General features: G+C 41.8%; 46 protein-coding genes, 1 tRNA gene and 1 pseudogene (2 of these 48 only partly in view). 22 read left to right on the top strand and 26 right to left on the bottom strand.

From position 1 onward, the window contains the following. From AB6T38_RS02610 to AB6T38_RS02600, 3 genes are all read right to left on the bottom strand, one after another. Nucleotides 1-1,318, bottom strand: the 5' portion of a protein-coding gene (locus AB6T38_RS02610; RefSeq protein WP_372545778.1) for a phage tail sheath family protein. Its footprint begins 590 nt before the window's first position; 1,318 of the gene's 1,908 nt are visible here — the first part of the coding sequence; its start codon is at nucleotides 1,316-1,318; its stop codon lies beyond the left edge, outside the window. Nucleotides 1,319-1,407: 89 nt separating this feature from the next. Further along, on the bottom strand, nucleotides 1,408-2,211 hold the full coding sequence (locus AB6T38_RS02605; RefSeq protein WP_372545777.1) for a hypothetical protein: 804 nt from the start codon (nucleotides 2,209-2,211) through the stop codon (nucleotides 1,408-1,410). Further along, on the bottom strand, nucleotides 2,208-2,816 hold the full coding sequence (locus tag AB6T38_RS02600; RefSeq protein WP_372545776.1) for a DUF4255 domain-containing protein: 609 nt from the start codon (nucleotides 2,814-2,816) through the stop codon (nucleotides 2,208-2,210). Before AB6T38_RS02600 ends, AB6T38_RS02605 begins: the two co-directional genes overlap by 4 nt. Nucleotides 2,817-3,636: 820 nt before the next feature. Here AB6T38_RS02600 and AB6T38_RS02595 point away from each other — a divergent pair. Then, nucleotides 3,637-4,539 carry a PEP-CTERM sorting domain-containing protein gene (locus tag AB6T38_RS02595; RefSeq protein ID WP_372545775.1) on the top strand — a complete coding sequence of 301 codons (903 nt, stop codon included), beginning with the start codon at nucleotides 3,637-3,639 and terminating at the stop codon, nucleotides 4,537-4,539. 10 nt (nucleotides 4,540-4,549) lie between these two features. Here AB6T38_RS02595 and AB6T38_RS02590 read toward each other — a convergent pair whose 3' ends face one another. Continuing rightward, nucleotides 4,550-5,158, bottom strand: a complete 609-nt coding sequence (locus tag AB6T38_RS02590) for an ECF-type sigma factor (protein WP_372545774.1) — start codon at nucleotides 5,156-5,158, stop codon at nucleotides 4,550-4,552. Between the two features lie 179 nt (nucleotides 5,159-5,337). On the opposite strand from AB6T38_RS02590, the gene AB6T38_RS02585 reads away from it, so the two are divergent. Beyond that, the gene (locus tag AB6T38_RS02585; protein ID WP_372545773.1) at nucleotides 5,338-7,740 is read left to right on the top strand and encodes a serine/threonine protein kinase; all 2,403 of its coding nucleotides are present in this window, start codon (nucleotides 5,338-5,340) and stop codon (nucleotides 7,738-7,740) included. A 170-nt stretch (nucleotides 7,741-7,910) separates the two neighbouring features. On the opposite strand, the gene AB6T38_RS02580 is transcribed toward AB6T38_RS02585, so the two are convergent. Further along, the gene (locus AB6T38_RS02580) at nucleotides 7,911-9,056 is read right to left on the bottom strand and encodes an alpha-hydroxy acid oxidase (RefSeq protein ID WP_348489611.1); all 1,146 of its coding nucleotides are present in this window, start codon (nucleotides 9,054-9,056) and stop codon (nucleotides 7,911-7,913) included. Nucleotides 9,057-9,671: 615 nt separating this feature from the next. Between AB6T38_RS02580 and AB6T38_RS02575 the strand changes: the two genes are divergently transcribed. Genes AB6T38_RS02575 through cynS form a run of 3 tightly spaced genes read left to right on the top strand, consistent with a single transcriptional unit; the run spans nucleotide 9,672 to nucleotide 12,709 of the window. Further along, entirely contained in the window at nucleotides 9,672-10,538 is an 867-nt protein-coding gene (locus tag AB6T38_RS02575) for a formate/nitrite transporter family protein (RefSeq protein WP_372545772.1), read from the top strand. Continuing rightward, nucleotides 10,525-12,252, top strand: coding sequence for a protein kinase (locus AB6T38_RS02570; RefSeq protein WP_372545771.1), 1,728 nt, complete (start codon nucleotides 10,525-10,527; stop codon nucleotides 12,250-12,252). Before AB6T38_RS02575 ends, AB6T38_RS02570 begins: the two co-directional genes overlap by 14 nt. A gap of 10 nt (nucleotides 12,253-12,262) precedes the next feature. Then, nucleotides 12,263-12,709, top strand: a complete 447-nt coding sequence (gene cynS / locus AB6T38_RS02565; RefSeq protein WP_372545769.1) for a cyanase — start codon at nucleotides 12,263-12,265, stop codon at nucleotides 12,707-12,709. 21 nt (nucleotides 12,710-12,730) lie between these two features. On the opposite strand, the gene AB6T38_RS02560 is transcribed toward cynS, so the two are convergent. After that, nucleotides 12,731-13,276 (bottom strand): hypothetical protein, encoded by a 546-nt coding sequence (locus AB6T38_RS02560; protein WP_372545768.1) that lies wholly within the window; start codon nucleotides 13,274-13,276, stop codon nucleotides 12,731-12,733. Nucleotides 13,277-13,504: 228 nt separating this feature from the next. Beyond that, entirely contained in the window at nucleotides 13,505-15,010 is a 1,506-nt protein-coding gene (locus AB6T38_RS02555) for a sodium/solute symporter (protein ID WP_372545767.1), read from the bottom strand. 399 nt (nucleotides 15,011-15,409) lie between these two features. Between AB6T38_RS02555 and AB6T38_RS02550 the strand changes: the two genes are divergently transcribed. The 3 genes from AB6T38_RS02550 to AB6T38_RS02540 are packed head-to-tail and all read left to right on the top strand — an operon-like array spanning nucleotide 15,410 to nucleotide 18,401. Next, nucleotides 15,410-16,321, top strand: coding sequence for an HlyD family secretion protein (locus AB6T38_RS02550; protein WP_372546042.1), 912 nt, complete (start codon nucleotides 15,410-15,412; stop codon nucleotides 16,319-16,321). 2 nt (nucleotides 16,322-16,323) lie between these two features. Next, nucleotides 16,324-17,256: an ATP-binding cassette domain-containing protein gene (locus tag AB6T38_RS02545; protein ID WP_372545765.1), complete on the top strand. Its 933-nt coding sequence runs from the start codon at nucleotides 16,324-16,326 to the stop codon at nucleotides 17,254-17,256. Beyond that, a complete protein-coding gene (locus AB6T38_RS02540; RefSeq protein ID WP_372545764.1) occupies nucleotides 17,253-18,401 on the top strand; it encodes an ABC transporter permease in 1,149 nt (382 codons plus the stop codon). Before AB6T38_RS02545 ends, AB6T38_RS02540 begins: the two co-directional genes overlap by 4 nt. A gap of 25 nt (nucleotides 18,402-18,426) precedes the next feature. On the opposite strand, the gene AB6T38_RS02535 is transcribed toward AB6T38_RS02540, so the two are convergent. The 5 genes from AB6T38_RS02535 to AB6T38_RS02515 all read right to left on the bottom strand — a co-directional run bounded on the left by AB6T38_RS02535 (nucleotide 18,427) and on the right by AB6T38_RS02515 (nucleotide 23,863). Further along, a complete protein-coding gene (locus tag AB6T38_RS02535) occupies nucleotides 18,427-19,830 on the bottom strand; it encodes an MBL fold metallo-hydrolase RNA specificity domain-containing protein (RefSeq protein WP_372545762.1) in 1,404 nt (467 codons plus the stop codon). 163 nt (nucleotides 19,831-19,993) lie between these two features. Then, entirely contained in the window at nucleotides 19,994-20,821 is an 828-nt protein-coding gene (locus tag AB6T38_RS02530; protein ID WP_372545761.1) for a universal stress protein, read from the bottom strand. Nucleotides 20,822-21,445: 624 nt separating this feature from the next. Beyond that, nucleotides 21,446-22,369 (bottom strand): pirin family protein, encoded by a 924-nt coding sequence (locus AB6T38_RS02525; RefSeq protein ID WP_372545759.1) that lies wholly within the window; start codon nucleotides 22,367-22,369, stop codon nucleotides 21,446-21,448. An 8-nt stretch (nucleotides 22,370-22,377) separates the two neighbouring features. Further along, entirely contained in the window at nucleotides 22,378-22,935 is a 558-nt protein-coding gene (locus tag AB6T38_RS02520) for an NADPH-dependent FMN reductase (RefSeq protein WP_372545758.1), read from the bottom strand. A gap of 61 nt (nucleotides 22,936-22,996) precedes the next feature. Beyond that, nucleotides 22,997-23,863 carry a pirin family protein gene (locus AB6T38_RS02515; protein WP_372545756.1) on the bottom strand — a complete coding sequence of 289 codons (867 nt, stop codon included), beginning with the start codon at nucleotides 23,861-23,863 and terminating at the stop codon, nucleotides 22,997-22,999. A gap of 124 nt (nucleotides 23,864-23,987) precedes the next feature. On the opposite strand from AB6T38_RS02515, the gene AB6T38_RS02510 reads away from it, so the two are divergent. Beyond that, on the top strand, nucleotides 23,988-24,893 hold the full coding sequence (locus AB6T38_RS02510; RefSeq protein WP_372545755.1) for a LysR family transcriptional regulator: 906 nt from the start codon (nucleotides 23,988-23,990) through the stop codon (nucleotides 24,891-24,893). Nucleotides 24,894-25,664: 771 nt separating this feature from the next. Here AB6T38_RS02510 and AB6T38_RS02505 read toward each other — a convergent pair. After that, a tRNA-Pro gene (locus AB6T38_RS02505) sits at nucleotides 25,665-25,741 on the bottom strand. A 270-nt stretch (nucleotides 25,742-26,011) separates the two neighbouring features. Between AB6T38_RS02505 and AB6T38_RS02500 the strand changes: the two genes are divergently transcribed. Continuing rightward, nucleotides 26,012-26,698 (top strand): PEP-CTERM sorting domain-containing protein, encoded by a 687-nt coding sequence (locus AB6T38_RS02500; protein ID WP_372545754.1) that lies wholly within the window; start codon nucleotides 26,012-26,014, stop codon nucleotides 26,696-26,698. A 61-nt stretch (nucleotides 26,699-26,759) separates the two neighbouring features. On the opposite strand, the gene AB6T38_RS02495 is transcribed toward AB6T38_RS02500, so the two are convergent. The 3 genes from AB6T38_RS02495 to apbC form a co-directional block, all read right to left on the bottom strand. After that, nucleotides 26,760-27,029, bottom strand: coding sequence for a phytase (locus AB6T38_RS02495; RefSeq protein ID WP_372545753.1), 270 nt, complete (start codon nucleotides 27,027-27,029; stop codon nucleotides 26,760-26,762). A gap of 71 nt (nucleotides 27,030-27,100) precedes the next feature. After that, nucleotides 27,101-27,691 carry a dCTP deaminase gene (gene dcd, locus AB6T38_RS02490; RefSeq protein WP_372545751.1) on the bottom strand — a complete coding sequence of 197 codons (591 nt, stop codon included), beginning with the start codon at nucleotides 27,689-27,691 and terminating at the stop codon, nucleotides 27,101-27,103. An 89-nt stretch (nucleotides 27,692-27,780) separates the two neighbouring features. Beyond that, on the bottom strand, nucleotides 27,781-28,782 hold the full coding sequence (apbC, locus tag AB6T38_RS02485) for an iron-sulfur cluster carrier protein ApbC (RefSeq protein WP_372546041.1): 1,002 nt from the start codon (nucleotides 28,780-28,782) through the stop codon (nucleotides 27,781-27,783). 177 nt (nucleotides 28,783-28,959) lie between these two features. On the opposite strand from apbC, the gene metG reads away from it, so the two are divergent. Then, nucleotides 28,960-31,008, top strand: a complete 2,049-nt coding sequence (metG, locus tag AB6T38_RS02480) for a methionine--tRNA ligase (RefSeq protein WP_372545750.1) — start codon at nucleotides 28,960-28,962, stop codon at nucleotides 31,006-31,008. 96 nt (nucleotides 31,009-31,104) lie between these two features. Here the strand turns inward: metG and AB6T38_RS02475 are convergent, their stop codons facing one another. Then, nucleotides 31,105-31,884: a methyltransferase domain-containing protein gene (locus tag AB6T38_RS02475; RefSeq protein ID WP_372545749.1), complete on the bottom strand. Its 780-nt coding sequence runs from the start codon at nucleotides 31,882-31,884 to the stop codon at nucleotides 31,105-31,107. A gap of 76 nt (nucleotides 31,885-31,960) precedes the next feature. Here AB6T38_RS02475 and gloB point away from each other — a divergent pair, with 76 nt between their 5' ends. Genes gloB through AB6T38_RS02460 form a run of 3 tightly spaced genes read left to right on the top strand, consistent with a single transcriptional unit; the run spans nucleotide 31,961 to nucleotide 35,580 of the window. Beyond that, on the top strand, nucleotides 31,961-32,755 hold the full coding sequence (gene gloB / locus AB6T38_RS02470) for a hydroxyacylglutathione hydrolase (RefSeq protein ID WP_372545747.1): 795 nt from the start codon (nucleotides 31,961-31,963) through the stop codon (nucleotides 32,753-32,755). Nucleotides 32,756-32,798: 43 nt separating this feature from the next. Beyond that, nucleotides 32,799-34,490: a LysM peptidoglycan-binding domain-containing protein gene (locus AB6T38_RS02465; RefSeq protein ID WP_372545746.1), complete on the top strand. Its 1,692-nt coding sequence runs from the start codon at nucleotides 32,799-32,801 to the stop codon at nucleotides 34,488-34,490. A 34-nt stretch (nucleotides 34,491-34,524) separates the two neighbouring features. Beyond that, a complete protein-coding gene (locus AB6T38_RS02460) occupies nucleotides 34,525-35,580 on the top strand; it encodes an ion transporter (RefSeq protein ID WP_372545745.1) in 1,056 nt (351 codons plus the stop codon). Nucleotides 35,581-36,079: 499 nt separating this feature from the next. On the opposite strand, the gene cysS is transcribed toward AB6T38_RS02460, so the two are convergent. Further along, nucleotides 36,080-37,456, bottom strand: coding sequence for a cysteine--tRNA ligase (cysS, locus tag AB6T38_RS02455; RefSeq protein ID WP_372545744.1), 1,377 nt, complete (start codon nucleotides 37,454-37,456; stop codon nucleotides 36,080-36,082). A 201-nt stretch (nucleotides 37,457-37,657) separates the two neighbouring features. Here cysS and AB6T38_RS02450 point away from each other — a divergent pair, with 201 nt between their 5' ends. From AB6T38_RS02450 to AB6T38_RS02440, 3 genes are all read left to right on the top strand, one after another. After that, nucleotides 37,658-38,152 carry a peptidylprolyl isomerase gene (locus tag AB6T38_RS02450; RefSeq protein WP_372545742.1) on the top strand — a complete coding sequence of 165 codons (495 nt, stop codon included), beginning with the start codon at nucleotides 37,658-37,660 and terminating at the stop codon, nucleotides 38,150-38,152. A gap of 41 nt (nucleotides 38,153-38,193) precedes the next feature. Further along, complete coding sequence (gene lpxH / locus AB6T38_RS02445; RefSeq protein ID WP_372545741.1) at nucleotides 38,194-38,925, top strand: UDP-2,3-diacylglucosamine diphosphatase; 732 nt, start codon at nucleotides 38,194-38,196, stop codon at nucleotides 38,923-38,925. Nucleotides 38,926-40,133: 1,208 nt separating this feature from the next. Further along, the gene (locus AB6T38_RS02440; RefSeq protein WP_372545739.1) at nucleotides 40,134-42,218 is read left to right on the top strand and encodes a M13 family metallopeptidase; all 2,085 of its coding nucleotides are present in this window, start codon (nucleotides 40,134-40,136) and stop codon (nucleotides 42,216-42,218) included. An 88-nt stretch (nucleotides 42,219-42,306) separates the two neighbouring features. Here AB6T38_RS02440 and AB6T38_RS02435 read toward each other — a convergent pair whose 3' ends face one another. The 3 genes from AB6T38_RS02435 to ahpC all read right to left on the bottom strand — a co-directional run bounded on the left by AB6T38_RS02435 (nucleotide 42,307) and on the right by ahpC (nucleotide 46,310). Beyond that, on the bottom strand, nucleotides 42,307-43,842 hold the full coding sequence (locus AB6T38_RS02435) for a methyl-accepting chemotaxis protein (RefSeq protein WP_372545737.1): 1,536 nt from the start codon (nucleotides 43,840-43,842) through the stop codon (nucleotides 42,307-42,309). A 256-nt stretch (nucleotides 43,843-44,098) separates the two neighbouring features. Next, a complete protein-coding gene (gene ahpF / locus AB6T38_RS02430) occupies nucleotides 44,099-45,649 on the bottom strand; it encodes an alkyl hydroperoxide reductase subunit F (protein ID WP_372545735.1) in 1,551 nt (516 codons plus the stop codon). Between the two features lie 97 nt (nucleotides 45,650-45,746). Further along, the gene (gene ahpC / locus AB6T38_RS02425) at nucleotides 45,747-46,310 is read right to left on the bottom strand and encodes an alkyl hydroperoxide reductase subunit C (RefSeq protein WP_372545734.1); all 564 of its coding nucleotides are present in this window, start codon (nucleotides 46,308-46,310) and stop codon (nucleotides 45,747-45,749) included. Nucleotides 46,311-46,544: 234 nt separating this feature from the next. Here ahpC and AB6T38_RS02420 point away from each other — a divergent pair, with 234 nt between their 5' ends. Beyond that, complete coding sequence (locus tag AB6T38_RS02420; RefSeq protein WP_372545733.1) at nucleotides 46,545-47,453, top strand: hydrogen peroxide-inducible genes activator; 909 nt, start codon at nucleotides 46,545-46,547, stop codon at nucleotides 47,451-47,453. A 236-nt stretch (nucleotides 47,454-47,689) separates the two neighbouring features. Here AB6T38_RS02420 and miaE read toward each other — a convergent pair whose 3' ends face one another. Continuing rightward, nucleotides 47,690-48,463 (bottom strand): tRNA isopentenyl-2-thiomethyl-A-37 hydroxylase MiaE, encoded by a 774-nt coding sequence (gene miaE / locus AB6T38_RS02415; RefSeq protein WP_372545732.1) that lies wholly within the window; start codon nucleotides 48,461-48,463, stop codon nucleotides 47,690-47,692. A 387-nt stretch (nucleotides 48,464-48,850) separates the two neighbouring features. Here miaE and AB6T38_RS02410 point away from each other — a divergent pair. Further along, nucleotides 48,851-49,027, top strand: a pseudogene (locus AB6T38_RS02410) (IS110 family transposase); the annotation flags it as partial. A gap of 224 nt (nucleotides 49,028-49,251) precedes the next feature. Here the strand turns inward: AB6T38_RS02410 and AB6T38_RS02405 are convergent. Continuing rightward, nucleotides 49,252-50,790 (bottom strand): winged helix-turn-helix domain-containing tetratricopeptide repeat protein, encoded by a 1,539-nt coding sequence (locus AB6T38_RS02405; protein WP_372545731.1) that lies wholly within the window; start codon nucleotides 50,788-50,790, stop codon nucleotides 49,252-49,254. Between the two features lie 193 nt (nucleotides 50,791-50,983). Here AB6T38_RS02405 and AB6T38_RS02400 point away from each other — a divergent pair, with 193 nt between their 5' ends. Further along, nucleotides 50,984-51,199, top strand: a complete 216-nt coding sequence (locus AB6T38_RS02400; RefSeq protein WP_372545729.1) for a 4-oxalocrotonate tautomerase family protein — start codon at nucleotides 50,984-50,986, stop codon at nucleotides 51,197-51,199. A gap of 314 nt (nucleotides 51,200-51,513) precedes the next feature. On the opposite strand, the gene AB6T38_RS02395 is transcribed toward AB6T38_RS02400, so the two are convergent. Both AB6T38_RS02395 and AB6T38_RS02390 read right to left on the bottom strand, forming a co-directional pair. Then, nucleotides 51,514-52,533, bottom strand: a complete 1,020-nt coding sequence (locus AB6T38_RS02395) for a hypothetical protein (RefSeq protein WP_372545728.1) — start codon at nucleotides 52,531-52,533, stop codon at nucleotides 51,514-51,516. A 574-nt stretch (nucleotides 52,534-53,107) separates the two neighbouring features. After that, nucleotides 53,108-53,974: a LysR family transcriptional regulator gene (locus tag AB6T38_RS02390; RefSeq protein ID WP_372545727.1), complete on the bottom strand. Its 867-nt coding sequence runs from the start codon at nucleotides 53,972-53,974 to the stop codon at nucleotides 53,108-53,110. Between the two features lie 260 nt (nucleotides 53,975-54,234). Between AB6T38_RS02390 and AB6T38_RS02385 the strand changes: the two genes are divergently transcribed. Beyond that, the gene (locus AB6T38_RS02385) at nucleotides 54,235-55,365 is read left to right on the top strand and encodes an S-(hydroxymethyl)glutathione dehydrogenase/class III alcohol dehydrogenase (RefSeq protein WP_372545725.1); all 1,131 of its coding nucleotides are present in this window, start codon (nucleotides 54,235-54,237) and stop codon (nucleotides 55,363-55,365) included. Nucleotides 55,366-55,419: 54 nt separating this feature from the next. Continuing rightward, a complete protein-coding gene (fghA, locus tag AB6T38_RS02380; protein WP_372545723.1) occupies nucleotides 55,420-56,259 on the top strand; it encodes an S-formylglutathione hydrolase in 840 nt (279 codons plus the stop codon). Between the two features lie 242 nt (nucleotides 56,260-56,501). Here the strand turns inward: fghA and AB6T38_RS02375 are convergent, their stop codons facing one another. Continuing rightward, a protein-coding gene (locus AB6T38_RS02375; RefSeq protein WP_372545722.1) for a thiamine pyrophosphate-dependent enzyme crosses the window boundary here: on the bottom strand, nucleotides 56,502-57,671 show its 3' portion. The gene runs 462 nt beyond the window's last position; only the last 1,170 of its 1,632 coding nucleotides appear in the window; its start codon lies beyond the right edge, outside the window — the gene reads right to left on this strand; the stop codon is at nucleotides 56,502-56,504.

Genomic DNA, 57,671 nt, shown 5'->3' with positions numbered 1-57,671 from the left:
AGCGCTCATTAGGATCAAAGATATTGATCCAGGGGTAATACAGAGCGGCATATTTACTATCAAATTGTGCACGAAAATCCCTTATCTCATTTAGCGAACTATTGATGGGACCATCAACCACGGCAATGCGATAACGTTCTCGTTCAGCATGGGATACTAAACTTTGGGCGGCCACCCGACTGAGTAGGCTTGAACCCATATCTCCTGAGTCGGGTAATGCCACTATGGCAATATCTTCAACTTCGGCTAAGGCCTCTAAACCTGTGGCCTTAAGACTCGCATCGTCGGGGTCAGCAGCGCTACCGGCTAAATTATCAGGAGTCACCATCACGCCGTCGTTGCCTCCTTCGAAGCGATATCCGTAAATATCCTCAGCGTCATCAGCACCCCGCAAATCAGCGGCTAACTGGGCCGCAGCAAGCTGATTTCCGGCAGTGGGTTGCCAGTTAAACCAAAATGGACAATCGGGATCTTCAGGGGTGTCGATATCAAAAATGCGACCTAAATAACGCTTCTGAGCGGGATCTGTGGCCAAGTCAGCATACTCACTAATTTGACTGCCAAGGGTAACTTGAACCCGCAGTTGGATCAGCTGCACCACATCGGTGTCGTTGAGGGCCGTAGAGCTGCCATCATCAGCGGATATAAACGTCTGCACCCCATCAGAATCAATACTCACGACCCTGAGGTTATCGATATTCAGAGGTTGATTGCCAACTGGTGCTGGTAAATCGGCGTTTGCGATAACCTCAACGACAGCACCGTTTTGCACACCTCGCACTTGCACTAAACTTAGATCGGTATTTTCATAGGCGATATTTTTGCTTCGAGTCACTAAAACCTTGGCAAACATATTTCCCATTTCACCGGGCCAGCGTGCTTGCAAAATCACGTCAGGGTTCCCCGTAATGGGAACAGCTACACGACCTATTCCCCAAGCATCTGCAGCGGTATCAAAGTCGGCTGAGTCAGCACCTGTATTGGCGGCAAAAACCCGAGATACATATAATCGCTTACCGCCGTTTTCAAAAAATGCTCTGGCACTATGGGCAAGGTATGGTAATCGTGGCGAAGGCGCACCACCGTCATCAATTTGAATCGTTTCTAACGCACCATAAACCCGTTCAAATTCGGTAAAGCTGGTGATCAGTCTTGGTTCGCAACTTGTTGGTCCTTGTATTCCCTGCTCGCGATAACAAACCGGCCCCCATTTCGCCATTCCGGCAAATCCTGTGGTGCTGGTTGGTACACCTTCGATTGATTTTGATCGAAAGCTAACTTCCTCTACAAAGACGCCTGGGGCTAGATATTCTGGCATGGCTCTTGTGCTCCTTTACTATCGGTTATCCCGATGATTAATTCGTTTTTACAGCTAATAGACTCCTTAAAATGAACATCATTTGTCCTTTAAGGGGGATTAAAAACAATGTCGTTGACTTCATGACTCGACAACATCTGACTTAATTGAAATGGTATTGAAACTGAACTTTGGGATGCCACATAGTTAGCCGGAATCACTTCTCCGGAACTAACGGGATCACTTGCTTGGGGCTCGCTAACAACTTCTATGGGGAGGTCCCAATAGGGATCGTGCATGCTGTTAGGTATTTGTGGCATTGCCGTAGCTCGGCCATATACCATGAGCTCGAACCCAACACTTTGACGTAAACTTTCATCAGGCACGGCATTGGGCGGGATCAGCATTAAAAATTCACCGCGGTCGTCCCCTCTGGCTCTGGCTAAAATTGTGTTTACGTCAGTGGGCGAACGTAATTCAATGATACTCCAACGTAGTGGCTCATCATTAAAGATGACTTTTCCTCGCAAACCGGTACACCTAGCATTTATCGGATAGGCAGCACCTGGGAAAATTACCGGTCGGCGCTGTCTTGACTGCAAATAGTCTGGTGGTTGGGCCGCTTCTATGTCCAAAATTTGTTGTAGAGTCAACACCGAAATGGATAACCTGCGGGGCACATAACGACGGTAAGCATCAAAGATTCGTATTTGAATGGGGGTGCTTAAATCCCCTTGGTAAGACAATGAGAAACGCCCAGAAGGGTGTCTTAATAGCTTGGTATCTGAAGGGTGCTCCACTTCAATATTAACCGCGAAGGGCAAGTCAGCTTGGGTGAGCCAATCGGTGGGTAAAATGCCAAGTAAAAGCCGTTTATTCACGACAATAGCGGAGTCAAATAACGAAACTGTCATGGCCGCACCACTTCACTAGTGAGAACTTGATCAGCAAGACCAACTTCCCGCAATGGATCTTGGCGGCGCCCTTGCATCACTACCATTTTCGCCATATAGGGTACACACAATTTATAGTCTATGGGCAGAGAATCAAAAATTCGCATTAAGTCTTCGGTGGACAACTCCTCTAAACTCAACTGAATACTGTCGTTAGTCGCCCAATTGGTAACAGGATCCAGCATAGGACCAGTTAACAATGGATGGTCTTCCAAACATTGTATGGTTCTGCCGAGAATGCGGTATTCCTGATCTGCCGTGATCCCCCATGGAATCATCAAAAAATGGAATTCAAGGGGTAAATGGGCTCTACCTTTAGCAAGTGCTTTTCCTGCATAAGCCGCTCGACTGGTGCTATTAAAATCCACTCGGTATAAAAACAAAGCAAGACAAGGTGGCGTAATAAGAGGGTTATCTTCTAGGTTCAAATCTTCGGTTCGGGCAAGCACAACGGTAGTGTCAGTGGAACTCGATCCACCGGGTATGGGTTGCTGTTGATCAAAGCAGTAAGTTAAAAATCGAACTAGACTACTTCCCACTGCCGCTACAGACGCAAAATCAGCCATCTCTGTACACTCATAAACATTGACTCATCCATTGAACAATTAACCTGTTTAAAAAAAGAGCTTTATCTGAGGAGCATCTGCACGTACTTTAATTAAAAGCCACGATCAACGAACTCACCCAATTCACACGAGGCTCCATATGCTCTCGGTTTGAACAGATTTGTTAGACTGCTGTTTAAAAATTATTAGTCACAATACCCTTTGGTATTTATTCTTAATGCTCGCTATTAACTACGAGATAAATTCAGGAAGGAAATGCAAAACCCTATATCTAAAGCGGTAAAATTAAAAACCATTAACGATTAAATATTAATCTATTAATTGCTTTTTGCAACCTTAAACCGACAATATCGAACATAAATCAATCAATTTCACACTCCAAAAACTATCATCATAAATTGACAAGCCTATCTATTACTGGCTCGAGCCCAAGTTTTTATCATCCAAATAAATCGAGAAGTTTTAAAATTATTTTTAGGATAAATATGAAGAGTTATCTCGATTTCAATTAAGCAAGAAAAATGGTTGTCTTAAAACGACAGAGAGTGTTGCTTATAGGGTACAAAATAATTTTACTATGTGACTATTTGATACCTAACAAATCCAGTGATTCCATTAACATTTTTTTTATTAAAATATCTTTATAAAAAAATCACATATTTTGACCTTAAGTTCACAATATTACGCCTATTTAAAATAGCGGTTTGTTCGATCGCTAATCTATCGATTACCAAAACGACGTATGCAGGTTTGTGTTGTTTAACACTGGAGTACTGCAAGGCAAATAGGTAGGTTAATTTATTTACATTAGGATAAGAAAATGGAACTTAGAAAAAACATTATAAAAACAAGCAGTGCAGTACTGTTTAGTGTCTGCGTTATTCAACCAGCAATATCTGCTGTCATAGTCGATGATTCGTCTTACTTTGTTAGACCTGCTCTTAGAGTGAGCACAGGGGAGTTAATAGATGGGATTACGGTAAATGGTGAAACTGAAGTCATGCTTAGCCAAGGTGTTTCAGGGTATTCAGAATCCACTGTTAACCTAAGTGAAGGTACCGTAAAGATGTACTCTTCTGAATATGGGTCAACTTTAGATGGACTGCAAACTTTTGGTAGTTTTGGCGAAAGAGTAACCATTAAAAATGGTGCAGGAAGTAACTGGGATGTAGGCTTTGATATTGAAGGCTTCTTAGACGTGTATGCGGGCGCACCATTGATTCCAAGCGTAGATACATCACCTAGTATTTTTTATGATGTAGGCATTGCGGTTTACCCTGCAGGCGAAGTGTCGTGGAATAACTTTGTGCCTGGTTTTAACGATTTTACGCCTATTTTGTACGAGTACAATTCAGCCTATGATCTTATTGACGCTGATGCAGAAAGTAGTTACTACGATTTATTTACCAGTGCGTTGGGATCAGTGGAGATTGTATCAGATTACGAGGTTTTCGATATTTTTGCTTTTACCAATGTGATTGTTAGTTCAGATTACGGAGACGGATTAGAGGCCTACGATGCGGATTTCATGCACACAGCGTCATTCAACATGAATTTTGCCGAAGGAGTGGATGCTTATTCAAGTTCAGGTGATTTTATGGGATTAGCTAAACTGCCAGCAGATGACGGCGGTCCTAGTCAGATACCTGAACCTGAATCCTTGTTGTTATTTGCATCAGGAATTACGCTGCTCTTCACGCGGCGCAAGTTTATCGTCAGCTAAGCGCATAAAATTACGTTTCGGCATCGGGTAACCGATCTTGCATATCAAGTTCGTTCAACAGCCAAGCACGAGATACACGCCAGTTGCGCTTGATTGTTGAGGGGGATGTGCCTATTACGGCGGCGATTTCATCAATGGACACGCCGCCAAAATAGCGCATTTCAACTATTTTCGCGCGTGTTTTGTCGATGTCGGCCAATTTATTGAGCGCATCATCGAGCGAGCACAAACTAAAAGTATCATCACGTTCTTGATCTGCAAAATGATTAGTTAATAAAGTCACTTTTTGATGAGAGCGTTTATCTGCATATCTTTTACGGGCATGGTCGACTAAAACACGACGCATAATTTGCGCACAAATTGCTAAAAAGTGAGCTTTATCTTGCCATTTAATTTGTTCGAGATTGACTAGACGAATAGCCGCTTCGTGTACCAGATCGCCAGCAGATAAAGAAACACCACCTTCACGTTGCAGGCAAAAGGCAGAAAGGCGGGTCAATTCGTTGTATAACACATCAAAAAGCCTATTGCGCGAGCTGATATCTCCCTCTCGCCAGGCAAATAACAATTGGTCAACAGAGCCAGTATTTGAGCAAGAGTGAGAGCTAGTAGATGACATGTTTACCCCGATAGACTGTTGCTTAGATATCCATTGCAACTAAACCAAAATAGCATATATTTTATACACGCTCGTTTTAGAATAATAAAATCAATAATATATGTCGAATATTTAAATTAAATTGACGATGTAAACTTAAATTAATTTCAAGTCAATTGACCTTAATATGGGATAAAGCCATGACCACAGGTTCAACACAATTTGAATTACAAGCAATGCAACTGTTTGAAGCTTCTTTAGATATCCCTAATGAACAACGGAAAGATTGGTTAACAGAGCAAACAGGGAAAAATACTAAATTACGAAACCGGGTCTTGCAGTTGTTAGAAAAAGATGAGATTTCCGAAAACGTATTGCATACCGGAAAGGTCGATGTGGATTCCTATACAATTGATCTACCCGAAAAAATTGGTGCCTACAAAATAATCCAATTAATTGGCCAAGGTGGTATGGGTGCAGTTTACAAAGGGAAACGTGACAGCGGTGACTTTGAACATGATGTAGCAATTAAAGTAATACGCACTAAAGCGTTATCTGCGCAGCTGATCGAACGATTTGAACGGGAAAGACAAACCTTAGCGCAACTCATCCATCCAAATATAGCCAGACTTTACGATGGTGGACAAACACCGCAAACAATGCCCTATTTTATTATGGAATTTATTGACGGGCTGCCTCTAACCAAGTGGTGCGAACAACAAAATTTAAGCGATTCGACTCGCATTCAACTATTAATAAAAGCTTGTGAAGCTGTTCGTTATGCGCACCAAAACCTGATTATTCATCGAGATATTACCCCGTCTAACGTGCTGGTTGATAAAACTGGTGAAGTAAAATTGATTGATTTTGGTATTGCCAAACCTACATCGACTCAAAGTGACAACTTTCACGCTTCAAGCTCTCTTGTAAGTATGAGCTTTACCCCGGGTTTTGCAGCTCCTGAACGAGCTACAGGTGACGGTAATAACACCTTAGTTGATATCTATTCTTTAGGTAAATTGCTGGAATCTATTTTTAATGGACGTAGTATCCCAAAAGAACTGCAAGCAATAATTAATCAAGCAACAGCTACGCTACCACAGCAACGTTTTCAAACAGTAAATGCATTAATAGTCGAACTAGAAAACTACTTACAGCAATTCCCAGTAACCGCTTACTCCACTTCTAACACCTATAAATTTAGCAAGTTTATTAAGCGTCATACTAAAGCGTCAATGATTGCAGGATTAGCAATAGTGGCAATTTTGTCAGCGCTAGGAACCTCTATATTTCAATATCAACGTGCTGAACAAAACTTAGTACAGGCGCAAGCTCGATTCGATGAGGTTAGGGCATTGGCAAAGTACCAAATTTTTGATTTGTACGATAATTTAAAACGCGTTGCAGGAAACACCAGTATCCGTGCTGATTTAGCTCAACGAGGACAACAATACCTAGCCAACTTGAGTAAACAAGCAAATGCATCAGCTGATATCAAACTTGAAACGGCCCAAGGATATATTCGTTTAGCGCGGATTTTTGGCGTGCCTGCCGAACCTAACTTGGGTGATGTTACTATTTCACGCGCTAATTTATCTAGAGCCCAAGCGATGTTGGATGAACTGGCGTTGTCGGCACCCAACTTAGCCGATGTAAAAGCCACAAAAGGAGAGTTGATGGCAGCACAAGGGATGATTTTGGTTCACGATGATAGTGATTTAGTAGCTGCAGAGCAGACAATTGCGAAAGGTCGAGAAATACTGGGATCAGTCCCGCACCCCAAAAGAAGTGAACTTTGGTATCTAGCCCAACGAAGTTTGTTATATACCGATTTAGAAAGAGCAGATCAGGCTGGTGATTCTCATTACTTACGAGAAAATGCCAATCGATTAAGCCAAGATACAGAACAATGGCCTAGTGCGATGCAAAATCGTGCAATTGCAAAGCAAGACCAAGCCTACAGCTTCTATTGGTTAGCCATGGCTGATTATATTGACAGGAACAATACTAAAGCAATTCAACATTTTCGTGAGGCAGACCGCCGGCTAAGTGCACTGGAAGCTAATCAGCCCAATGACCCCATGCTGCTCTATTTACTGTCATGGACAAATTACATCGCTTATGGTGCAGCAGCAAATTTACATGATCAAAATCAATCAATAGAATTTTTAGATAAAGCCACTGCAACCACAGAAAAGCTGAAAACATTGCAAGAGGGTGATGCGTCTATTACCCGTCTTGCCATGCAAATGCGCGAAGCAAAATCACAATTATTAGCGGAAATGGGTGACTTTGAACAAGCAATTTCCCAACAAATTGATATAGTTGCAGAGCAAAAGCGCTTGGCAGAAGCTAAACCCGAACCTTCCCAATATTCTACCTGGGCATTTTCCCATTTGATCCTAGCCTACATGTATCGAGATGTAGATAGGCTAACCGATGCATGCAGCAGCCTCGAAATTGCCGAGCAACTTTTGCGACCATTTATCGCAAACAAACAACTCAGTGGTTACATGTACAATGCTGCAACTCGCCTACCTTCTGCTATCGAAAAGTGTCGAAATGGAGAAGATTTACCCACCATGAAATGGTTATTGGATTAGTCAGAATGCTTTATTTTAAGCAGTAAGCTCTTTCCTAAAAATGATTAAGTGGGTAAATTTACAGCGAAGGTTGTACCTAATTTTCACTCATCTTTATTAATGGTCTTTTAATGGTAATGCCTTACATTACCATTAAAAAATAACATCGTCTGGACGCGAAGTATCGAACCTTAACGAAAACGTAAATTGTGTTTTGATAGTTCAGCGACCGAACTACACCCCATAAGTCGCATATCACGTTCAATTTCGGCTTTCATTAACCCTAGTGCTCGCTCTACACCTCCTTGTCCTGCTGCTGCAAGGGCATATAAATACAAACGTCCGACACCAACAGCTTTAGCGCCTAAAGACAGGGCTTTAAGTACATGAGTTCCCCTTTGCACGCCACTATCAAACATAACATCAATCTTATCGCCAACTGCATCGACAATTTCAGCTAAATGGTCAAAGGAGCTGCGCGAACCATCTAGCTGACGTCCACCATGATTTGAGATAACAATACCGGTACAGCCTATATCCACAGCCTTACGAGCATCTTCAACACTCATAATTCCTTTTAAACAAAACTGTCCATCCCAAAACTTGACCATTTCAGCGACATCATCCCAATTCATCGCAGGGTCGAGCATATTAGTAAAATAATCACCTATGGAACTAGCACCACCTCCCATATCCACATGTTCGTCTAACTGTGGTAACGCAAATTTTTCGTGGGTGACGTAATTTATCCCCCACATTGGTTTAGTGGCGAACTGCCATAAGCCTGACAGGTTGAGCCTAAATGGAATTGAAAAACCGGTACGCAGATCTCTTTCACGATTGCCACCGGTAATCGAATCAACCGTTAGCATCATTACTTCGATTTTAGATGCCTTGGCCCGTTCCATCATGGCTCTATTAAGGCCTCGATCTTTATGAAAATAAAATTGGTAAACCTGAGGTGTATCATATTGTTTAGCAATTTCTTCCATACTCACAGTTCCCAAGGAAGAAACACCAAACATAGTGCCAAACTTTGCAGCTGAGGCTGCAACCGCTCGTTCACCTTGGTGATGAAAGAGTCGCTGCAATGCTGTAGGAGAACAATAAATAGGTAGTTCTAATCTTTGACCCATCACCTCAACACTTAAATCAATATCTTTTACCCCCGTTAACACCTTAGGCACTAAATCACATTGATTGAACGCTTCTGAATTGCGTCTTAGGGTCACTTCATCATCAGCGCCTCCGTCAATATAATTGAATATTGGCCCGGGTAATCGCTTTTTGGCGAGAGTTCGAAAATCATGAAAGTTATGGCAATGTTTTAGTCGCATACTGGGATCCCGATGGGTTTTATTGGGTTAGTTATATCAGTGAATAATTTATAGGGTTTAACAAAAAAACTAACAATCAATAATAAACGATTGTTACTGCACTTACACCGGCCCGTTAGGGACGTTTTCTCGCCTACATATTATGAAAATTCATTTAAAAACTTTCAGCAAATGTAACTTCCCTCATCATCGCTGTTTTGCCTGCAAGTTTTGCCATAAGTCCAACTGCATCAAAATAATCGAGCAAGTAATAAGTAGAATAAAATCATGAATGGTTACATATCAACCTGCCATTTTTAACTTAGAAGCACTCTATCATTTTTATTTGAATGATTAAATACAGTGAATCTTTGCACCAATAAAACTCATTAAACTTGAGGGTGAATATATAAACAATTGATAATAAACAATTTATTTTTTGGCTTATATTTTGCTTTGATTAAAATGTAACTCAACGAAGAGTCTACGGTCACAATATTCGAACAAAGGCGTTCAACTTCCTATGCACTGTATAGGAATTTGAACGTTTTTTTTTGGCCAGTAGAAAACGCAAGCCAGATGCATTGGCATGAGAGACAACAAACAAATTTGAACACTAATTTTACGAGGGTACTTATGGCTTATTTACTTCCAGCAGAATTCGTCACCAAAATGGTCGATGCAGGCGAATCAAAAATATTTATGTCAACTCGCGATACACTTATTCGCGGCTACATGGCTGGCGCAATACTCGCACTAGCAGCGGTATTTGCAATTACCATAGCGGTTCAAACAGGCATGTTTCTACTAGGTGCGATTTTATTCCCAGTGGGTTTTTGTATGCTGTATTTAATGGGCTTTGATTTGCTCACTGGCGTGTTTGTTCTTTGTCCACTAGCTTGGCTCGATAAACGTCCAGGTGTAACCATAAAAGGGATATTACGTAACTGGGGACTGGTGTTTTTAGGTAACTTTGGTGGCGCGTTAACAGTCGCCTTTATGATGGCCTTTATTTTTACCTACGGTTTTAATATTGATCCTGGGGCTATCGGTATAAAAGTAGCGTCCATTGGTGAAGCTCGAACGCTAGGATATGCCCAGTATGGTACAGCAGGCTGGTTCACTATCTTTATCCGCGGCATGTTATGTAACTGGATGGTATCTTTAGGTGTAGTTGGAGCAATGATTTCAACGCATGTGAGTGGTAAAGTGATTGCCATGTGGATGCCTATATTTTTGTTCTTTTTTATGGGTTTTGAACATTCTGTAGTTAACATGTTTTTGTTTCCGTTTAGCCTTATCTTAGGTGGTGAATTTTCAGTTGTTGATTACTTTATCTGGAACGAAATCCCCACAGCATTAGGTAACCTTGTTGGTGGCTTGGCTTTCACTGGATTAACGCTTTATACAACTCATGTTCGCACTGGCTCTAAACGAAAAGTAGCTAAAGTTTCTCCTGAAACTATTGCTTCTGGCACTGTCGCGCCAAATGCTGCTAACTAAACTAGTTAACGGCCAGTACTCAAGTGCTGGCCGCAAAACTATCAATCAAGATTTTTATGGTCTTGCTTCACCTACTCAGGTGCAAGCGCAATTAAATGGCTACGCCGCGGCTGTGGCAGATGGTATTAGTAGTAGTGAGGTAAGCCATATTGCTAGTCAAGCTGCAGTTAACAGTTTTATTCACGATTATTATTCAACCTCTGATGCATGGTCAGTAGAAACATCAGCAAAACGAGTTATCACTTCCATCAATGCCTGGTTATTTGCTCACAGTAAACATACTGAACACAAATATGATCCAGATAAAGGCTATGTTTGTACCTTTGCTGCTGTTGTTGTTAAAGGCAATATCGCCCATCTATTTCATGTGGGTGACTCACGAATTTACCTCTGCCGTCATAACAGTATTCAACAATTGACCAACGACCATCAACAAATCGCCGCTGAGGGAGTAAGTTATCTCAGTCGCGCTTTGGGCATGCAGGATTCAGTTGAAATTGATCATCAACAGTTTACGTTATGTGAAGGAGACACTCTGCTGCTAAGTACCGATGGTTTCCATAACTTTATTGACCCTTCCGTTTTATTAACGCATTTAAACCATCAAACTCAGGTAAACGATACGCTAGCAGAGAATTTAGTTCAGCAAGCTATAGAAAATGGCAGTGATGATAATATCACGGTGCAAATAATACAGGTTCAATCACTCAGTTCAGAATGTACCAGTCCAGTGAGTAACCTAGTAGATAGCTTGCCACTGCCTCCCCCATTGCACCCGGGTTTTCACATTGATGGCTTTAAGGTGATTCGTCAGTTACATTATTCTGCCCGCAGTCATGTTTACCTCGTTAATGATGTAGAAACGGAAAAGCCTGTTGTTTTGAAAACACCATCCGTAGATTTACAGGATGACAATGGCTACTTAGAGCGATTCTGTCTAGAAGAGTGGATATCTCGTCGAATTAATAATGTTCACGTTCTAAAAGCCCCGAAAACTGAACGTCCAAAAAGCTATCTGTACACCTTATCTGAATATGTCGAAGGTCAATCACTGCAGCAATGGTTAACTGATAATCCAAATCCAGGCTTAGAAACTGTTAGAGACATCATTGAACAAGTGGCTCGTGGTTTACAAGCTTTCCACCGACTGGAGATGCTGCATCAAGATATACGTCCCGAGAACATTATGATTGACCTCAATGGGACGGTTAAAATTATCGATTTTGGTTCTACAATGGTAGCTGGTATAGAAGAGCTAGGTTGTGAACAACTAACATTGGCACTTCCTGGAACAGCGTTGTATATGGCCCCTGAGTATTTTTTAGGGGAAATGGGAACGCAGCGTTCCGATTTGTTTTCGTTAGCCGTATTAACCTATTACATGTTAAGTGGCCGTTACCCTTACGAAACTCACGTTGCTAAAACTCGTACTTTTGCCCAACAGCGAAAGCTAAATTATCAATCGGTTTTAGATGCCCATCGACACATTCCAACATGGGTAGATGCGTGCTTACGCACAGCATTGCAAGTAGATCCGTACAAACGCTACGACGCCCTATCTGAATTTATTCACGATTTACGTCACCCAAATCCACAATTTTTACAACAAAGCAAAGCGCCACTAATAGAACGCAGTCCTTTGCTTTTTTGGAAGTGGCTCAGTGCACTGCTGGTGTTACTTAACTTTTATTTACTTTATCTTTTAAATCATTGAGGACCTAACTATGAAAAGTCGCGAAGAAGTTACTACTGCTATATTGGTAAGCAAAGTTAAAAATGGTATTTTTTGGCAACAAGTCGCAGATCTGATTGGTAAATCTAAAGAGTGGACCACTGCAGGTTGTTTAGGGCAAATGACTTTCACTGCAGAACAAGCGCAAAAAATTGGCGAGTTATTTGACCTAGATGAGAATGCCATTGCTTGGTTGCAAGTAGTGCCATACAAAGGCTCGTTGCCAGAAAGTGTTCCTACAGATCCTTTGATCTACCGTTTTTATGAGCTAGTTAATGTATACGGCACCACGATTAAATCACTAATCCATGAGGAATTCGGTGACGGTATTATGAGTGCCATTGATTTTTCCATGGATATTCAACGGGAAAACAATCCTGCAGGAGATAGAGTCAATATCGTCCTATCAGGAAAGTTCTTACCTTATAAATCCTATTAGCGCTTAGCTTGTAGGATTAAGCTAACTTGCGAGGTTTGATGCTAATTGTTTGGCATCAAACACTTTATTCGGGTTTGCGGGTGTCCCATTCCCCATTTTAATCACCAGGGTCGCATTGATTTTATCCGCCACTTGCTCAGATACCACGGTTCCGCCCTGGTAAGTAGAAGCTGTGGAAATGGTACAACCTAAAAGCCCACAGCTTGATGTTGTGGTTGGATTGGTTGAAACATCGGGGATGACTCTATTCACTTCTTTGGTTTCAACATCCGTATCACTTTGAATAATTTCGAACCAGCTAAACCCTTTAGATAATGTGAGATTAGCCGCGTGAAGTAATGCGTAGTCTTTTGCTGTAACGCTGTCGGTTTTAGCATTACCGCTAAAAATAATTTGATACTGGTCATCACTCAGTTTTTTGTTGCTATAGCCTAGTTCACCATAATCTTCTGCTGCGACAAATGTTGTCGGTTGAATGCTTGCACACCCCACCCAAATCAAACTGGACAACATAATTAACAGTGGCGTTTTTAAAATTAATTTTAGTGGGCTTGTATTAATATTCATAAGCAATCCTTAACGGTGTTTATACAACTTCACCTTGTGTTAATTTAGACACAAGATATGAAACTTGTTTATGTTAAGTAAGCTGATTCCAATTTACGTGCCACCTTTACATTCACCTACGCGCCCTCTAACCCCCTGTTTATCAACGATTAAGAAACAGGGCGAATCGGTAAATGAGTGATTTTTACATTTCCACCGGTAAATTATGCTCGATGTATAAATAATACTCTAAGCTAGTAACAAACTGGGTAAAACTAAGCAAAATAGGGTTAAAGCTACGCTTAATCCGATTAGCATTAACACATTCGAAACGGACAACAATCGAATACTGGGCTGATGAGAATCAGTTGGTTTAGTCAAAAACGTCATTAAATACCCCACCGCAATAGTGGTAACAAATCCGATTAAATTCCACCAAAACCAAAATATCGGACTTTCAAATAGCCATAGTCCCATGTTCACTAATACCCCTGCCGCTAAACCTGTATTAGCAGCATAAGAGGCAATTTTTTTACTGTAGATCCCCAATAGAAAAATAGCTAAAACCGGACCATAAAAAACCGAACCAATTTTATTGATCGCTTCAATTATAGTAGGCGCGATGTCGCCGGCAATAAATGACAAAAACAGTGTCACTAAGCCCCACCCTATACCAGCTAAACGGGCATATTTGATGTAGGTTTCATTATTCGGTTGATGTTTAAACAAACGACATAGATCTTCGACAGAAACAGCGGCTAAACTGTTTACCGCTGAACTCAGGGAAGACATGGCAGCGGCCATAATGGCCACCACTAACAGACCAATAATACCACTTGGTAAATAGTTAATGATAAAAATAGGCATCATCCAGTCTGGATTATCAGCTGGAATTTGAGCTTGTAAAGAAGGAGTGTTCATCACCATTGCGCCAATAACTAAACCTGCAGCACAGTACACAAGGGTGATGGGAAAACGACAAATTGCTACGGTTAACATCATCTTTTTCAGGTCACTCAGGTTATGAGCAGACAAAGAGCGTTGCGCTTCCGATTGATCACAGCCGTAATACGACGCATAAAGCACGATTCCACCAAATAGCATGGGCAATAAACCAAAGTCGTTACCCGAGAGACCAAATTGATCGGGCTTTACCGCCACTAAACGCGCTGGTTCAATCAGGGTGAGTGCCTGCTCTACTCCCCCGATGTGGTCCACAGCAACCCAAAGACAGGTCAAGGCTCCCCCAAAAATCAGAATCATTTGCAGTGCATCACCATATACCACTGCTTTCATTCCGCCCATGGCCGAATAAACTAAAGTAATCACCCCGATTAACACAATACTGTGCCACTGCTCCATCCCCATGGTACCTTGCAAAATAAGGGAAATGGCGTAAATCATAATCGCTGTTGCTACTGAACGACTCAATTGAAAGACAAAGCTGATAAGTAATCGAGTGGAACGGGAAAAGCGTCGCTCTAAGTATTCATAAACGCTTACCACACCAGATTTATGTAACGAGGGTAACAATCGCCAGAGCATTAATGCCACCGCAGCGGGCAGCGCCAATTCATAGGATAGCCATATCAAACCGCCGCCTTCACGCAAACCAACAAAAGCAGGCGCTGAAATAAAGCTAACGGCTGAAAGTTGTGTTGCCATCACAGATAAGGACAATGCAGGCCAAGGGATACTGCGTCCGCCTAGAAAGTAATCATCTCGATTTCGCTGTTGCCGGAAGAGTAATCCCATACATAGCAAACCCAATAAATAAAATCCAACAATCGAGTAATCGAGCCAAGACAAAATAGTTCTCCCTAAAGATTTTTTAGAATAATTATAGATGGGGCATTTTTTACTACCATATCAAGGATTTGCGAAATATTGAAATACACTTTGTGAGCCATTGCTAGATTGACGAATAGTTAAGGTGTAGTCTAAGTGCATCAGCAAAATTTTGTGTAAAGGCCAAATGTCCACAGGGTAATTTTGGCATCCGAGTCATCAATAACAACAACGTATTCACTTTACTGATGATATACACATTTGTAAGGATAACTAATGCCCCCATTGCCACTCCTATCGATGAAATTGACCAGCAAACCTGCACTTATCCATAAAGGTTTAACGCTGACCTTATTAGCCTTGTTAATGTTTATCAGTGGCTGTGAAGACAATAAAACAGGTCTAGCCCTAGGTACGTTGGAACGAAATAGAATTGCGCACACAGCCACAGTTAACGAAGTCGTCACCGAATTGCCCATTCCCCAAGGGACGCTAGTAAAAAAAGGCGATGTACTGGTGAAACTGGATGATCGTCAACAAAAAGCAATCGTGGCCAAAGCAAAAGCGTCCGTCGCCGAAGCACAGGCAAATTTAGATAAGCTAAGAAACGGAGCTCGCCCTGAAGAAGTCGCTTCAGCCAGTGCTAAATTGGAAGGAGCCCAAGCCGCATTAACGGAAAGTGAAACCGCGTACCAAAGAGCGAAAAATCTGATTTCCCAAAAGTTGGTCAGTCAAGCCAATCTAGATCAAGCGCTGGCCACACGGGATGCAAAAGCAGCCGCGGTTCACGAAGCAGAAGAAGCTTTGCTATTGCTTACCAATGGTACCCGACCAGAGGACTTAGAAATAGGCAAAGCCAATTTGGCGATGATGGAAGCCGTGCTTGCCAGTGAAATTAAGAAGCTAGAGGATTTGACCATAGTCGCCACACGGGATGGCCGACTCGATAATCTGCCTTGGAATTTAGGTGAAAGAGTAACTATGGGCAGTCCCGTCGCCATAGTTTTGGCAGGTATTGCCCCCTATGCGCGGATTTATATTCCAGAACCTTATCGCGTAAAAATAAAAGTAGGTGACAGTTTACCACTGCATGTCGATGGCCTAACAGAAACGATTGAAGGCACAGTACGTTGGATTTCTATTGAGCCTGCATTCACCCCATATTACGCGTTAAATCAAGAAGAACGCGCCCGTTTAATGTATTTAGCCGAAGTGCAGTTACCCAGCCAATACGCAGATTTGGCCAATGGTGTTGCTGTACAAGTTGAGCTTCCGTAACCATGAAAACCTCCCCTGAATGGGTGATACAAGCCAAACAATTAAGTCGTCACTTTGGTGACTTAAAAGCTATTGATCAACTTGATCTTAACGTGGAAAAAAGCACCATTTACGGATTTTTAGGCCCAAATGGATGCGGCAAAACGACCGCAATAAGAATGCTCACGGGTTTGTTGAAACCCACTTCTGGCGAAGTCACAGTATTGGGATTAAAGCTCCCAGATGACGCTGAAAAGCTACGCTTGAAAATGGGCTACATGACGCAAAAGTTTTCGCTGTATAACAATCTAACGGTGAAGGAAAACCTGCAATTCATTGCCAAAATATACGGGATTTCTGGTTTTGCGCAAAAACAGCGGATCAGTGAATTGTTATCGGTTTACGGTTTAGATCAAAAACAGCGGCAACTAGCAGGCAGTTTAAGTGGTGGACAACGACAGCGTCTAGCCCTTGCGGCAGCAACGCTACACAAGCCTCAATTGCTATTTCTAGATGAGCCTACTTCCGCCGTTGACCCTGAAAATCGACGTGAGTTTTGGGAGCAATTATTCGATTTGTGTGAACAAGGTACCAGTATCTTGGTCTCCACTCATTATATGGACGAAGCGGAGCGTTGCCATAAACTGGCTATTTTAGAAAATGGCTTAAAACGAGCAGACGGCAGCCCTGAAGAATTAATGAAAAACATGGCGGCAAAAGTGGTCGAAATAGAAGCTCAGGGGATACGGCAATTAAAACAACAAATTATTACCCTTCCCAATATAATTACCGCTGCGCAATTAGGTGCTAGATTACGAGTATTAGTCAAAGATTCCCAGCCAGATCCATTAGCCTACCTGCAACACCATTCACAACTTGCTAACGACAAACTCAACCTAGTAAGACCAAGTTTAGAGGATGTGTTTATTACCTGTACCGGAGGCGGACGACAATGATCACCGCTTTGTATCGCATCCAAGCAATCTTTTTTAAAGAACTAACCCAATTAAAACGTGACAGAATGACCTTTGGCATGGTGATTATGATCCCATTGGTGCAATTAATTTTATTTGGTTACGCCATCAATACTAATGTTAGACATATTCCTGTGGCACTGGTTGATCATAGCCAAACAGCCCTAAGTAGAGTCCTAGTACAAACGGTTACCGCCACCCAAGTAGTTAAATTCACTGAGCAATACAATGATATTGATAGTGCTCAAAAAGCCATGGAACGCACAGATGTGCGGGCGATTTTATTTATTCCCCACGATCTAAGTCAACGCTTGTCCCGCAGTTCGAGTGTCGGTTTGGGCTTACCTGCTGCCAGTGATGAACAAACCAGTCGTCCTGTTGCACAGTGGGTAGTTGATGGTTCAGACACCATGATTGCAAGCTCCATTAAAAGTTTACGTTCAATGCCCTTGGTTGAGTTGCTGCGCCAACCTGCCAATCGCTCAACACCAACCTTTGAAGTGACACTATTTTATAATCCCGAACAACGGACTGCAGTAAATATAGTGCCAGGTTTGCTGGGCATCATTCTCACCATGACCATGATTATGTTTACCTCTGCAGCTATTGTCAGAGAGAGTGAACATGGCAACATGGAAATGCTAATTACCACGCCAATTAAACCCATAGAATTAATGGTAGGCAAGATCATTCCCTATATATTCATTGGGTTACTCCAAGTGATTATTATTTTAGGCTTGGGTTATTATGTGTTTAATGTACCAGTGAATGGCGGACTGCTGCCCTTATTTGGTGTGACACTGTTGTTTATTGCGGCAAGTTTAGTGTTGGGGCTAGTGATCTCAACCATTGCCACCAATCAATTACAGTCAATGCAAATGACCATCTTTATTTTGTTACCCTCTATACTGCTTTCAGGGTTTATGTTTCCCTATGAAGGTATGCCGTTAACCGCCCAATACATTGCCGAGGCCTTACCCGCTACACATTTTATGCGCTTGATACGAGGCGTTATTCTCAAAGATGTGGAATTTACTGACATGACCTTTGATGTCTATTGGTTATTGCTTTTCACCGTATTGGGATTGGTAGTCGCTTCCTTGCGATTTAAGAAAAACTTAGACTAATCTTATTTATAATTCGGCTATAAAATTAAAATTGAATCGTCTGATTAAGTGTTGGAATGGTTGCCTGCCAACCCACTTTTTTAAACGCTTCTTGTAAAGTCAGTTTGGCTTTTTCTTCACCATGAACCAAGAACAGTTGTGGTTTTTTAGTGGTGAAGCCTGCAGCCCATTGAATTAACTGAGCCTGGCTAGCGTGAGCGGAAAACCCTCCCATGGTATGGATTTGCGCTTTAACTGCGATAGTTTCCCCAGCAATTTTATAAGTTTTTGCGCCGTCCACTAATGCTCTTCCGGGCGTGCCAATTGCTTGAAAACCAACAAAAATCACATGAGACTGTTTACGCCATAAATTGTGTTTTAAATGATGGCGTATTCTGCCGCCATTACACATCCCACTACCGGCAATAAAAATAGCTCCTCTGTCGATTTGATTCAGCGCCATAGACTCCTCAGTACTACTTGAATATCGCAATACCGGTAAAAATTTATGAAGACTTTGTTGATTGTTTTGTCCGCCCATTGCTGCACGGTCATCTTCATTAAACACATTTTGGTAGCGATGATAAATTTCCGTAACCGCAATCGCCATGGGGCTATCTAGAAAAACAGCTTGTTGTTTTAATTTACCTTTTTGATATAACTCACCGAGTCGAAAAATTATCTCTTGGGTTCTACCAACCGCAAAGGAGGGAATTAAAATATTGCCACCGTTTTCAGAAGCCTCGGTTATAACATCTTCAAACTCCTGCAATGTCGCTTCCATAGAGCGATGCTCGCGATCACCATAAGTGGATTCAAGCAGCAATACATCTGCCTCTTTAACCAACTCAGGATCGTTTAACAATGCCGCTTGTGAATTGCCAAGATCACCAGAAAACACTAACTTTTTAGCCCCGCCCTGCTCATCTATCAGCACCTCTACAATGGCAGATCCAAGGATATGACCAGCATCAAGAAAATGAATAGATACATCTTCTGTAATTTCACGTTTTTGGTGATATTTGATACCAATACAGTCGTCTAATGTTGTTTCCACATCTTGCAGGTTATACAGGGGTTCAAGCTCTTCTTTACCGGCGCGGCGACGACGTTTGTTTTCCCATTCAACATCTCGCTGTTGCAAAGATGCGGCGTCCTTAAGCAACACCTCTATTAACTCTTTTGTAGCCGAGGTCATATAGATTGGACACGTTAAGCCCTGAGAAATTAATAAGGGTAAACGACCAGAGTGATCCAAATGGGCGTGGGAAAGCACAACACCATCTAGTTGGCTGACATCAAAGGGTAACGGCTTTAAGTTTGCCTCTTCCTCCACTCTTCGGCCTTGAAACAAACCACAATCTAGCAAAATCTTGCTATTCTCGGTTTGCAGTAAATACATAGAGCCCGTTACGCCTTCAATAGCACCGTAAAACGTCAATTTAGCCATGGTTCTCTCCAAATGTAATCTGATATTGGCCTAGGCAACTCAGAATTTGCAGGTACTCGGCGTTAGTTAGTCTAAAATAGTATCCGTGAACCCGTGTAAAAGCCGTTAAAACTAGCGACTAGTGTCAACTGAGCTTTGAATATTGCATAGGATTGACTAAGCGCTACTGCCTAACAATAAGCACATCAACCGTCAGCCGGTTGAGGATTTTTTCAGCCGTATTGCCGATTAACATTCCTTTGATTCCCTTGCGACCAACGTTACCAATGACGACCAAGTTCGCTTTCATTTTGCTGGCGACCGAAGGGATCAAAGCATAGGCAGAGCCGGCCTCAATTTTCACTGTATAGTCAGTAAACACACCTGTATCTTCTACAATTTTTTCAAGTTTATCTTTGGATAACTTACCTTTTTTAACCATCACCTCACCGGGCTCAGTTATATCAAATTCTTGTTTTATACGCGGAATGGGGATCACCCCTAAAACAGAAACATCCGCTGACAACTGCTTGGCGATATGTGCAGAGGTATTCAGGACTTTGTCGTTTAATTCTTTTTGGGCATCGGTTCTAGTGAAAATATCAACAGTGCCTAGCAACTTAAACTGACCGCGCCAGCGATTATCACCACATAACAAGACACTGGATTTAATCGGGCCTTTTAGTGCCGCTTTGATCAGTGAAAAGTCCAATTCTTCCCGTCCCAATTGAGGACGGTGAATGAATGTGGTATCGAATTCGTCATGGCTGAGAGTTTTAAACAGTAACTCTTCGCGCTCTGCTGCGGATGTAACTGTCTCCATTAGAATTGTTATTTTGCATGCATCTGCCACTTCACTGTTAATTAAGGTAGTCAGTCCCTCAACGTTAGAATCAAGTAAATCATTAGCTATATACAGCACCGTAATACTGGAAGGCGCAAACTTTAATGCCTTTTTTAGCATCGGCTTAACACTTTCTTTCCTCTCGGCAACAACTAAAATATGTTTCATCATCCTTCCTTAATTTATATTAGACTCATCTTAGATTGGGAATTCAATTGCACCTTAAGCATAGTTTAAATCTGCTTAAATTGACTGATCCACATCAATATCTAGCGAGATAAAGTACCGAATTATTTACAAGGGATTCGCTATACCAAGAGAAGCAAGTAAGTTAAGTAAAAGGCACAAGATTTTTTAAGAAGCGTTAGTTTTTTAAAGCTGCCAAGCTAGCCTGTAAAACGAAAGGTAAAAACCAATTCTCAGAAGCTTAACCTGCAAATGTAGGGGAATTATGTAGTGATAAAGTTTTTTTGTAGCATGGCCTTTAGGCCACGGGTATTTAAGCCACGAACATCAAACACCGCCAACGCGGGACTAAAGCCACCGCCTACAGGATGACAAAATAGATAAAAACAACCCGTAGCATGGCCTTTAGGCCATGGGTACTTAAGCCACGAACATCAAACACCACAAGCACGGGGCTAAAGCCACCGTCTACAGGATGGCAAAATAAATAAAGACAACCTGTAGCATGGCCTTTAGGCCATGGGTACTTAAGCCACGAACATCAAACACCGCCAACGCGGGGCTAAAGCCACCGCCTACAGGGGTGGCTAAACAAATGAACTAGCGTTAACTCCCCAACAATGGGTAAGGTATAAACTCTGTTGAGTCATTGGGTATGTTAGGAAACTTTTTATCAATCCATTGTTGTTTGGCAAGCTCAATTCGCTCTTTTTTGCTGGAAACAAAGTTCCAATCAACATAGCGTTCACCTAGGTGCTCGCCGCCAATTAATGCGATCTGACTATCTTGTGTTGCTTTCACCACGACATTTTCTGCTGAATCTAACACCACCATTGTATGCTGAGTCACTGGGGTATCTTTCAACTTAACATCACCCGAAACCACATACAGTCCTCTTTGGGCCGCATTAGATAATTCCAACGACTGCCCTGCTTTTATTTGCGCTTCAATATAAAGGGTTGGGCTAAAAGTTTTCACCGGTGACGTTACACCATAAGCAGAGCCTATCATTACGCGGATTGCCACACCGTTAATTTCCAACTGAGGTAAGGTATTTGCCGAATAATGATGAAACGAAGGTGCTGTCTCTTCATCTTTTTCAGGTAAGGCTAACCAAAGTTGTAGACCATGAACCGAATGAGGCCGATTTTTCACATCTGCAGATTCGCGCTCAGAGTGAACCATGCCGGAGCCAGTTACCATAAGATTTAAATCTCCTGGACGAATGCGCTGTTCACTGCCAATTGAATCTCTATGTAAAATTTCACCATCAAATAAATAGGTAACGGTGGCAATATTAATGTGCGGATGTGGCCTAACATCAATGCCTTGTCCTGGAGAGAAAGATGCTGGCCCCATATGATCAAAGAAAATAAAAGGACCAATGCTTTTTACCTGTTGATTAGGTAAGGTTCGACGAACAGAAAAACCGCCAAGATCTTTTTCCTTAGGATGGATTAGCTGCACAATAGCACCGCAACCGGATACCAACTCACAGGGCATTTCTACCACTTGACTTTGATTACTCATATTCACTCCTAAGATTTTAATTGAACACGCCAGGAAACTAATGCTGACATCAATTTCCCAATAAAATCACGAGTGGATTGATCGGTTAGCTTGCCGTTTTCATCAAACTTATCGTGCACCGACGCTATCATCACTTCGGGTTTATTGATTATATGCACATCCAAATAAATCATAATTTGTCGCAAGTGATATTGTGCTCTAGCCCCGCCCAATATACCCATACTAGCACTCATTAAGGCTGCAGGTTTACCCGCAAATGGTTGAGGTTGTTGTCTGGAAAGCCAATCGATGGCATTTTTTAATACCCCAGGAACGGAATAATTGTATTCAGGGGTAGCAAATAAAATAGCATCGGCATTCGCCACTTTTTGGGCAAGATCCAGCACGGCTTTTGGAGTCTGCTCACCATCCAATTCTTGGTTGTAAAGGGGGAGAACGCTGATATCCAATAGCTCTAGGGTGGTATTTTCTGGCAACAGCTCTGATGCTGCCTTAACGGCAGCCGTATTATAAGATGATTCTCTTAAGCTTCCCGAGAAAGCCACAATATGTGTTGTAGTTGTCATTTTCATTCCTCTGCAATTTAAATTAACTGTTTAAAAAAGATCAGAACGCATTTAGAGGATTCTAAATGCGCGCTAAGTTACCGAATTTTCCAGTTTGGAAGTCAGTAAAAGCTTGTTTTATCTCGGCATCACTGTTCATTACAAATGGACCGTAGCCAACGATAGGTTCATCAATTGGTTTACCTGCCAAGACAAGCAATTTGCTATCATCAATGGCTTCTACTTCAAGTCCCTCACCGGATTGGGATAAAATTATCGTTCGCTCTTTCGATACCACCTGCCCATTGACCTTTACTTTGCCTTCACGAACAATCACCAATGCCGACCATCCATCTGCAATTGGCAAGGTGTAACGAGCAGTTGCCTCAATCTCACCATCAGCCACCAAAATAGGGCTGTGAGTTGAAGCAGGTCCTTTCAGACCGTCAAGTTCACCAGCAATGATCCGTAATGCCCCTTTGTCATCGGGCAAGATGACAGACGGAATTTGTGCCTCAGTAATTTCCTGATACTTAGGCGTATTCATCTTGTCGCGCTTAGGTAGATTGACCCATAATTGCATCATCTCTAACTTGCCACCGGATTTGGCAAAGTCGTTTGTATGAAACTCCTCGTGTAAAATTCCCTTGGCTGCCGTCATCCACTGAACATCACCGGGGCCGATTACACCTTGCTCACCTGTGGAATCTCTATGTGCTACTTCACCGTGGTAAACGATAGTGACAGTTTCAAAACCTCGATGAGGATGCTCTCCAACACCACGAATATGCTCTGATGGCGAAAATGACATTGGCCCTGCGTGATCAAGTAACAAAAAGGGACTCACCCTTTTGCCCATTCCTTGATACGAGAACAAGGTTTTGGCAGGAAAGCCATCGCCGACCCAATGTAGCTCTGGCGCAGAAAACACGTTTTCAACCTTTTTCATCATTTACTCCTCTATTTCAACTTGGTTATTAGCTTAATATATGAACCAAATATTGAGTAGATAGCAAAAATAGGTATCATAGTTCTATAAATGAAACGATGAATTGAATGGCGAGGTAAAAGCGATGCAGGATCTCAATGATTTTTACTATTTTGTGAAAACCGTGGAACACGGTGGTTTTGCCCCCGCTGGACGAGCCTTAGGTATTCCCAAATCGAAACTGAGTCGCCGCATTGCAGCGTTAGAAGAAAATTTAGGTGTAAAACTAATATATCGCTCTACTCGTCAATTTCAGGTAACAGAAATTGGTTTGAAGTTTCTGTCACACTGCCAAGCCATGTTAGTAGAAGCCGAAGCGGCGCAAGAAGCGGTGGAATTTACCCATGCAGCCCCCTGCGGCACGATTAAATTGTCGTGTCCTATCGCATTGCTGCATGTTCACATTGGCGAGGTGCTGGCTGATTTTATGGCTAAATATCCAAAAGTGAATATTCAGTTAGAGGCCACAAACCGGCGCGTAGATGTGATAGGAGAAGGAGTTGATGTGGCAATTCGCGTGCAACCCCCTCCCCTCGATGATAGCGAGCTAATTCTCAAAGTTCTTTCAAAAAGAGGAATATGCTTAGTCGCCAGTCCTGAATTAATTAACAAATATCGCGAGCCCACACGGCCAGAAGAGCTATCCGCGTGGCCAAGCTTAGGATTAGGCCAACCACAACATCACTATAATTGGACACTTTACGGCCCTAAGAATGAAGAAGCCATAGTGCCCCATACACCCCGTTATGTAACTACCGATATGATTGCATTGCGAAACGCCGCATTGAAAGGTGTAGGCATAGCACAGTTGCCATTATTAATGGTGGCAGACCACTTAAAAGCCGGATCATTAGCGCCATTGTTAGCGGATTGGCAACCGAAAAAAGATATTATCCACCTAGTCTATCCATCTAGACGAGGTTTACTGCCAGCAGTACGAGCCTTAGTCGATTTTATCGCCGACTACTACCAATCATTCGAAGAAGAATAAATTACAGCGCTAACCCACCACCCACAAAAATGAAATCTGTAGCATGGCCTTTAGGCCATGGACACAGCCCATTAAACCACAATCAAAAATCAACAACCGCGGGGCTGAAGCCACCGCCTACAAGGACGGCAAAATAAAAACAATCTGTAGCATGGCCTTTAGGCCATGGCCCCCCAATAAACCACTATCATAAATCAACGACCACGGGGCTAAAGCCACCGCCTACAAGGACGGCAAAATAAAAACAATCTGTAGCATGGCCTTTAGGCCTTGGCCCCCCAATAAACCACTATCATAAATCAACGACCACGGGGCTAAAGCCACCGCCTACAGGATGACAAAATAAATGAAAATAACCTGTAGCATGGCCTTTAGGCCATGGCCCCCCAATAAACCACTATCATAAATCAACGACCACGGGGCTAAAGCCACCGCCTACAGGATGACAAAATAAATGAAAATAACCTGTAGCATGGTCTTTAGGCCATGGGCACAGCCCATTAAACCACAATCAAAAATCAACAACCGCGGGGCTAAAGCCACCGCCTACAAAAACCATAAAATGAAACCCACAATTTGTAGCATGGTCTTTAGGCCATGGGCACAGCCCATTAAACCACAATCAAAAATCAACAAATGTAGGGTTAAAGCGACCGTCGACAAGAATGTCAAAACAAGAATAAAAAGGGTAAATTGGTACTATTTGGGTTTCTAAAAAAAATGAAGAGTATTTGAAGTGTTTCTTACTACGCCATGAGACAGGTGATTAATTGGTCGGTGTGAGAGGATTTGAACCTCCGACCCCTGACACCCCATGACAGTGCGCTACCAAGCTGCGCTACACACCGACCGAGCTGCGCAGTTTACTTATTTTTCGACACTTTGCAACGGCAAATATCGATTGCTATCGTTAATTGTTGATAGATTAACCAGTTTTCCATTCATTTAGCAGTTTAAGGAAGTATTATAGATAAAGTGTCGGATTATTTAACATAAATTAAATCAAATACCCCATTAAAATTAACAAATATTTTAAAAACAAATAGTTAGTAACTTGGCAGTATTTATGCTTGTTTTTTGTACACCTGTTTAAATTCATTAAATAAAAGGACAAATCAATGAAATCAATCACTCGGGTATTTAGTACAACTTTGCTTTTTTTCCTTTTTAGCTTAAACGCATACAGTTATCCGGTGTATTGGACCGATTGGCTCAGTGAAGACTCTCCATCTTCGGCTAGTGGGCAACTAGATATTGGCGGCAGTATTATTGATGTATCTTATACAAGTAGTAGTAATCATTACTTTACCCAAACCACGGGGGCAGGCACGAATTATTGGAGCGGCGATGCATATACCAATGGTGGTATTGATAATGCCCCTTCCGCTGCAGAACTCATTGCTTTAGGTAGTGCAGGCGAAGTTACCATTTCTTTCAGTTCTGCAATTGAAAACGTGTATATCGCAATTAATAGTTGGAATGGGCAGGATGCGTTATTTAGCACACCAATTGAGTTTGAAAGCACAGGCTCTGGCTACTGGGGTAACGGCACCGCTACTATGAATGGCAGTGGTGACGGGTTTACCGCTAGCGGCGAATTACATGGTGTTATACTTGCTGCAGGAAGCCATACCTCAATTAGTTTTACACACCTAACTGAAGTTTGGCACGGTTTTACCATAGGCGTTGCCGGTGAAGCAGATATTGTTGACCCCGACCCTGACGATATTCCAGAACCCTCTTTAATTGCAATTTTTGCCTTAGGGTTACTCATGTTAGGTCGACGCCAACTAAAACAACACTAATCGAAATTGCTTTACCTACATTCGAACAGCCCCGATTTAATGGGGCTTTTTTATGTTAAATTTATAACCATTGCCTTAAAAGCTGCTTGATTAACTTTCCATCCACCAGCTTAAAGTTCTGAGGGGCGTTGGGTAGGCGGTTTCGTCCATCTTGAACCACCAATAAACCATTTGGCAGCTTGGAACCTAAACTGACAGACGTGAGCTCCAAACCATCGGTTTCGGAAACGCCACCTAGTCCTGCTACAAAATCTATATCAATGGGAAAACTAGCTAAATAATGAGTATTATCGTCTAATGGGAAGACACTAAATTTCCGCCGTTCGGTCAAACGTTGGACGGGATTAACCCCAAGTCAGCTTAGAATGACCATCCACAACTGAGTGAGTTAAACCTAACTAGTTAGGATTTATCGTCAGCGCTGATTCGGCTGGCAATAGCCCCATCTTGATTACGATATTTTGCATCAGCGCGACTGCTATAGGGTTTTTCAGCATAATCAGACAAGACTTCAAAACTGATAGCACCAATTTTCATCTTAGGTTTTAACGCCAGTGGTAGTTTACCGCTATTGAAAAACTCTAAAACAATATTTCCCGACCAGCCTGGATCAATACGGTGGGCGGTAACGTGTACCATCAAGCCCAAACGCGCCAATGACGAACGTCCGTCTAACCAACCAACTATATTCGCTGGTAAGGTGACAGATTCATGGGTGACGGCTAGGGCCAATTCCCCTGGGTGAAGGAAAAAGGCTTTGTCATCGGGTACAACAATTTCGTCACTCATTACCGTATTCATGGCTTCTTGAACTTCCGCTTTAGGGCCACTAAGATCGATAAAAGGAGCGGTATGATCTTCGAAAACCCGAAACTTATTGCCAAGTCGGATATCCACGGTTACACCACTGATTTCAGAATAATCAGGTTCAGGAGAAATCGAAATTTTGCCTTCTTGTATGTATTGAAAGATATCTTTATCACATAAGCGCATGAAATATTCTCTGTAAGTGTACCGCGCAACCTGCGGTGTTTGGTTTAAAGCTCAATTCGCGCACATTATGATCGCCAATGTGCCCTTGTTCAATGTTTTTCAACAATTGGAATGGAATCATCGTTATTTAAGGTTTTGTTGTAGGCAAGTTGTTGTGACATTTTTTTCGCTGCGTGTAAATATCCTTGGGCCAGTTCACTATCTGGCTGGGCAATAATTAACGGCGTACCTTGGTCAGCGTGCTCGCGAATTTGAATATCTAAGGGTAGCTGGGCGAGCAATTCTAAGCTTTGCTCTTTTGCTAAGGCCTGCCCACCACCACTGGCAAACACAAACTCTTTGTTGCCGCATTTACGGCATTGGTAATAGCTCATGTTTTCCACCACCCCCAAAACCGGAATATTCACTTTGTTGAACATGGCAATGCCCTTTGTGGCATCGGCCAAGGCGATATCCTGAGGTGTTGTCACCACTACCGCAGCCGTTAAAGGTACCATTTGTGCCATGGTTAATTGAATATCCCCCGTTCCTGGTGGCATATCCACAATCAAATAATCTAATTCAGGCCATAGAGTTTCATTAAGAATTTGCTGTAGCGCTTTACTGGCCATGGGCCCACGCCACACGGCGGCATCTTCATTTGGTACTAAATAACCAATGGAATTTGCCACCACCCCCTGACAACGTAAAGGGATCATGTGTTTGTTGTCTTCGCTTTGGGGTTTTGCATTGGGATTGCCCAACATAATGGGCACCGAAGGACCATAAATATCTGCATCCAAAATCCCGACTTTTGCCCCTTGTGCCTGTAACGCAAAGGCCAAATTAACCGCAGTGGTCGACTTGCCCACGCCGCCTTTACCTGAGGCTATGGCAATAATGTTTTTGATCTTATTAAGGCGATTGACTTTGGTTTTTTTCACGGCGATTTCACAGCTTAAGATCACCTTACTGGCATCCAACCCCAATTCATCGATACCGTCCAATATCACCGGAAAATCTTGTTCACAGACAAAGGGGAAACAAAATTGCAGATTCTGCGCTGTTTGGGTCAGACAATCCAAGGTTTGGGTTTCAGACAAGCTCAACATTTGGCCAATGAGCTGACAAATTTGCTGTATCTGAGCCTGATTAAAGATGATATTCGACAAAGGTGACTCCTTTTGATGCAATTTATCTGAATTTCTGTCGTTTTACTAATGCATTAAGGCTGCATTTTCGTTACCATTTGCGTCCTTTTTTCAACTAATCAAGACTCGTAATCAAACATGCCAAATCAGCCACGTAAAATACTCGTCACCAGTGCCTTACCTTATGCCAATGGTTCTATCCATTTAGGCCACTTACTGGAACACATTCAAACTGATATATGGACACGTTATCAACGAATGCGAGGCCACCAATGCTACAGTGTTTGTGCAGATGATGCACATGGTACACCTGTTATGCTAAAAGCCCAGGAGTTAGGAATAACCCCTGAACAAATGGTAGCGCAGACACGTGCGGAACATCATCAAGATTTATTAGATTTTCATATTGAATACGATAACTACTATGTTACCCATTCGGATGAAAACAAAGAGCTTTGCGAAGAGATTTATAATCGCTTAGATAAATCCGGCTATATTAGCAAACGTACTATTAGTCAGTTGTATGATCCGGAAAAGAACATGTTCTTGCCAGACCGTTTCATCAAAGGTACTTGCCCGTCTTGCAAAGCGGAAAACCAAAATGGCGATAGTTGTGACGTTTGTAGCGCAACGTATAGCCCAACCGAAGTGATCAACCCTCGCTCTGTGGTTTCTGGTGCTACGCCTATTTTGAAAGATTCAGAGCATTACTTCTTTGACTTGCCTAAATTTGAAAACATGCTTAAAGATTGGCTTGTTAGTGGAGCGTTGCAAGAAGAGATAGCGAATAAACTAAAAGAGTGGTTTGACGAAGGTTTGCAGCAGTGGGATATCAGCCGCGATGCACCTTATTTTGGATTTGAAATTCCTGGCGCACCGAACAAATTCTTCTATGTTTGGGTAGATGCCCCAGTGGGTTACATGGCAAGTTTCAAAAACTACTGTAACCAACACGATATTGATTTCGATAGTTTTTGGAATCCTGACTCTGATGCTGAGTTGTATCACTTTATTGGTAAAGACATCACTTACTTCCACTGCTTGTTCTGGCCAGCCATGCTAGAAGGCGCTGGCTACCGTAAGCCTACTGGGGTTAATGTGCACGGTTTTGTCACCGTAAATGGGGCCAAAATGTCTAAATCTAGTGGTACCTTCATTAAAGGTCGTACTTATCTAGATCACCTAAACCCAGAATATCTACGTTATTATTACGCATCTAAACTGAGTGATGGCGTCACAGATATTGATTTAAATTTGGAAGATTTTGCCCAAAAAGTAAATTCTGATTTAGTCGGCAAAGTCGTTAATATCGCCAGTCGTTGTGCTGGGTTTATTACCAAACGTTTTGACGCTACCTTATCGGATAATGTTATTGAGCCTGAATTGCTTGCCCAATTTAAACAGGCATCTGATGACATTGCCAACATGTATGAAAAGCGTCAGTACAATCGTGCTATCCGTGAAATTATGGCACTGGCAGACAAAGCCAACCAATTCATTGATGCCCAAGCACCTTGGGTTACCATCAAAGAAGAAGGCAAAGAGCAATACACCCATGACGTTTGTTCATTGGGTATCAACTTGTTCCGTATCTTAGTGGTTTACCTGAAACCTGTGTTGCCAAAATTGGCAGAACAAGCGGAAGCTTTCCTTAACGACAACCTTGATTGGGACAGTGCACAACGCGACTTGGGTAAACACCAAATCAATAAATTTAAAGCCTTGATGCAGCGTGTTGATATGGACAAGGTGAATGCAATTATTGAAGACTCAAAAGAAAATCTTGAGCCTAAGAAAGCCCCAGCGCCTGCTCCTAAAGCATCGGCAGATGCCAGCCCATTGGATAAAGATCCCATTGGCGAAACCATTAGCTTTGACGACTTTGCTAAAGTCGACCTGCGCATCGCTAAGATAGCCAAAGCCGAGCACGTGGAAGGAGCAGATAAATTACTGCGTCTTCAATTAGACTTAGGCGGTGAGACTAAACAAGTCTTTGCCGGTATTAAGTCGGCTTATCAACCTGAAGAGTTGGAAGGTAAGTTAACGGTAATGGTGGCCAACTTAGCCCCTCGTAAAATGCGTTTCGGTTTATCTGAAGGCATGGTATTAGCAGCCGGTCCTGGTGGCAAAGATCTTTGGATTATGGAACCCCATGAAGGCGCACAACCTGGTATGAAGGTGAAATAAGCGGTTCTACTAGGGTTAAAATAATCATCTAAAGGCGTTCATTAGAACGCCTTTTTTTATGGCCGAAGAGATAACCTAATGGCCGTGGGCAACGCTTTAACGGCTATCCGCGCTATTTTTCTGCATTGATGTCCGCACACTTGCCCCCACCGTTGAAAACTTCGGAGAAGGTTTCCATTTCGGCTTAATTAAAGACAGAGGAACCACACGCTTTTTAGCCACTATGACGTAAATACTGGAAAAAATAGGTAAATACTGCCGACAAAAGGACTCTATAGCGGAAAAAATCCGTGATTTACGTTTAAACAGCAGACTAGAGAACACTAATTGATGTTGCTCTATGGTTTCGAACCCAAGTAAATGCAACCAGTCATTTATGCGCATACTGCTAAAAAAGCGGGCTTCTCGTAACACCTTATTCGACTTTAAAGGTAGATAGCGAAAAATGCCGGCCAGGCTAAAAGGGTTGAAACCAACAATTACAACATGACCATTGGGAATTAAGGTTCTATCCACTTCCCTTAAAATTTGATGGGGGTCTTTTGAAAAGTCTAATTCATGGGCTAACAAATAAGCATCAATACTATTTTCGCTAAAGGGCAACTCATGGCTTTTGGCAATCACTTTGCCCCCTTTGAAGTTTTGATGTTGCTCAAGACACTTATCATCAACCACGTTAACAATGTGTTTGATAGCACATTCCGGTAAATCGATTTGACTGCTCAAACAGCCTAATTTAACCAAATGATAACCAAAAAAGCGCCGACTGCTTATTTCTATGCTAGTTTGCACATGCTGTTTCATGTCTTCACCCACGGGCAAAGCTTGCCAAGATGTAGGGTAAATCGGTTTTTTAGAAATTAAAGCAGGCTTCATATTGTCCAAACAATTGCGCAGCTACCAACAACTTCTTATAGTACAACACTAGCGAAGCGACACAAGCAAGGTAATTATGTCTCAAACAACACAAACTCAGTTAAAGCTCTCAGTTTTTCCAATTCCCGCTTTCACCGATAATTATATTTGGTGTATTCATAACGGTGTAAATTGTTGGGTGGTTGACCCCGGTGATGCCAAGCCAGTTATAGATTACATTCAAGCAGAAGGTTTGACCTTAAAAGGCATTTTAATCACCCACCATCACAGTGATCATACAGGTGGAATATTGGCTCTAGTTAAATACGCTCCACAGATCCCCGTACTAGGACCAGAGTATGGTAGTATTCAAGGCTTAACAACAAGATTGCAAGATGGCGACTCAGTGGTGCTCGATTTCTTGGATCTTGAATTAGCGGTGATAGAGGTACCAGGTCATACCTTGGACCATATTGCTTTTTACGGTCAAAATATGTTGTTTTGTGGAGATACCTTATTTTCAGCGGGGTGTGGAAGGCTGTTTGAAGGAACCCCACAACAAATGTATGAATCTTTGGGGAAATTAATGAAACTCCCAGCACAAACTAAGGTCTATTGTACCCACGAGTATACTTTAGCTAATGTGGATTTTGCGCTAAATGTAGAGCCTGACAACAGTGCTTTACAGGCCTATGCAGATTGGGCAAAACAACAAAGAAAGCAGGGATTACCAACCCTGCCGTCGAATATCGAACAACAAAAAGCGATCAATCCGTTTTTACGCGCGCAACAGGATGAAATAAAAAATAATGCAGAACAATTTGTTGGCAAGAAGTTTTCCAACGAAACCGAGGTTTTCGCCGCCGTCAGGCAATGGAAAGACAATTTTTAGTGGCGCCAATGATAACGCTCAAACCGGAATTTTTAAAACCGCAATGAAAATGACTTCTTTTTCATTGTTAATGATATTAGCGGGTTGCCAAACTTTTATGGCGGAATCCCATGGGGAAACGGAAAAACAAACCCATCAAGAACAACTCATCGCCGAGCAAATATCAAAAAGCTGCAAACAAAAACATGCTTTAGCCGATGAACTTTTTGATTGTACCTCTGCTTCCCACGGCACCATTCCGGTCACTCACCCCACAGAAATAGTCGAAATAACCGTTGAGCCAGATAATTATGTAGAGTTACCCGCGGATGAAATTGCGGATAATAACGATTCATCTGAAAGCCCCGAGAACCTTTGGCTAAGAATTAAACAGCAATTAACCTTTCCTATTCCCGACAATGACCGCTTAAAAGCGCAAAAAAACTGGTACCTGAAACACCCTCACTATATGCAACGTGTTGCTACCCGTGCCAAACCTTTTATGCACTACATTGTTGAACAAATAGAAAAAAATCAAATGCCCCTAGAGCTGGTTTTTTTGCCCATAGTAGAAAGCGCATTTGACCCTTTCGCCTACTCCCATGGTCGCGCTGCAGGCATGTGGCAGTTTATCCCAGGTACCGGAAAACGCTTTGGTATGAAACAAACCTGGTGGTACGACGGCAGACGAGACGTAGTTGCATCCACTGAAGGAGCTATTGCCTACCTCACTTATTTGCATAATATGTTTGATGGTGACTGGTTACATGCATTAGCCGCATACAATTCAGGTGAAGGTAGAGTAAGAAGTGCCATTAGACGTAATAAAAAAGCCGGTAAACCAACGGATTTCTGGTCATTAGATTTGCCCAAAGAAACCCGTGCTTATGTGCCTAAGTTATTAGCCCTGAGCAGTATTTTAAAAGATGCAGATGATAACAACATTGTATGGACAGCCATCCCAAATAAACCTTTTGTAAAGGTAGTCGATGTTGAGACACAAATCGATCTTGCCTTGGCAGCGGATCTTGCAGGCTTAACCCTCAAAGAGCTACATTTGTTGAATGCAGGCTTCAACCGCTGGGCAACGGATCCCGATGGTCCTCACAGACTGCTTTTACCCATTGAAAGTGTTGAAAACTTTGAATTGGCGTTAAATAAAATTGAAGAAAATGAGCGCCTCAACTGGGTTCGTCACAAAATCAAAAGCGGCGACAGTTTATTGAAACTGGCTAAACAGTATCACACCACCGTCGATGTCATTAAAGGGGTGAATGATATGCTGGGCAATATGATCCGAGTGGGAGACTATATGTTAGTGCCTGTATCACTGAAATCTTTGGACTCCTATTCCCTATCCCAAGAGCAACGGCTAGCAACAACTCAATCTAAACCTCGCGGTAGCTACTCCTTAAATCATAAAGTAAAAAGCGGTGATACTTTTTGGGATCTCAGCCGCAAATACAAAGTTGATATGCGCAGCTTAGCCAAATGGAATGGCATGGCGCCAAATGACCCCTTGATGCCCGGCAAGGATTTAGTGATCTGGGTGAGACAGGTATCGGAGTCTCAGCGCAAAGATGCGGTAATGCGCACGCTAACTTACACCGTTAGAAAAGGAGATTCATTGGCTCGAATAGCAAACAAATTTAAGGTTAATTTGGGCGACTTAAAACGATGGAACCAAGATAAACTACGTAAGTATTTACAGCCTGGGCAAAAAATAAAAGTCTATGTGGACGTGACTCGCACCTAAGTGATTAGCGTAAGAAAGTGAAAAGGAATGAGCGATGCTGGGGTTTAATCGAAACAATCTGAATAAAAGCCATGAAGGACCATGGCTTTTACTCGACTTGGTAATGCTGGGATTACTGTTCATTAATCTTATTTGGATTATCTTTGATTCCCTTTACAGCACTGAAATTGTTAAACAATCATTGGCTTATGTGTCGGAATCTTTAGTGACAGGTTATGCGCCTATTCACAAAAACTTTTTGTTAATCGATTTGGCATTTGTTGCGGTTTTCCTGACCGAATTTTGTTTGCGCTGGATAATGGCAGTAATTAAAAAGACCTATCTAAGATGGTATTTTTTCCCGTTCATCCACTTTTATGATTTAATTGGTTGTATCCCCCTTGGGGCCGCGCGAATATTCCGATTCTTACGAATATTCTCCATTTTACATCGCCTGCATAAATATGAAATTATTGACCTTAGACGTACCGCCTTATTTCGCTTTATCGCATTTTATTACGATGTATTTGTAGAAGAACTGTCCGACCGCATTGTTGTAAAAGTCCTTTCCGATGCGCAAAAGGATATCGCTGCAGGCTCGCCTTTGGTGGAAGATATCACTAAAAATGTCTTAGCCTCTAGGCTACCAGTAATAACCCGATGGACAGCTTCGGTGATGAGTCATATTGGTGAATCGATTGAGCACAATGATCATGGTGAGTCTGTCCGTCAGCACGTGAGTAATAGTGTTGGCAAAGCAGTGACCGGCAACCCACAAATCTCAAGCTTAAAGTTAGTACCTGTGCTTGGCTCAACCATAGAACGCACCTTAGAGTCAGCTGTAACAGATATTGTGACCCAGTCTATAGTGAACCTGCTGAAAGACATGACCCCAGAAAAAATCGACGATTTTGTCAAACACGGAATTGGTCGTTTCTCAAGCGAAGATGAAGCGTTAGATGATGAAGTGCTGGCCGTGGTCAATGAGTGTATTGAGTTGATAAAACATCACGTTTCACAGCAGCGTTGGAAATCAGAGTTCGAAGAAAAAACACCCTCCAGTGCCGATTTGATCAAACAAACCGACCCACAAACGCCCCCGCAATTGTAGGTAGGGGATTTATCCCCTACGCACTTTTAAGGTCCATGGCCTAAAGGCCATGTTACAGGTTTGATTTATGCCCAGCGCACCTAAATATATTTCATGGCCTGTAGGTAGGGGATTTATTCCCTATGCATTTTTATGGTCCATGGCCTAAAGGCCATGCTAGGGGTTTGATTTACGCCCTACGCACCTAAATATATTTCATGGCCTGTAGGTGGGGGATTTATCCCCTACTCTTTTTGATGCTCCATGGCCTAAAGGCCATGCTACAGGTTTGATTTATTCCCTTTGCATTTGAAGGTATTTCTTGGCCTGTAGGTGGGGGATTTATTCCCTACTCTTTTTGATGCTCCATGGCCTAAAGGCCATGCTACGGGTTTGATTTATGCCCTACGCACCTAAATATATTTCATGGCCTGTAGGTAGGGGATTTATCCCCTACGCTTTTTATGCTCCATGGCCTAAAGGCCATGCTACGGGTTTGATTTATGGCCATAGAACAGGATTAGATTTTTCGCCAAGTGGTACCGTTGGCACCGTCTTCTAACACAACGCCCATTGCGGTTAAAGCATCACGGGCTTTGTCGGCTGCCGCCCAATCCTTTTCAGCTCTGGCATCATTTCGAGCTTTAATTAACCCTTCAATAACGGACGCTTCATCACCTTGGGCTGCCCCGCCTTGCAAATAATCCACAGGATCCATTTGTAAGAAGCCTAAGATATCCCCTAGTTTTAGCAATACACCCGCCAAATCTGATTTTTCTTGGCCACTGCTTTTATTAATATCTTTCACCAAATCAAACATCACTGCGAAAGCTTCAGGGGTATTAAAGTCGTCATCCATAGCGGCTTCAAAACGCTGTAAATAATCACCCTGGTGAATATCGGCTTGCAGATTAGGCTGACTATCACGCAAAGCAGTATACAGACGCTCTAAGGCCGATTTAGCCTGCTTAATGTTGTCTTCAGAATAACTTAACTGACTACGATAATGGGCAGACATTAAGAAATAACGCAAGGTTTCAGCATCGTAATCTTTTAATACATCACGCAAGGTGAAAAAGTTGCCTAGGGATTTGGACATTTTTTCCGAGTCAACTTGTACCATGCCTGCATGCATCCAGTAATTCACATAAGGTGTATCAAAGGCACAGCAGGATTGCGCGATTTCGTTTTCATGATGAGGGAAGATCAAATCAGATCCACCACCGTGAATATCAAAGTGTTTACCTAAATGTTTACTGTTCATGGCTGAACATTCTATATGCCATCCAGGACGACCTGGGCCCCAAGGAGACTCCCAAGAAGGCTCACCTAGCTTCACGGTTTTCCACAGCACAAAATCTAAAGGATCGGCTTTATCCGCAGAAACTTCTACTCGCTCACCAGCATTTAGCTGATCTAAATCTTGTCGACTCAACTTGCCATATTGCTCGTATGTACTGACATCAAACAATACATCACCGCTATCGGCTTGGTATGCGTGTCCTTTTTCGATCAATCTTTCAATTACATCGACTATTTCAGGCATGTGTGTAGTGACACGAGGCTCAACATCAGGCTCTAGCAGGTTAATCGCAGCAAAATCTTCATGCATTAATGCAATGGTGCGCTGTGTTAACTGAGCGGGCGTTTCGCCATTTTGATTGGCTCTTTGGATGATTTTGTCATCTACGTCGGTGATATTACGTACATAGTTCACCTCATAACCTTTGTGGCGCAAGTATCGCACCATAAGGTCAAAACTTAGATAGGTACGAGCATGTCCCATATGGCAAACGTCATATACGGTAATACCACAGACATACAACCCCACTTTTCCAGCCACCAAAGGCTTAAAAGTCTCTTTTTGTCGAGTGAGGGTGTTATATATTTGCTGCATTATATGAGTTCCAATTGGTTACTTTAATTTAGTTGCGGGATTCTAGCACTGACTCAAGACGACATAAACCAGCGTGTTAGCAAAAGTTCACACAAATTATTAATCCAATATGACAGCAATAGCTGAAATATTTTAATGATTGGGATACACTTGTTGGCTTGAACAATTTTTAAATCATTTCTTTATCCACAGGAACCCTTGATGGTAAAACTACATACAAACTATGGCGTAATCGTACTTAACCTTTTTGAAGACAAAGCACCGAAGACGGTTGAAAACTTTTTAAGCTATGTAAAAGATGGATTTTACGACAACACTATCTTTCATCGTGTTATAGATGGATTTATGATCCAAGGCGGTGGATTTGAACCTGGAATGGATCAAAAAACCCCAAACGAAGCCATTCAAAACGAAGCCAACAATGGCGTTGCCAATAATACTGGTACTATTGCGATGGCAAGAACCAATGCTCCTCACTCAGCAACCGCTCAGTTCTTTATTAACCTTAAAGACAATAGCTTCCTTAACTTCCGCAGTGAATCTATGGACGGTTGGGGATATTGTGCGTTTGGTGAAGTAGTAGAAGGCATGGATATCGTTAACAAAATTAAAGGTGTGAAGACCTCACGTCACGGCATGCACGATGATGTGCCGGTAGAAGACGTCGTTATTCAAAAAGCTGAAATAACGGAGTAAAAAATAAAGGCTGATTTTTATCAGCCTTTTTTGATCGTCTTATGCAGCCATATACTTATTTTATTTCCGATTTACACCTCAGTGCTCAACGTCCAGACATTACCCAATGTTTGGCGACATTTTTAGCTGGACAGGCTAAAGGCGCTGATGCACTTTATGTGTTGGGCGATTTGTTTGAATATTGGATTGGTGATGACGATCGAAACGAATTTAATGAACATGTAGTCAGTTTATTCAAACAACTAGCTGATAGCGGTATCCCTATCTTTTTTATTCATGGAAATCGTGACTTCTTAATTCGAGAAAAATTTGCCAATCGCGCCGGCATGACCATTTTGCCACAGCAACATGTTATCGACCTCTATGGCACCCCCACTCTATTGATGCATGGTGACGAGCTCTGTACATTAGATCTCGCCTACCAAAAGTTTCGCAAAAAAGCCCGAGGTTGGTGGTGGCCAAGACTGATTTTGACCTTGCCATTATGGGTACGCAGAAAAATAGCTGAAAAAGGCCGCAAAACCAGCCAAAAAAATCAGCAAAAGTTGAGTATGGAAATTATGGATGTCACCTCATCAGAGGTCGTCAACTTCATGCAGAAGTTTAACGTTCAACAATTAATTCATGGCCATACCCACCGCCCTGCAATCCATCAGCTTGTGGCAAATGATAAGCCTGCTCTTCGTATCGTTTTAGGCGATTGGTACGATCAAGGAAGTATGCTCAAAATTACGTCTAAATCCATTGATTTGACAAATGAGAGTTTAGGATAAACAAATAAACGATGTGATTTGCTTTATTCCCTACCCTTCCGGTGTGTTCAACGTTTCCATGGCCTAAAGGCCATGCTACAGGTTAGGTTTATCCCTGCGCTTTCTTGATATTGTTTGGAATTCCCATGGCGTGTAGGTGGGGGATTTATCCCCTACGTTTTTTGATTTCATCCGATATTTCCATGGCCTAAAGGCCATGCTACAGGTTGGATTTATCCCTGCGCTTTCTTGATATTGTTTGGAATTCCCATGGCGTGTAGGTGGGGGATTTATCCCCTGCGTTTTTTGATTTCATCCGATATTTCCATGGCCTAAAGGCCATGCTACAAGTTGGATTTATCCCTGCGCTTTCTTGATATTGTTTGGAATTCCCATGGCGTGTAGGTGGGGGATTTATCCCCTGCGTTTTTTGATTTCATCCGATATTTCCATGGCCTAAAGGCCATGCTACAGGTTGGATTTATCCCTGCGCTTTCTTGATATTGTTTGGAATTCCCATGGCGTGTAGGTGGGGGATTTATCCCCTACGTTTTTTGATTTCATCCGATATTTCCATGGCCTAAAGGCCATGCTACAGGTTGGATTTATCCCTGCGCTTTCTTGATATTGTTTGGAATTCCCATGGCGTGTAGGTGGGGGATTTATCCCCTGCGTTTTTTGATTTCATCCGATATTTCCATGGCCTAAAGGCCATGCTACAAGTTGGATTTATCCCTGCGCTTTCTTGATATTGTTTGGAATTCCCATGGCGTGTAGGTGGGGGATTTATCCCCTGCGTTTTTTGATTTCATCCGATATTTCCATGGCCTAAAGGCCATGCTACAGGTTGGATTTATCCCTGCGCTTTCTTGATATTGTTTGGAATTCCCATGGCGTGTAGGTGGGGGATTTATCCCCTACGTTTTTTGATTTCATCCGATATTTCCATGGCCTAAAGGCCATGCTACAGGGGTTGGGTTATCCTTTGTTTCCATAGCCTAAAGGCTAGGCTACAAGTTGGTTTTGTGCGCTTTGCTCCTAAATAATGTGTCATTTGTCTGACAACTATGTAATTTAGGCTGGTTTGTAGGTAGAGTGTGGCGGTTAATTTTAATTAATTTGCTTTATAAACTTCAGAATCCACTTGGTAAACAATGGACTCTAAATAAAGCATTTCATTTAGCTTTGTATTTTGATGTCGACATCATAAAGCAAAAAATTGAGGACATATGAAAAAAACACTTATAGCGGTAAGTATAGCTAGCGTATTCGTTCTGAGCGGGTGTAATAAAGCGACAGAAACAAGCAGCAACAATGAACAAGTTACAGCAACAACACAAACAAAAAAAGCTGAGTTAGGTAACTTTGGTATAGAACTAGATGCACGAGATGAATCAGTAAAACCCGGTGACGATTTTTTCCGTTACGCTGGCGGTACTTGGTACGATAATTTTGTTATTCCCAGCGACAAAGTGCGATATGGCGCGTTTACAAAATTAGCTGAGCGCAGCGAAAAACAAATTAAAACCATTATCGAAGAAATCGCGAATAACGCTGATGGCAAAGAACTAACACCTGAAGAACAGTTAATTGCTAACTTTTATCAATCCTATATGGACACAGAAACAGCAAATGCGAAAGGTATCTCTGCAATTTCTCCGGTTCTAGAAAGTATCAATAATATTTCAGACGTAACTGAGCTTACTGCCATGTTTGGTCGTGCTTGGCTAGATGGTTCTGCTAGCCCAATCTATGGTGGAATGTGGTTTAACCGTTTGAATCCAGATCAATACCAATTGTCTGTGGGAGTTGGCGGATTAGGCTTGCCTGACCGTTCATATTACTTAGAAGATACTGAACGTTTCGTGAAAATACGTGAAGCCTACGTGGCCCACATTGAAGAAATGTTGCATTTTGCAAAGGTTGAGAATGCAGCAGAAAAAGCGAAAAACATCTTAGCCTTAGAAACACAAATAGCAGAAGTGCAATGGCCACGTGAAAAACGTCGTGACCGAGATCTGACCCTAAACCAAATTCAGCGTGAGCAACTAGACACCGATTATCCAGGGTTTGATTGGAACACCTATTTTGCTGAAACAGGTTATAAAGTTCCGCATTTAAATATGTCACAACCAGAACCAATTAAAGACGTCATCAAGCTGGTTAACAATGAGCCGTTGTCAGTTTGGAAAGATTATATGACTTATCATACGATCACGAATCAAGCTGGCTTTTTGTCTGACGAAGTATTCAATGCAAACTTTGAATTTTATGGTAAGACACTCAACGGACAGCAAGAACCCCGCCCTCGCTGGAAACGTGCAATAGCGCAAATGTCAGGCACACAATCCCTTGGGTTCGCCATTGGTAAAAGTTATGTTGACAAGCATTTCCCTGCAAGTTCAAAAGCGCAAATGGCTGAACTCGTTGAGAACCTCAGAACAGCGTTAGGCGAACGTATTGATAGCTTGGAGTGGATGGGAAATGAAACTAAGAAAAATGCTCACGCTAAGTTAGCTTCTTTTCGTCCTAAAATCGGTTATCCAGATGAATGGCAAAGTTTTGATGGGTTAGAAATTAAAGCCGATGACCTACTTGGAAACGTGCTCAGAATTCGTAAATTCTTTAGAGACGATAGTGTGGCTAAAGAGCTTGAAAAAACCGACCGCGAGCGCTGGGGTATGTCTCCTCAACGCGTAAACGCCTATTACAATAGTTCATTTAATGAAATTGTGTTCCCTGCTGCAATTTTACAACCGCCGTTTTTCGATCCGAATGCAGATCCCGCAGTTAATTATGGCGGTATTGGTGCGGTTATTGGCCATGAAATGGGTCATGGATTTGACGATCAAGGAGCTAAGTCTGATGAAAATGGGATTCAGCGTAACTGGTGGACAGATGAAGATAAAACGGCGTTTCAAGCGCGTACAGATGCTCTAGTAGCTCAATACGATGGTTACGAGCCGATAAAAGGCAGCCACGTTAACGGCCAGCTTACGTTAGGTGAAAATATTGGTGATGTCGGCGGTTTAGCCATGGCGTACCATGCGTATAAACTAAGCCTAAATGGTAAAGAAGCTCCTGTGATTGAAGGTGTAACCGGTGATCAACGATTCTTTTTAGCCTGGGCTCAAGTTTGGCGTGAGAAACGCACCGAAGAAAGTCTGATGACCCAGCTGAAATCTGATCCCCATGCACCAGCTCGTTATAGAACGTTTGCGCCACGCAACCATGATGCTTGGTACAAAGCCTTTAACGTTCAGCCTGGTGATGCTCTTTATTTAGCGCCAGAAGAACGGGTACGTATCTGGTAGTAAACTGATATACAGCAAGCCCTAGTTTAGGTGCTTGCTGTTTTTCTCTTTTAATTTGCTTTACAACCTAAGTTTTAAAAACCTAGTCCTATCCAAATGTTAAGCCCAACGATGCCAGTACTTTCGCTTTGGTGTTAATATCATTTGAAGCTTGTTTCACAAAGTTAACCTGCTCTAAGTTTTCTTGGGAAATGTTACTAACACTTAAAATGCTTTCACTAACATCCTGAGATACAAGTCTCTGCTCTTCTGCCGCAGTTGATATTTGAAATGCCAAACCCGAAATCTCGGATATCTGCTGATAAACACCTTCGATTAGCTCTCTAGATTGTCTAGTATCAGCAACGCATTCAATCGCCGCATCTTTACCTTCATTCATAGATTTTGCCCACTGAAGCAAGGTTGTTTGAATTTCGTTTATCGAGCTTTGAATTTGCTCAGTGGCAGAATGAGTTCGGCTCGACAGTGCTCGAACTTCATCGGCCACAACAGCGAAGCCTCGTCCATGCTCACCTGCCCTAGCAGCTTCTATTGCCGCATTTAACGCCAGCAAATTAGTTTGATCTGCGATGCCCTGTATTTCACTCATAACATTTCCGATACTTTTCGCTTCTTCAGCCAATTGTTCAGAAGCATGGGCCGAGCTTTCTACATCTTCCGCCAAGTTAGATACTTTTTGCATGGTCTCAGTCATGGCTTTAGTGGCGTTTTCACAGCCGTGGTTGGCACTTTCAATTTTTTGCGAGGTCAAATTAATGTTATTTGCAACTTCACTAATGGACACTCCCATTTGTTCAATTGCTGCGGAGACTTGATGAACCTCAGCGGTCTCTTTTTCTACGCCATCTGTCGCCCTTTCTGCAGCAGATTTTAGCTCTACAACCACATTATAGAGGGATGATGAGCTGTCTATTACTCGGCCAATAATTGTTCGAATTGCCCCCTGATGCATTTTTGCTGGAAAATCTGCAACGCTAACAATGCCAGTACCGGAAAAAACAAATCGAGAAACACTGTCATAATCTTGTTGGGACTTTTTAAGGAAACCAGGTAAATTTAACATTTCATTTTTGAAGACCAAATAAGGTAATGCCAATAACAACACCGCGAAGTAAGGCATAAACATGGTTAAACCTAAAATGACAGCCCCTAATATCAAAAACAAAGCATGTTTAAATCGCCAATTTAACGCCCACTTGCTCTCTGCCTTCTCACCTTTGTTTAATTTGGCATATAAAGCTTCAGCACGTTTTCGATATTCAGGTTGCAAAAAACGACGGACAGATTGGAAGCCTTTTAAGTCGCCGTTTTCGTAGACTGGGGTAACGTAGGCATCAACCCAATAAAAACGCCCATCTTGGCAACGATTTTTCACCGCTCCACGCCAAGGTTGTTTGGCTTTTAATTTAGTCCACATATCAGCAAATGCAACTTTTGGCATTTCAGGGTGACGCACAATATTGTGATTCTTACCGACTAACTCTTCCCTAGTAAACCCTGCGACCTCACAGAATTTATCATTTGAATAAGTAACCACACCTCGAAGGTCTGTAACAGAGACTAACTCTTCATCTACTCCAAAAGTAACCTCTTGGTCGACAATATTTTGGTTACGCTTACCCATTAATCCTTCTCCATTTAATCCATGACCAACAACACTTTAAGGTCTTGAAATACATAACATTTATAATTATAAAATAGTTTTACCCATAGCTCACTGTATTTGCAAATTTATTTTAACGGTACAACTGTAAATACCCTCTTTAGCGTTATCGGCTAAAGTAACAAAACTTGTAATTGTAATAGTAGACTGTTTAGTTCAAAAAAAAAGACAAGCCGTAGCTTGTCTTTTTATTATTAAGTTTGAAGTTAATTAATAATTAGCTCTCACGTATCAAATAATCAAAGGCGGATAGAGAGGCTTTCGACCCTTCGCCCATTGCGATGACAATTTGTTTATAAGGCACAGTAGTAACATCGCCTGCTGCAAAAATACCTGGCTCAGAGGTGGCGCACTTATGATCGATAACCACTTCACCAAATTTGCTCAGTTCAATCACATCATTTAAGAATGCACTATTAGGTACCAAACCAATTTGTACGAACACGCCAGCTAGTGCTTGTTGTTTTATTTCCCCCGTCACTCTATCTTCATATTCAAGGGCAACAACTTTGCCATTTTCAGACAATATCTGCTTGGTAGCGACATTTTTGATAATCGTAATTTTACTATTAGCTTCGGCTTTTTCCACCAACACCTTGTCAGCTTTTAATTCTGGCAAAAACTCAAATACAGTGACGTGGTCTACCATACCCGCTAAATCTATTGCCGCTTCAATACCTGAATTACCACCACCAACAACCGCAACATCTTTGCCTTTAAAGAAAGGGCCGTCACAGTGCGGGCAATAGGCTACCCCAGAACCAACGTTTTCTTTCTCACCTGGTACACCTAGCTCGCGCCATTTTGCCCCAGTTGCGATAATAACCGTTTTAGTTTCGATAACTTCACCACTAGATAAATGGATCTTTTTGGTTTTACCTTTTTCGATTTTATCAACACGTAAAAACTCTTTAATGTTGACCTCATAGTCATTTAAGTGTGCGAGCAAATTACCGGTTAGCTCTGTCCCTGTTGTTTTAGGAACAGAAATCAAATTTTCGATTCCCACAGTGTCTTTAACCTGACCGCCAATTCGATCGGCAATCATAGTCACATTCAAACCTTTGCGGGCGGAATAAATCGCCGCTGCAACGCCTGCAGGGCCTCCACCGATAACAGTCACATCTTGAAGTGGTAAGGCTTCGTTATCGCCACCACCTACAATATACGGGTAACGTTGGATTAATTTGTCGACCAACTGGGCGGTATCAATTTTACCATTGGCAAACAATTCGCCATTTAAGTAAACACTAGGAACACCTTGAATATTGCGCTGCTCAATCAATTCAGGAAACAAGCCGCCATCTAGCATTTCAGTACTTATAGAGTCATTCAATAATGCAAATTGATTTAACGATTGCACAACATCCGGACAGTTGTGGCAACTTAACGAAATAAAGACTTCAAAATGTAAATCGTCTTTAACTTTCTGTACCATGCTTTGCAAGGTTTTATCGAGTTTAAGATCCGTTCCTGAAGATTGTAAAATGGCTAATATAAGTGAGTTAAACTCATGCCCACTGGGAATGCCTGAGAACGAAATCCCGTTTGCTTTGTCATCAACTTCCAATTTGAAAGTAAGAGGACTGCGAAGGTTGTCATCACGCTCAATTAGCGTCAGATTATCTGAAACTGAGCACAATGATGTTAAAAATTGGACTAATTCTTGACGTTTTTCATGCTCACCAGTTTGTAGAACTAGTGCCACGCTGTTAGTCATATTTTTTGTATAAGATTTTAGAGCATTTAAAATATCGTTATTTAACATAGTGTTACCTTTTTACTGCAAATAAACTGGTGAAAAAAATGGCGGGTGGAAGTCTGTACCTCCTTTAACCCGCCAGTTTTAGTGGATTAATCTAAATTTAGATTTTTCCTACTAGGTCCAAGCTAGGAGTTAGGGTTTCTTGACCTTGTTCCCATGCTGCAGGACATACTTCACCGTCGTTTTCACGTACGTATTGAGCTGCTTTAACGTTACGAACCATATCTTTTGCATTACGGCCGATGCCGCCAGCGTGAATGTGTGCTACTTGGATAACGCCATCAGGGTCAACCAAGAATGTGCCACGATGTGCCATGTGATCTTCTTCGATCATCACATCAAACCCGCGAGTGATTGCGCCAGTTTGGTCGCCAATCATTGGGAAGCTGATTTTACCAATGGCGTCTGAAGAATCGTGCCATGCTTTGTGAGAGAAATGCGTGTCAGTTGATACTGCATATACCTCTACACCAAGACCTTGAAGCTCTTCATAATGTGAAGCCATGTCTTCAAGTTCAGTAGGACATACGAAAGTAAAGTCAGCAGGATAGAACAAGAAGATGCCCCACTTTCCTTTAACACTTTCAGACGTTATTTCAACGAACTCGCCGTTATGAAATGCTTGAGCTTTAAATTCTGGGATAGTTTTTCCGATCTGAGCCATGTTTGTATTCCTCTTTAATAAAAATTTGCTTTAAATTGTTTTGTTTGAAAAGCGTGTTTGCTTTCGACGGGGAGAATAATAGTTCGAATCAACGTGCAGTTAAATTTAATTAAATCTATACTTATCTTCTATTTTTTAGAACTATAAAAATGCCTGGTTTTGTGGCTTCCACTGATACAATCAATCTCAATCGAATTTACTTGTACTAATGTTCAATTTTTTGGAATAACACTTATGGTTTCTTTAAAACAATTAAAATACGCACTGGCCATTGAAAAAACCCGCCACTTCAAAAAAGCAGCTGAAGCCTGCAACGTTTCCCAATCAGCATTAAGCACCGCAATAAATGAATTGGAAAAGCAAATTGGCTTGCAAATTTTTGAAAGGAATAACAAGCAAGTCTTAATCACCGCTGATGGCGAGATTATTTTAGCCAAGGCAAAACGCATTAAAATTGAGATGGACGAGTTAATGCAACTTGCGCAAACAAATAAAGCGCCACTATCACGACCTATGACCTTAGGGGTTATTCCAACCATTGGTCCATATATGTTACCTAAAGTCTTGCCAGAGGTTCGTCAACAATACCCGGAATTCAAATTGCAAATAGTAGAAGAACAGTCTCATGTGTTAGTGGATTTAGTGCGTAACGGTGATATAGATGCGGCAGTGCTCGCACTCCCCTACCCGGTAGAGGGACTGATGACTTTCCCGTTTTGGAAAGAAGACTTTTTTTGGGTAAGTCATAAAGACGAAAGCCCCAGTCAAATGAAGGAAATCACCAGTGAAGAGATGGAAATTGAAAAGCTAATGCTGTTGAAAGACGGACATTGTTTAAAAGATCATGCGCTTGTAGCCTGTAGCTTACAAAACAAAAAACAGCAGTCTGATTTTGATTCTGCCAGCTTGCATACCATAGTGCAGATGGTGGCAGGAAAGCTAGGCACCACCTTAGTGCCACAAATGGCATTAGATCAGCTTATACATCACCAGTCAGAATTACGCGCGATTCACTTAAATGAACCAGGCCCGCATCGCACCATCGCGCTGATAATAAGGCCCAATTATGTAAGAACTTCGGATCTGACGATTTTAAAAGATATATTTCACGACCAGTTAGAGGAAAAGTGTGGTTCTAATTAATCGAATGAGTTTATTGATTTATTCAATTTTAAATATTTATCTGAGTAGGCCATGATACCCCCTCAATTAACACAAGGTGAATAACATGCAAACTCTAATCAAAAACGTTAAGTCTATATTCAATGCTAAAGCAGTCAACAACCAGACAACTGATTGTAATTACACAAATAACTACTATGGTGATCAGCTTTGTGGTGCACAATCCAATGCCGCAAAACCGATTAATTAATCGCTGTTTACGCGCCCACCAAAACACCACTATGAAAGCGGAATTCACTATCATCAGATAGAATTAATTCCGCTTCTTTTTGTTTAAACCACTCCACTCTTTGTTCAATGCCTTGCTGTGAAATTTTATCCGCTAAGCTCAAGTAATCTTGAAAGTGCCGAGCTTCTGAGCGCAATAAAGAGATATAAAAGGTCTCAAGTTCTGCATCCAAAAATGGCGCTAACTTGGCAAAACGTTCACAACTTCGAGCCTCAATGAATGCGCCACAAATTAGAGTATCAGTTAGTTTGGCAGGTTCATGGGAACGGACACCTTTCATCATGCCACGGGCATACCGAGAAGCCGTTAAATTGCTATATTCAATACCACGGCTTTGCATAATGTCCCACACCTGCTGAAAATGGTGCAGTTCTTCTTTGATCAACATAACCATTTTATTTATCAGCTCATCACCGTGGGCAAAGTTGGATTTGCTGATCAATTTTTTTGACAAGTTAACGTGGTCTTTAAAATTTCCATCACCCACTTTGCGATAAACAAAGTCTTCGAATGGCTTCAACCAAGCCAACAACGCGTCTCCACTTTCTTTATCCACCGCATAACGACGCAACAACAACATTGCAGTTTGCGCGGCTTTGAGCTCACAATTCGCATGATCCACTAGCAAGATTGGCAGATTATCGGGCTTGATGGCCTCATCTATCCATGATTGAGGAGTTGAGCATTGGAGAAACCTAGAAATAGGGTCTAGTAATTTTATAACATTCAAAATGGTACTCACTTAAAATCCATCAATTAACAAATTCAAACCCGATTTAATGTCTAAACGATAACACTGAAAATCTTTTGGGCGTGTTTTTTAATTTGCTTTCTAGAGATGGTAACAATGTCTAGTAGATCAACCTAATATAGCTTCGTCGAACAAAATGGGAATTTGCAGACTATTTATCAGATTAATAAGCTTTAAAGCATAGGCTTCACATAATCAAAATTGTAGGAAACTTTATGACTTCTCGAGGTATCAATCTGCCCTGTAGCAAATACGTCGTAATTATGCGCATTTTAACTGCGCAAACAAGGAGTAATTACAGCAGTTACATGTAAACAATTTATTGAAGTCGTTGCACACTTAATCCTTCAGCTCACAATTCCTGCGCTCTACTAATATTATTGGGCAGGTTTGTACTGCGAGAAGGCTCGCTCAAAAGGTAAGTATCATCAATCGGCAGTGAGAGCTCTTGCCTACAAGTGGATCAGAATTGTTTATCAATGCTGGAAGACAAAAACACCCTATGATGAGTCAAAATATTTAAAAACCCTTAAAGAGAGAAATTCTCACTATTAGCAACATAAAACACCTGATGAATGACTCAGGATGTGAAGCGAACTTTGGTTAATTTAGCCACCACAGTCCGTTTAAGACAAGAAATATTACCGCTATTGGGGGGACAGTGCAACTCGTTATACAAACACCGAGGCCGACTTTCCAACATGACTGTTATCGGTTTTTCGCTAGCCGAAATAGATTTGATACGGCAATAATAGGTAGTGAAGAATAACGATTCCAAGCTAAGCAGGAAAGCCAGCTTTTAGCATACGTTCAACAAGTAATTTGCTCTTATCAATATCCTGATATGTTTCGAACTGGGTGAAAAGATTAACAGACGAATTAGGCTCTAATTCTAACGCTTTCTGACAGCTTACTTGAGCGGCTGCGATATCGTTATTAGCGACTTGGCAAGCGGCAATAAAAGCGAGATCATAAGCACCTAATTCCCAATTTCGTTGGAAAGTGACGATGGCGGTGTCGAATTTATCCATGCTGTAATAAACCACTCCTAACTCTTGAAAATACCAACCAGGGTGCAAAGGATTGAGAAACATAGCATGCCTGACTAAAGAAAGTGCCTCTTTAAGTTGATTGGTAAATGCAAAATAGCGGCCCATTTTGACTGCAATATGCGCATCATTTGGACTTAGTCGGCGGGCTTCTTGATAGTGATACCCGCTCAATTCGTATTCTCTAGCCCATAAGTAAATAGCCCCCAGAATACGGTGAACTTCACTTTCCGCCCCGTCTAGGCTAAGTGCATATTTTGCTTCATTTAAGGCCTCTTCCACGCATTCCTTTGTTATCAGTTTCCACATGTTTTGAGTAGCGCAGATTAACCATGCGCGTGCGCGTGCAAAGTTAGGGTCAAGTTCTACGGCTTTAGAAAACTCTTGGCTAGCAATTTCAAAATTATTTCTACTGGTGTAACCGTTTTTGTGCGCCGAAAGTCCACGCAAAAAATGATCATATGCACGCATATTGGACGTTGCTCTATTGCAGGCTCTTGTCATTTCGACTTTTTGAATTTGTCCGCTAAGGGTAGAGACGATTGTTTCAACTATTTCATCTTGCATTTGAAAAACGTGCTCTACAGAGCGATCATATTTTTCGGCCCAAATTGTGTGGCTTGTGGACGCATCGGTAAGTTGAATGTTTATTCTAACTCGCTGATGTGAACGTCGAACTTTACCTTCCACTAAATAGTTTAAATATCGCTTTTCTTTAAAATATTCAGTAGCGTTAGTGGCATCCTTCAACTGAAAGGCAGAATGACGAGCAACCACTTGTATATCGGAGAAACGCGACAATTCAGTTGTAATGTCCTCGCTCATACCTTCAGCAAAATATTGCTGCTCTTGGTCACTACTCATATTTTGAAATGGCAGTACTGCAACCAATGGCCCCTTGTTAATAAAACAGCTTGGCGCGTCTTCTACGATAGACAAGCTTGAAGGCTTTGTATTTAGGTCAGTCCTTACCGAAGCAATAAACTGGTATCCTCTACCATGAACTGTTTTGATGAAATTTTGCTTTTGACCACTATCATCAAGTGCTTTACGCACTGACTTAATATGGCCACTTAGAGTGGTGTCACTTATAACTTTGCCAGTCCAAACTTGATCAAACAGTTCATCTCGCGACAATACTTTTTGGCTATTTCGGACTAGGTAACTTAATAAGTCAAATACCTGCGGCTCCAACGCAATAGGTTCGCCGAATTTTGTAACAGAATAACTCTCTGTGTCGACAACGAAGTCACCAAACATATATTTCATCAGATTATCCAAAAAATTACGCACCGTAGTGTTTAAAGTTTAACCTACCTACTTCTGCTTTGCACAATTGAAATCCCCATTTAATCCCCACTTTTTCTCCATGTTTGCTTTAGAAAGCTTGTTTAAACTTGTTTGCATGTTGAAGCAACAGCTGAAGCATAATTTATTTATTTATTATTTTAGGAGAAAGACCATGCCATTAATCGACGTACATGTAATCAAGAATGTATTTAATCCAGAGCAGAAGAAAGAAATTATAGAAAAGATCACCGATACAATGGTGAAAATTGAAGGTGAAGCGCTGCGCGGTGTTACTTGGGTTAGAATTAAGGAAACCAATGAAGGTGATTGGGCTATTGGAGGACAACAACTCACAGCTGATGCGGTGCATGCAATGCAAAAGGGGTAGCCCCAGCGTGATTATTTTAGGCCGAAGTGTTTTACTTCGGCCTATTACCCATTAAGCGACCAATTAATTATTCGAAGGATAAAAGTGTAAAATTTAGTATTCGCAGACAAATTCCCCCTAATTGCCAGAGTGTATAATGATTTATTAGAAGCCTTTAACAGAGTAGGAGTTAGCGGGGTGATGATGGGTTTCGCGTTATGTTTAGGGAGTTAATATCACGACCATTTTGTTGTTGAAGTAGACCACCGCCTACGTGGTGGTGACTAGATTTGTGTGATGATCATAGGTTCAAAGTTGTTAGAGAATGAACTCAGCTAATGTGAACCATTGAGTCTTTGGTTTAACCACATTGCTTTGTCTTTTTTTTGCAGTATATAAGAAAAACTGCGTTCTTTTTCATCTTCCCATTGATTGCAACTGTAAACTTTGCACGTTACTTTATCCACTTTAGCGTTTATACAAACATCTGGTGGTGCCGTGTAAGATTTATTGTATGCCTCACTTCGACGATATACTAATGTTTGGTTATCCCGTATTTGCTTGAATTCTGGAACATAAATTTGCGTGTTATATTCTTTTCCAAAATAGGAGCATTCAGGTAAATTCGGCATGTAAACAAGTCCTTGTATTGAAAAATCTTGTCGTTTATTACTCCAAGCGCCTTGAGAGGTTATTTGACCGTTGAGTTGAGTATATAACGTTGAGTCTAAGGTCCGGGTTCGTACTTGCTTCCATTCAGCCGTATGATAATACCTGTCATCTTCGATAATTTCGTGAAGGCCATTTTCGTTAACTAAATACCAACCGATAGGGCTATTAAGTGGTTGTTTTTTAGTTAATTCAGGTTTTTCCTCTAGAGTAGCTTTGATTTGATATTTCGTTGCTAGCAAGTGTTGCATTTGTTCACTAAGAACATCCTTTTTTAATTCACCTTGTTCATAGAATTTACCTTTGTTTGGTACGTACATATTCCATTCAAGACCAGAATCAATAGGTGAAAGAACCATTTTTTCAACCCTGCAAATATGGCTATTCTTTATATTTTTTGCTGAGAATTCTAATGACTTCATTGTGTTGGCAGTCAACGTCAGTTCAAGATAGCAGCCTTCATATTCATAAAAGAATACCGCCTTTATCTTGTTTTCCGAAGTATTCCATACGTAAACCTCTGCTGATGTTGGAAAGCTTGCATTTTCTGCTGTGTGATACCCGACCCAACTTCCGAAAATTGGATTTTCTTTTGCACTAGCTTTAAATAAAGTAAAGGATAATAGGGAAAATACTAGAATTACAGACAGTTTCAATGATGCTTGGGACTTATCAAGAAATATCATAATTTTCTCCTATTAATATTCATTTTAGACTACTTAGAAGATTACGTAAAAACAAGATACATGAAAGAGTTTCCACATGGAATCGTTTGAAATTGTTAAAATTGATTAGGTACATACCCTTTATTTTTCTGTGAACCTTCAGGTTCATGATGGCCTCCATCAGAGCCCCCGATGACTAGATCTCAGAAAATGTACTTTATAAGTTTCGTACTCTTTTATAGATTCGAAACAGTAATTGCCTAACGTTCGCTCAGAGCTGTCCACCTTTTCAAATGACAGCCAAGGTCCGCTATACGTTCGGGCTGTCACTCAACTTTCAGCTGAATGTGTACTATCCCCGTAAACAGAAAAGCTTTACGTGAGAGAATCAGAGAACATAACCTGAAGTTTGTTGCCAGACTACATATTGGCTTTCAAGAGTCAGTAAACTTGAAGGTAGTTAATTCTAGAACGAGATTTTCGTTTCAAGTGGAAATTGCCACATATCTAAAAATTTTTGATGGGGATCCGCAACGCTAGAAAAAGAATAAAGCTGCAACAAGTAAATTGGTATAGGTCACTCAGAGCAGCATTTTTACTGTAATTGCTCCGCTAAATAATCCACCAGCAGCCTAATTTTTGGCGACAAATGGCGGTTTTGAGGATAGATAGCCCAAATCCCCTCGTCTGGCTCTCGATAATTATCCAATAAAGTGATCAGTTTTCCACTTTGTATATGTTCTTGAACATAATAATCGGGTAATTGCACTATACCTAAACCTTTCAGCGCGGCATCAACCAGTCCGAAACCACTGTTGTAACGTGTTTTCCCCGTCACTCGCATATTTTTTTCTTTATCAGATTGTTTAAAACGCCAATAGTCCAAGGTTCCTAACAAACAATTGTGTTGAGTCAATTCTGACAAAGAATGAGGAATCCCATACCTATCTAGGTAGGATGACGATGCGCAAACATAATTGGTTCGTGTTCCTAGCTTTTTTGCCATCATTGAAGAATCACTTAATTTCCCTAAACGAATTGCTAAATCGTAACCACCTTCAAGCAAGTCTACATTTTGATTAGTTAAAAATGCCCTTACTTCAATATCACTGTACTGGGCCATGAAATTATTTACCAAAGGCAAAATCTGTTGTTCACCATAAGTGACCGGTGCCGTCAGTTTTATCTTACCTTGAGGTTTCGATTGCAAGTTTGTTATGGCGCGCTCGGCGGCTTCTAAACCATCCATTAGACTGCGGCAGTGCTGGTAAAAAACGCGACCTTCTTCAGTTAAGGATACTTTGCGTGTTGTGCGATAAAACAGTTTGATATTAAGTCGCTTTTCCAACGCACTTATTTGTCGGCTTACTTGAGCAGTTGAAATAGCCATTTTTTTAGAGGCCTGAGTAAAACTTTGGTTCTCGGCGACATAGACAAACTCAACAATACCTTCCCACTGCATAATTATTACCATTTCGTAAAAGTGATTTAATAAATACGCATATTATCATCTTTTTGGAAACAACTATAATGCTTCCATTACATTCCCATGCAGTGAAATATCATGATGCAGAATGTCGTTAACATAGATTTGTAACACCTACCAAAAGCACAAATTACAAGTAGTTCAGGGTGTTTGAGGTGTTATCAATGATCAAGGTAAACAGCGCTAAAAAACTGTATTGCGGATAGATTCGTAGCAACTTCAAAGTGAGAAAAAATATGTCAGATAGATTTATTAAATCAAAAGCCGCCATTGCTTGGGCTGCCAATCAACCTTTGTCCATTGAAGAAGTGGATGTAATGCTACCTCGCAAAGGTGAAGTGCTTATCAAAATTATCGCCTCAGGCGTCTGTCATACGGATGCATTTACTTTATCTGGAGATGATCCCGAAGGCATTTTCCCCGCTATTTTAGGTCATGAAGGCGGTGGTATTGTTGAACAAGTCGGCGAAGGTGTCGCTAGTGTAGAGGTGGGCGACCATGTAATACCACTATACACACCAGAGTGTGGTGAATGTAAATTCTGCCTTTCGGGAAAAACTAACCTGTGCCAAAAGATCCGTGAAACCCAAGGTAAAGGTTTGATGCCCGATGGCACCACTCGTTTTTACAAAGATGGCAAACCTATTTTCCATTACATGGGTTGCTCTACATTTTCGGAATACACAGTATTGCCGGAAATATCCCTAGCCAAAGTCAACAAATCCGCACCACTAGATGAAGTTTGCTTATTGGGTTGCGGAGTAACAACGGGCATGGGTGCAGTCATGAATACAGCTAAAGTTGAAGAAGGCGCAAGCGTTGCCATCTTTGGTCTTGGCGGTATTGGTTTATCTGCGGTGATTGGCGCTACTATGGCAAAAGCAAGTCGTATTATTGCCATTGATATCAACGAAAGTAAATTTGAACTCGCAAAAAAACTAGGTGCAACAGAGTGTATTAACCCCAAAGACTACGATAAACCCATTCAAGATATCATTGTCGAGCTAACCGATGGTGGTGTCGATTATTCATTTGAATGTGTTGGAAATGTGGATCTAATGCGCTCTGCGTTAGAGTGTTGTCACAAAGGTTGGGGGGAGTCTGTGGTCATTGGTGTAGCGGGTGCTGGACAAGAGATCTCAACTCGTCCGTTCCAACTGGTAACCGGCCGAGTATGGCGAGGTTCAGCTTTTGGTGGCGTTAAAGGGCGCACTGAATTACCTGATTATGTAGAACGCTATTTAGCCGGTGAATTTAAATTAAGGGACTTTATCACTCACACTATGCCACTTGAAGACGTAAATGATGCATTCGACTTAATGCATTCGGGAAAAAGTATTCGAACCGTCATTCATTTCGACAAATAAGAATGCACGTAATCCCCTACCCACGTAGCGTCTGGTCAAACATAAGGTATAGCAATGAGCATTGAAAATTTAAGTGCCAACAAAAGTTTTGGTGGTTGGCACAAACAATATAGCCACCGATCACTTACCCTAAATTGCAGTATGCGATTTGCTATCTATTTACCACCTCAGGTTCTAACGGGGCAAAAAGTACCTGTATTGTATTGGCTATCTGGACTCACCTGCAGCGATGAAAATTTCATGCAAAAAGCCGGGGCGCAGCGTATCGCTGCCGAATTAGGTATCGCAATTGTCGCACCAGATACCAGCCCTCGTGGAGAAAATGTAGCCGATGATAAAGGTTACGATTTAGGACAAGGTGCAGGTTTTTACGTCAATGCAACACAAGCGCCGTGGGATAATCATTATCAAATGTATGATTATGTGGTTAATGAACTCCCCAAGCTGATTGAAGATACCTTTCCAGTGTCAGAAAAACGCGCCATTAGCGGTCATTCAATGGGTGGTCATGGCGCGCTTTGCATCGCCATGTTAAACCCAACCCGCTATAGTTCAGTGTCTGCATTTAGTCCTATTTGCAACCCGATAAAAACGCCTTGGGGAGAAAAAGCCTTTACCGCTTATTTGGGCAAAGATAAAACTCTATGGCAAAATTATGATGCCAGTGAGTTAATGAGAAAAGCTGTCCAGTTGGTTCCTGCAAAAGTAGATCAAGGTGGTGCAGATGATTTTTTACTTGAGCAGTTAAAGCCTGAAATGTTAGTAAGTGCTGCTAAGGTGAGTAACTATCCTCTTGATTTACAAATCCACGAGGGCTACGATCATAGCTACTATTTTATTGCGAGCCTCATAGAAACCCATCTGCGTTTTCACCACCGCTATTTGAATCAGTAGTTACTCCAACTACTCTACTTTTTGTATTAGGTAGCCAAAATACTACTTGGCACACGCCAGAATAATCCAAGTTTTTATATTCTGGCAACCCAACTTAGGGTTGCCAGTCACTGTGTCATACCCTTGGTAGCGCTTAGTTGATTGAGCGAATATAAAAAAGGCAGCTAGCTTCGGAGTAACTAACTGCCCGGCAAGTAAAAAAACCGTTTGCTAATTAGAAACGATTAATTAACTTTAAAACCTTAATTACCGTATCCCGCTGGCATTAAAAATTCCCAAACTGAGGTTTCGCTACCTCGTTCGCAAGGGATCTCTATGACCACTGGACCTTCTTTGGAGTCGACTATTGCTTGTTCGAGCAGTTCTTTGAAGTGCACTGGTGAATTAGATTGATACGCCTTGGCACCAAAACTTTCAACCAACTTAACAAAATCAGGGTTGGTTAACTCTGACCCCACCACATTGCCATTGAAGAAATTAATCTGATCTCGTCTGACGTTGCCGTAGGCATTGTTATTGAACAATAAAATAATCAATCCAATTTTAAATTGCACCGCCGTTGCCAACTCCTGCACACCGAACATGAAACCGCCGTCTCCGGCAATCGACATTACCACTTTATCGGGGTTTGCCACTTTCACTCCTAATCCCGTTTGGATCCCATGGCCAAGGTTACCTTGGTAGCCACAGGTCACTAGGTGACGAGGTTCGTACACTGGAAATCCTAACCAAGACGTAAAGCCAACTTGAGAAATCTCTTCAACAATATAGCCGTCTCTAGGCATAACATCGCGAATGATGTTGAGGTAAGTCATCTGCGGCTGTACTTTTTGAATTTCTTGCCAGCTTTGTGCTTTGATTTCGTTAAAATAGGCTTCTTTACTAGGGCGTGGTGTCGCGTCTTTTTCTAATTCAGTTAACAGTGCCTGTGTGGCTAAAGTTGCGTCTGCAACAATGGACACATCGCCGCGCAGTCGTGTTAACTGGGTGGGATCAATATCGATACGCACAAGTTCACATTTAGCCACACCGTTTTGCCAGCGAAATGCCGGTAATTCCATTCTTGAACCAATCCCGATCATTACATCAACCTCGGGATACAGTTTATAACCCGCTGCACAGTTGAATCCGTAAGGAGAATCATCACTCACAATGCCTCTACCACCTCGAAAAGACACCACTGGGGCTTGCAATAATTTAGCTAATTGCAGAATTTCATTTTTTGCATCAACGGCACCACTACCGACCATAATCATTGGATTTTTTGCCTTACGGATCATCTCTACCGCAGCTTGGATTTTATTCCCATTGGGTTCATAAGCTGGGCTAGGTATGGCTGGAAAATCCAGATCTACAGTCGCTTTTTGGCCAAAGATATCCATCGGCACTTCGATTGCCACGGGTCTTTGGCG

This window comes from Aliiglaciecola sp. SL4 (assembly GCF_041538045.1).
Lineage (GTDB): Bacteria > Pseudomonadota > Gammaproteobacteria > Enterobacterales > Alteromonadaceae > Aliiglaciecola.
The sequence above is the reverse complement of the archived record's forward strand: the minus strand, read 5'-3'. Positions and strand labels throughout refer to the sequence as shown.

Coding starts and splice junctions, on each gene's coding strand:
- AB6T38_RS02520 (WP_372545758.1), bottom strand. CDS start 22,935: ATGACAACTACAACACATATTGTGGCTTTCTCGGGAAGCTTAAGAGAA.
- lpxH (WP_372545741.1), top strand. CDS start 38,194: ATGCAGCCATATACTTATTTTATTTCCGATTTACACCTCAGTGCTCAA.
- AB6T38_RS02510 (WP_372545755.1), top strand. CDS start 23,988: ATGCAGGATCTCAATGATTTTTACTATTTTGTGAAAACCGTGGAACAC.
- AB6T38_RS02390 (WP_372545727.1), bottom strand. CDS start 53,974: ATGCAGTGGGAAGGTATTGTTGAGTTTGTCTATGTCGCCGAGAACCAA.
- AB6T38_RS02525 (WP_372545759.1), bottom strand. CDS start 22,369: ATGAGTAATCAAAGTCAAGTGGTAGAAATGCCCTGTGAGTTGGTATCC.
- AB6T38_RS02555 (WP_372545767.1), bottom strand. CDS start 15,010: ATGGGATTACTCTTCCGGCAACAGCGAAATCGAGATGATTACTTTCTA.
- cysS (WP_372545744.1), bottom strand. CDS start 37,456: ATGCAGCAAATATATAACACCCTCACTCGACAAAAAGAGACTTTTAAG.
- fghA (WP_372545723.1), top strand. CDS start 55,420: ATGAGCATTGAAAATTTAAGTGCCAACAAAAGTTTTGGTGGTTGGCAC.
- AB6T38_RS02405 (WP_372545731.1), bottom strand. CDS start 50,790: ATGAAATATATGTTTGGTGACTTCGTTGTCGACACAGAGAGTTATTCT.
- AB6T38_RS02475 (WP_372545749.1), bottom strand. CDS start 31,884: ATGAAGCCTGCTTTAATTTCTAAAAAACCGATTTACCCTACATCTTGG.
- AB6T38_RS02600 (WP_372545776.1), bottom strand. CDS start 2,816: ATGGCTGATTTTGCGTCTGTAGCGGCAGTGGGAAGTAGTCTAGTTCGA.
- AB6T38_RS02420 (WP_372545733.1), top strand. CDS start 46,545: ATGGTTTCTTTAAAACAATTAAAATACGCACTGGCCATTGAAAAAACC.
- metG (WP_372545750.1), top strand. CDS start 28,960: ATGCCAAATCAGCCACGTAAAATACTCGTCACCAGTGCCTTACCTTAT.
- AB6T38_RS02530 (WP_372545761.1), bottom strand. CDS start 20,821: ATGAAACATATTTTAGTTGTTGCCGAGAGGAAAGAAAGTGTTAAGCCG.
- AB6T38_RS02580 (WP_348489611.1), bottom strand. CDS start 9,056: ATGCGACTAAAACATTGCCATAACTTTCATGATTTTCGAACTCTCGCC.
- AB6T38_RS02435 (WP_372545737.1), bottom strand. CDS start 43,842: ATGGGTAAGCGTAACCAAAATATTGTCGACCAAGAGGTTACTTTTGGA.
- AB6T38_RS02500 (WP_372545754.1), top strand. CDS start 26,012: ATGAAATCAATCACTCGGGTATTTAGTACAACTTTGCTTTTTTTCCTT.
- apbC (WP_372546041.1), bottom strand. CDS start 28,782: ATGTTGAGCTTGTCTGAAACCCAAACCTTGGATTGTCTGACCCAAACA.
- ahpF (WP_372545735.1), bottom strand. CDS start 45,649: ATGTTAAATAACGATATTTTAAATGCTCTAAAATCTTATACAAAAAAT.
- dcd (WP_372545751.1), bottom strand. CDS start 27,691: ATGCGCTTATGTGATAAAGATATCTTTCAATACATACAAGAAGGCAAA.
- AB6T38_RS02460 (WP_372545745.1), top strand. CDS start 34,525: ATGCTGGGGTTTAATCGAAACAATCTGAATAAAAGCCATGAAGGACCA.
- AB6T38_RS02575 (WP_372545772.1), top strand. CDS start 9,672: ATGGCTTATTTACTTCCAGCAGAATTCGTCACCAAAATGGTCGATGCA.
- AB6T38_RS02465 (WP_372545746.1), top strand. CDS start 32,799: ATGAAAATGACTTCTTTTTCATTGTTAATGATATTAGCGGGTTGCCAA.
- AB6T38_RS02450 (WP_372545742.1), top strand. CDS start 37,658: ATGGTAAAACTACATACAAACTATGGCGTAATCGTACTTAACCTTTTT.
- AB6T38_RS02595 (WP_372545775.1), top strand. CDS start 3,637: ATGGAACTTAGAAAAAACATTATAAAAACAAGCAGTGCAGTACTGTTT.
- gloB (WP_372545747.1), top strand. CDS start 31,961: ATGTCTCAAACAACACAAACTCAGTTAAAGCTCTCAGTTTTTCCAATT.
- AB6T38_RS02545 (WP_372545765.1), top strand. CDS start 16,324: ATGAAAACCTCCCCTGAATGGGTGATACAAGCCAAACAATTAAGTCGT.
- AB6T38_RS02440 (WP_372545739.1), top strand. CDS start 40,134: ATGAAAAAAACACTTATAGCGGTAAGTATAGCTAGCGTATTCGTTCTG.
- AB6T38_RS02550 (WP_372546042.1), top strand. CDS start 15,410: ATGTTTATCAGTGGCTGTGAAGACAATAAAACAGGTCTAGCCCTAGGT.
- ahpC (WP_372545734.1), bottom strand. CDS start 46,310: ATGGCTCAGATCGGAAAAACTATCCCAGAATTTAAAGCTCAAGCATTT.
- AB6T38_RS02590 (WP_372545774.1), bottom strand. CDS start 5,158: ATGTCATCTACTAGCTCTCACTCTTGCTCAAATACTGGCTCTGTTGAC.
- AB6T38_RS02535 (WP_372545762.1), bottom strand. CDS start 19,830: ATGGCTAAATTGACGTTTTACGGTGCTATTGAAGGCGTAACGGGCTCT.
- AB6T38_RS02540 (WP_372545764.1), top strand. CDS start 17,253: ATGATCACCGCTTTGTATCGCATCCAAGCAATCTTTTTTAAAGAACTA.
- AB6T38_RS02585 (WP_372545773.1), top strand. CDS start 5,338: ATGACCACAGGTTCAACACAATTTGAATTACAAGCAATGCAACTGTTT.
- AB6T38_RS02395 (WP_372545728.1), bottom strand. CDS start 52,533: ATGATATTTCTTGATAAGTCCCAAGCATCATTGAAACTGTCTGTAATT.
- AB6T38_RS02400 (WP_372545729.1), top strand. CDS start 50,984: ATGCCATTAATCGACGTACATGTAATCAAGAATGTATTTAATCCAGAG.
- AB6T38_RS02385 (WP_372545725.1), top strand. CDS start 54,235: ATGTCAGATAGATTTATTAAATCAAAAGCCGCCATTGCTTGGGCTGCC.
- AB6T38_RS02560 (WP_372545768.1), bottom strand. CDS start 13,276: ATGAATATTAATACAAGCCCACTAAAATTAATTTTAAAAACGCCACTG.
- cynS (WP_372545769.1), top strand. CDS start 12,263: ATGAAAAGTCGCGAAGAAGTTACTACTGCTATATTGGTAAGCAAAGTT.
- AB6T38_RS02570 (WP_372545771.1), top strand. CDS start 10,525: ATGCTGCTAACTAAACTAGTTAACGGCCAGTACTCAAGTGCTGGCCGC.
- AB6T38_RS02605 (WP_372545777.1), bottom strand. CDS start 2,211: ATGACAGTTTCGTTATTTGACTCCGCTATTGTCGTGAATAAACGGCTT.
- AB6T38_RS02515 (WP_372545756.1), bottom strand. CDS start 23,863: ATGAAAAAGGTTGAAAACGTGTTTTCTGCGCCAGAGCTACATTGGGTC.